The organism is Runella sp. CRIBMP (assembly GCF_009905605.1).
Lineage (GTDB): Bacteria > Bacteroidota > Bacteroidia > Cytophagales > Spirosomataceae > Runella.
The window spans coordinates 346029-403699 of sequence record NZ_JAAAKZ010000001.1 but is presented as its reverse complement, the minus strand read 5'-3'; the positions used below and the strand labels follow the sequence as shown (position 1 = coordinate 403699).

General features: G+C 44.0%; 43 protein-coding genes and 1 tRNA gene (2 of these 44 cut by a window edge). 22 read left to right on the top strand and 22 right to left on the bottom strand.

Annotated features, from left to right (window positions below; translation table 11 throughout):
* The 4 genes from GVN20_RS01710 to GVN20_RS01695 all read left to right on the top strand — a co-directional run.
* On the top strand, positions 1 to 448 hold the 3' portion of the coding sequence (locus GVN20_RS01710; protein ID WP_166556674.1) for a 2-hydroxy-3-oxopropionate reductase. The gene continues 413 nt to the left of window position 1, outside the view; 448 of the gene's 861 nt are visible here — the last part of the coding sequence; the start codon falls outside the window, past its left edge; it ends in the stop codon at positions 446 to 448.
* Positions 449 to 505: 57 nt separating this feature from the next.
* Complete coding sequence (locus GVN20_RS01705) at positions 506 to 1621, top strand: mannonate dehydratase (RefSeq protein WP_166556673.1); 1116 nt, start codon at positions 506 to 508, stop codon at positions 1619 to 1621.
* 255 nt (positions 1622 to 1876) lie between these two features.
* Complete coding sequence (locus GVN20_RS01700) at positions 1877 to 3181, top strand: enolase C-terminal domain-like protein (RefSeq protein WP_166556672.1); 1305 nt, start codon at positions 1877 to 1879, stop codon at positions 3179 to 3181.
* Between the two features lie 89 nt (positions 3182 to 3270).
* Positions 3271 to 3552: a hypothetical protein gene (locus GVN20_RS01695; RefSeq protein WP_114461927.1), complete on the top strand. Its 282-nt coding sequence runs from the start codon at positions 3271 to 3273 to the stop codon at positions 3550 to 3552.
* Positions 3553 to 3583: 31 nt separating this feature from the next.
* Here the strand turns inward: GVN20_RS01695 and GVN20_RS01690 are convergent, their stop codons facing one another.
* Positions 3584 to 4024: a hypothetical protein gene (locus GVN20_RS01690; RefSeq protein ID WP_166556671.1), complete on the bottom strand. Its 441-nt coding sequence runs from the start codon at positions 4022 to 4024 to the stop codon at positions 3584 to 3586.
* Between the two features lie 353 nt (positions 4025 to 4377).
* Between GVN20_RS01690 and GVN20_RS01685 the strand changes: the two genes are divergently transcribed.
* The 7 genes from GVN20_RS01685 (at position 4378) to GVN20_RS01655 (ending at position 9161) form a co-directional block, all read left to right on the top strand.
* The gene (locus tag GVN20_RS01685) at positions 4378 to 5733 is read left to right on the top strand and encodes a site-specific integrase (RefSeq protein WP_166556670.1); all 1356 of its coding nucleotides are present in this window, start codon (positions 4378 to 4380) and stop codon (positions 5731 to 5733) included.
* The gene (locus tag GVN20_RS01680; protein ID WP_206023176.1) at positions 5730 to 6191 is read left to right on the top strand and encodes a DUF6932 family protein; all 462 of its coding nucleotides are present in this window, start codon (positions 5730 to 5732) and stop codon (positions 6189 to 6191) included. The genes GVN20_RS01685 and GVN20_RS01680 overlap by 4 nt, the downstream gene beginning before the upstream one ends.
* A gap of 2 nt (positions 6192 to 6193) precedes the next feature.
* Positions 6194 to 6418 (top strand): hypothetical protein, encoded by a 225-nt coding sequence (locus GVN20_RS01675; RefSeq protein WP_166556668.1) that lies wholly within the window; start codon positions 6194 to 6196, stop codon positions 6416 to 6418.
* Between the two features lie 98 nt (positions 6419 to 6516).
* Complete coding sequence (locus tag GVN20_RS01670) at positions 6517 to 7401, top strand: hypothetical protein (RefSeq protein WP_166556667.1); 885 nt, start codon at positions 6517 to 6519, stop codon at positions 7399 to 7401.
* A 104-nt stretch (positions 7402 to 7505) separates the two neighbouring features.
* Positions 7506 to 7796: a helix-turn-helix domain-containing protein gene (locus tag GVN20_RS01665; protein WP_166556666.1), complete on the top strand. Its 291-nt coding sequence runs from the start codon at positions 7506 to 7508 to the stop codon at positions 7794 to 7796.
* Between the two features lie 2 nt (positions 7797 to 7798).
* Entirely contained in the window at positions 7799 to 8110 is a 312-nt protein-coding gene (locus GVN20_RS01660; RefSeq protein WP_166556665.1) for a hypothetical protein, read from the top strand.
* Positions 8111 to 8180: 70 nt separating this feature from the next.
* Positions 8181 to 9161 carry a hypothetical protein gene (locus GVN20_RS01655; protein ID WP_166556664.1) on the top strand — a complete coding sequence of 327 codons (981 nt, stop codon included), beginning with the start codon at positions 8181 to 8183 and terminating at the stop codon, positions 9159 to 9161.
* 270 nt (positions 9162 to 9431) lie between these two features.
* On the opposite strand, the gene GVN20_RS01650 is transcribed toward GVN20_RS01655, so the two are convergent.
* Positions 9432 to 11042 carry a tail fiber domain-containing protein gene (locus tag GVN20_RS01650; protein WP_166556663.1) on the bottom strand — a complete coding sequence of 537 codons (1611 nt, stop codon included), beginning with the start codon at positions 11040 to 11042 and terminating at the stop codon, positions 9432 to 9434.
* A gap of 505 nt (positions 11043 to 11547) precedes the next feature.
* A tRNA-Thr gene (locus tag GVN20_RS01645) sits at positions 11548 to 11620 on the bottom strand.
* A gap of 289 nt (positions 11621 to 11909) precedes the next feature.
* On the opposite strand from GVN20_RS01645, the gene GVN20_RS01640 reads away from it, so the two are divergent.
* Complete coding sequence (locus tag GVN20_RS01640; RefSeq protein WP_166556662.1) at positions 11910 to 12842, top strand: carbohydrate kinase family protein; 933 nt, start codon at positions 11910 to 11912, stop codon at positions 12840 to 12842.
* 7 nt (positions 12843 to 12849) lie between these two features.
* Here GVN20_RS01640 and GVN20_RS01635 read toward each other — a convergent pair whose 3' ends face one another.
* The 5 genes from GVN20_RS01635 to GVN20_RS01615 all read right to left on the bottom strand — a co-directional run bounded on the left by GVN20_RS01635 (position 12850) and on the right by GVN20_RS01615 (position 21439).
* Positions 12850 to 14124: a hypothetical protein gene (locus GVN20_RS01635; protein ID WP_166556661.1), complete on the bottom strand. Its 1275-nt coding sequence runs from the start codon at positions 14122 to 14124 to the stop codon at positions 12850 to 12852.
* A gap of 80 nt (positions 14125 to 14204) precedes the next feature.
* Entirely contained in the window at positions 14205 to 14876 is a 672-nt protein-coding gene (locus GVN20_RS01630; protein WP_166556660.1) for a hypothetical protein, read from the bottom strand.
* Positions 14877 to 14958: 82 nt separating this feature from the next.
* Positions 14959 to 16686, bottom strand: a complete 1728-nt coding sequence (locus GVN20_RS01625) for a SusD/RagB family nutrient-binding outer membrane lipoprotein (protein WP_166556659.1) — start codon at positions 16684 to 16686, stop codon at positions 14959 to 14961.
* A 104-nt stretch (positions 16687 to 16790) separates the two neighbouring features.
* Positions 16791 to 20081 carry a SusC/RagA family TonB-linked outer membrane protein gene (locus GVN20_RS01620; protein WP_166556658.1) on the bottom strand — a complete coding sequence of 1097 codons (3291 nt, stop codon included), beginning with the start codon at positions 20079 to 20081 and terminating at the stop codon, positions 16791 to 16793.
* Between the two features lie 575 nt (positions 20082 to 20656).
* Complete coding sequence (locus tag GVN20_RS01615; protein WP_166556657.1) at positions 20657 to 21439, bottom strand: patatin-like phospholipase family protein; 783 nt, start codon at positions 21437 to 21439, stop codon at positions 20657 to 20659.
* A gap of 138 nt (positions 21440 to 21577) precedes the next feature.
* On the opposite strand from GVN20_RS01615, the gene nspC reads away from it, so the two are divergent.
* Both nspC and GVN20_RS01605 read left to right on the top strand, forming a co-directional pair.
* A complete protein-coding gene (nspC, locus tag GVN20_RS01610) occupies positions 21578 to 22732 on the top strand; it encodes a carboxynorspermidine decarboxylase (protein ID WP_166556656.1) in 1155 nt (384 codons plus the stop codon).
* Between the two features lie 136 nt (positions 22733 to 22868).
* Positions 22869 to 23279 carry an Rrf2 family transcriptional regulator gene (locus GVN20_RS01605; RefSeq protein ID WP_013927015.1) on the top strand — a complete coding sequence of 137 codons (411 nt, stop codon included), beginning with the start codon at positions 22869 to 22871 and terminating at the stop codon, positions 23277 to 23279.
* A 2-nt stretch (positions 23280 to 23281) separates the two neighbouring features.
* Here GVN20_RS01605 and uvrA read toward each other — a convergent pair whose 3' ends face one another.
* The gene (gene uvrA, locus GVN20_RS01600; RefSeq protein WP_166557263.1) at positions 23282 to 26143 is read right to left on the bottom strand and encodes an excinuclease ABC subunit UvrA; all 2862 of its coding nucleotides are present in this window, start codon (positions 26141 to 26143) and stop codon (positions 23282 to 23284) included.
* Between the two features lie 297 nt (positions 26144 to 26440).
* Here uvrA and GVN20_RS01595 point away from each other — a divergent pair, with 297 nt between their 5' ends.
* The 3 genes from GVN20_RS01595 (at position 26441) to GVN20_RS01585 (ending at position 29856) form a co-directional block, all read left to right on the top strand.
* On the top strand, positions 26441 to 27760 hold the full coding sequence (locus GVN20_RS01595) for a Gfo/Idh/MocA family protein (protein WP_166556655.1): 1320 nt from the start codon (positions 26441 to 26443) through the stop codon (positions 27758 to 27760).
* A 95-nt stretch (positions 27761 to 27855) separates the two neighbouring features.
* A complete protein-coding gene (locus GVN20_RS01590) occupies positions 27856 to 28917 on the top strand; it encodes a 6-bladed beta-propeller (protein ID WP_166556654.1) in 1062 nt (353 codons plus the stop codon).
* 186 nt (positions 28918 to 29103) lie between these two features.
* A complete protein-coding gene (locus GVN20_RS01585) occupies positions 29104 to 29856 on the top strand; it encodes a hypothetical protein (protein ID WP_166556653.1) in 753 nt (250 codons plus the stop codon).
* A gap of 1 nt (position 29857) precedes the next feature.
* On the opposite strand, the gene GVN20_RS01580 is transcribed toward GVN20_RS01585, so the two are convergent.
* From GVN20_RS01580 to GVN20_RS01545, 8 genes are all read right to left on the bottom strand, one after another.
* Positions 29858 to 30838 (bottom strand): 3-oxoacyl-ACP synthase III family protein, encoded by a 981-nt coding sequence (locus GVN20_RS01580; protein ID WP_166556652.1) that lies wholly within the window; start codon positions 30836 to 30838, stop codon positions 29858 to 29860.
* On the bottom strand, positions 30835 to 32133 hold the full coding sequence (locus GVN20_RS01575) for a F390 synthetase-related protein (protein WP_166556651.1): 1299 nt from the start codon (positions 32131 to 32133) through the stop codon (positions 30835 to 30837). Before GVN20_RS01575 ends, GVN20_RS01580 begins: the two co-directional genes overlap by 4 nt.
* A 39-nt stretch (positions 32134 to 32172) precedes the next feature.
* On the bottom strand, positions 32173 to 33042 hold the full coding sequence (locus tag GVN20_RS01570) for an MBL fold metallo-hydrolase (RefSeq protein ID WP_166556650.1): 870 nt from the start codon (positions 33040 to 33042) through the stop codon (positions 32173 to 32175).
* Positions 33018 to 34016, bottom strand: coding sequence for an NAD(P)-dependent oxidoreductase (locus tag GVN20_RS01565; RefSeq protein WP_166556649.1), 999 nt, complete (start codon positions 34014 to 34016; stop codon positions 33018 to 33020). The genes GVN20_RS01570 and GVN20_RS01565 overlap by 25 nt, the downstream gene beginning before the upstream one ends.
* Before the next feature lie 8 nt (positions 34017 to 34024).
* Entirely contained in the window at positions 34025 to 35947 is a 1923-nt protein-coding gene (locus tag GVN20_RS01560; protein WP_166556648.1) for a hypothetical protein, read from the bottom strand.
* 5 nt (positions 35948 to 35952) lie between these two features.
* Positions 35953 to 38325, bottom strand: a complete 2373-nt coding sequence (locus tag GVN20_RS01555; protein ID WP_166556647.1) for an ELWxxDGT repeat protein — start codon at positions 38323 to 38325, stop codon at positions 35953 to 35955.
* 83 nt (positions 38326 to 38408) lie between these two features.
* Positions 38409 to 39506 carry an alpha/beta hydrolase gene (locus tag GVN20_RS01550; protein WP_166556646.1) on the bottom strand — a complete coding sequence of 366 codons (1098 nt, stop codon included), beginning with the start codon at positions 39504 to 39506 and terminating at the stop codon, positions 38409 to 38411.
* A gap of 95 nt (positions 39507 to 39601) precedes the next feature.
* Positions 39602 to 39988 (bottom strand): hypothetical protein, encoded by a 387-nt coding sequence (locus tag GVN20_RS01545; protein ID WP_166556645.1) that lies wholly within the window; start codon positions 39986 to 39988, stop codon positions 39602 to 39604.
* A 126-nt stretch (positions 39989 to 40114) separates the two neighbouring features.
* Between GVN20_RS01545 and GVN20_RS01540 the strand changes: the two genes are divergently transcribed.
* A complete protein-coding gene (locus tag GVN20_RS01540) occupies positions 40115 to 42076 on the top strand; it encodes a DUF3857 domain-containing protein (RefSeq protein WP_166556644.1) in 1962 nt (653 codons plus the stop codon).
* 74 nt (positions 42077 to 42150) lie between these two features.
* On the opposite strand, the gene GVN20_RS01535 is transcribed toward GVN20_RS01540, so the two are convergent.
* The 4 genes from GVN20_RS01535 to fsa form a co-directional block, all read right to left on the bottom strand.
* Positions 42151 to 44031 carry a YgiQ family radical SAM protein gene (locus GVN20_RS01535; protein ID WP_166556643.1) on the bottom strand — a complete coding sequence of 627 codons (1881 nt, stop codon included), beginning with the start codon at positions 44029 to 44031 and terminating at the stop codon, positions 42151 to 42153.
* A 195-nt stretch (positions 44032 to 44226) separates the two neighbouring features.
* Positions 44227 to 45945, bottom strand: a complete 1719-nt coding sequence (locus GVN20_RS01530) for a DEAD/DEAH box helicase (RefSeq protein WP_166556642.1) — start codon at positions 45943 to 45945, stop codon at positions 44227 to 44229.
* 404 nt (positions 45946 to 46349) lie between these two features.
* Positions 46350 to 47033: a cell division ATP-binding protein FtsE gene (locus GVN20_RS01525; protein WP_114463689.1), complete on the bottom strand. Its 684-nt coding sequence runs from the start codon at positions 47031 to 47033 to the stop codon at positions 46350 to 46352.
* 92 nt (positions 47034 to 47125) lie between these two features.
* Complete coding sequence (gene fsa / locus GVN20_RS01520; protein WP_114067785.1) at positions 47126 to 47782, bottom strand: fructose-6-phosphate aldolase; 657 nt, start codon at positions 47780 to 47782, stop codon at positions 47126 to 47128.
* 305 nt (positions 47783 to 48087) lie between these two features.
* Between fsa and GVN20_RS01515 the strand changes: the two genes are divergently transcribed.
* The 4 genes from GVN20_RS01515 (at position 48088) to GVN20_RS01500 (ending at position 56703) form a co-directional block, all read left to right on the top strand.
* Positions 48088 to 51093 (top strand): TonB-dependent receptor, encoded by a 3006-nt coding sequence (locus GVN20_RS01515; protein ID WP_166556641.1) that lies wholly within the window; start codon positions 48088 to 48090, stop codon positions 51091 to 51093.
* An 18-nt stretch (positions 51094 to 51111) separates the two neighbouring features.
* Entirely contained in the window at positions 51112 to 52620 is a 1509-nt protein-coding gene (locus GVN20_RS01510) for a RagB/SusD family nutrient uptake outer membrane protein (protein WP_166556640.1), read from the top strand.
* Positions 52621 to 52718: 98 nt separating this feature from the next.
* Positions 52719 to 53309, top strand: coding sequence for a hypothetical protein (locus GVN20_RS01505; protein ID WP_166556639.1), 591 nt, complete (start codon positions 52719 to 52721; stop codon positions 53307 to 53309).
* A gap of 43 nt (positions 53310 to 53352) precedes the next feature.
* Positions 53353 to 56703 (top strand): VCBS repeat-containing protein, encoded by a 3351-nt coding sequence (locus GVN20_RS01500; RefSeq protein WP_229598941.1) that lies wholly within the window; start codon positions 53353 to 53355, stop codon positions 56701 to 56703.
* 109 nt (positions 56704 to 56812) lie between these two features.
* Here the strand turns inward: GVN20_RS01500 and GVN20_RS01495 are convergent, their stop codons facing one another.
* A protein-coding gene (locus GVN20_RS01495) for a VCBS repeat-containing protein (RefSeq protein WP_166556638.1) crosses the window boundary here: on the bottom strand, positions 56813 to 57671 show its end. Its footprint extends 2570 nt past the window's final position; the window shows 859 of its 3429 coding nt (coding positions 2571-3429); its start codon lies off the right edge, out of view; its stop codon occupies positions 56813 to 56815.

The following is a 57671-nucleotide window of genomic DNA, read 5'->3' as shown; positions in this document are numbered from 1 at the left end:
TAGTGCCAACGCTTTTGAGCGAGCATTGCCGTTGTTTCAGGCCATGGGCAAAAACATTGTTCATATCGGTGAGCCCGGCGCGGGTCAAACCACCAAAGCCTGCAACCAAATGATTGTCGGCATGACAATTCAGGCCGTGGCAGAAGCTTTTGCCTTGGCCCAAAAAGCGGGCGTTGACCTCGAAAAAATGCGGGAAGTATTGCTGGGAGGCTTTGCCCAAAGCCGCATTCTTGATCTCCACGGCAAACGCATGATTGACCGTAATTTCAACCCCGGCTTTAAAGTAAAATTACACAAAAAAGACATGGGAATTGCCCTTCAAACGGGCCAAGAATTTTCGGTGCCCCTCAAAGGCACGGCGTTGGTAGCGGCCCAAATGGAAGCCGCCGTAGCGCAGGGAAACGGCGAACTCGACCACAGCTCGCTGTTATTGCTCCTGGAAAAATAATCTTTCAACGCCCTTTATCCAACTGTAACCTTTAACCGTGGCTTGCCACTTACTACGATGAAACGTACCGATTTCCTAAAAACAATGACGGCAGGCTCCGTGGGAGCGGCCATTTTCGGGCCCGATCACGCCAAGGCCGCCACTCTACCTACTCCACCCAAAAAAGTACTCATGAAAGTAGGGTGTCAATCGGGCGGCACGAGTGTTGAAAATCTCGAATTTAAAGCCCGCCACGGGGTGTTTAACATCGACGGAGGTTCTCCAAAAATCATTCCAGGAAAGGGATGGGACTTGGAAGATTCGTTGGCAAAAAGGGACGCCTGCGAGAAGTACGGCATCAGCCTTGACGCTTACCACTATCCGCTGACCTCGGCAGGGATTGATAAAGTAGCTTACCCCAATATAATGCTCGGCAAAAGTCCCGAGCGCGACCGCGAAATCGAATACCTTCAGCAAATGATTCAGGTAGCGGGCAAAACGGGCATTAAAGTATTGAATTACAACACCACCATTCTGCCCGTGCTACGCACTGGAAAATACACCGACCCCAAACGCGGCAATGCCGAATACAGCGTGTGGAATTATGAAGAAGCGTTGAAAAGAAATGACCCCAAGACAGTAGCGGGAGATGTTTCTGTTGATCAGATATTTGAGCGAATCACTTACCTACTCGACCGTATTCTGCCCGTTGCCAAGGAGTATAAAGTTAAATTAGCCAACCACATCGCCGACCCACCAGTACCTGCCGCGTATCGGGGCGTAATGCGTTGGAATAGCCCCGATGTTTTTAAAGGAATTCAACGTTTTGCCAAACTTTACGACAGTGAATACCACGGGTTCAATTTTTGCATCGGCTCCATTGCCGAAGGTCTGAAAGACCCCAAAAATGACATTTATCCCATCATCAAGTGGGTGGGCGAACGCAATCAGATTTTCAATGTCCATTTGCGAAACATCAAAGGCAATTTTAACAACTTTCAGGAAGTGTACCCCGACAATGGCGAAATGAACTTCGCGCAGGTAGTCAGAGCGTTACGGGATGTGGGTTATGCAGGCATGGTCATGCCCGACCACGTGCCGCACCACCACGACCCTGCCGCCAGTTTACAGGCTTTTTCATTCTGCTACGGCTACATCAAAGGACTGCTACAAACCGTTTCGGAAGAAGTGTGAGGCTGTTATTTATATTTTACCACTGATGCCGATGCAGGTGTTATCACCTGCATCTCTTTTCGGCAGTTAGTTTGTTGGTGAACACACCAACAAAGGCAAAAATGTCACAAAGAACACTAAAAACAGCCTTCGTGATTTTCTTTGTCTTTCAACTTTATGTTCTTTGTGGTAAAAAAACGTTCTTTTGTGGTTGCAGTGCAGATACCTGCGATGAACCCTTAACCACCAGCCACTAACTACCAATTTTCAACACGTATGCATTACAAATCTGGCCCCCGCATCAAAGAAATCATCATTACGCCTATTGCCATTGTTGACCCTCCCCTGCTCAATGCGGCGGGGCTGCACGCTCCTTATGCGCTTCGTACCATTATGGAGGTGATTACCGACGATAATATTTCGGGCATCAGCGAAATACCGGGGAATAAAGATATTGATGCGGCTTTGGAAGAAGCCAAATCGTTGCTCATCGGTCGGGATGTATTTCAATTAAATGAAATCAGGCATGTGTTGGTGGAGCGTTTTGGTACCGACACTTCGGCCCAACGCGGCGAAACACCTTGGGACCAACGCAAATTGGTGCATATTTTCAGCGCCGTAGAAGTGGCCTGCATGGACATTATCGGTAAAGTAACTGGCCGACCAATTGTGGATTTGTTGGGCGGCAAAATGCGCGACCGCGTGCCTTTTTCCGCCTATCTTTTTTATAAATACGAAGGCGCGGGCGGAGAATTAGCTTTTGACATCGACCCACACGCGACGGGATGGGCCGCTGCCCGACAGGCAAGTGCCTTGAATCCAGCAGAAATTGTGGCCCAAGCCCAAGCCATGTGCAAGGAGTTTGGTTTTCAATCTATTAAACTCAAAGGCGGCGTGTTTGAGCCTCGTCAGGAGGTAGATGCCATGTTTGCTTTATACGATGCCTTCGGCCCGAATGTCCCGCTCCGTGTTGATCCCAACGCCCTCTGGACCGTAGAAACGGCCATCAAATACGGGAAAGAAATGGAGCCGATTCTCGAATATTTAGAAGACCCTACACGTGGGCAGGAAAACATGGCGAAGGTGCGTAAAGCCATCAAAACGCCACTTGCTACCAATATGTGTACCACATCGTTTGAGGATATTCCTAACAGCATCGCCCTTGGCTCGGAAGATATTATTTTGAGCGACCATCATTTTTGGGGCGGCCTGCGCGCCTCCATGACCCTTTCGGGCATCTGCGAGACCTTTGGGCGCGGCTTGTCGATGCACTCCAACAGCCACTTGGGCATTTCATTAGCAGCCATGGTGCATTTGGGCGCGGCATTGCCAAAAATGACGTACGCGCTCGACACGCACTACCCTTGGCAATCGGACGAAATCATCGTGGGCGGGCGTTTTAAGTTTGAAGAAGGAGCCGTACTTGTGCCGCAAGAACCCGGCTTGGGCGTAGAGCTTGACCGCGAAGCGTTGGCAAAACTCCACCAAAATTATCTTGCTTGCGGTCTCACCAAACGTGACGACGAGCCCGAAATGCAAAAAAAGGTTCCTGGTTGGAAATTCAAATCGGTTCGCTGGTAACGCCTCCGCATTATTGCTTTGTTCCAAAAATTCTGGTACTTTGTAAAATAAAGGGAGACTTTAGGAAACAAAACGCAACCTATTTTTGAATGAAGTTAACGTGGACATTCTATCCAAAGTATCAGGACAGCATCACCCTCACCGTGGTGTACGTGCCCGAATTGGATAATCATCATTTACCCAAGGGCGGTTTTTTGTACGAGCCTACCAATACGGCTTACGTCAACTACGACTCTTATCGCTGTTTTGATAAAGGCGACACCAAGATGAAACAGGACGCCTTCGGGCAGCTTGTTAGAATCTTGGAGCCAAAAGTCGTATTGCCCAATGAGTTGTTGCTTGATTTTAAAACGCCAGAGCGGAGGGTTTGACGGAACATTCCCTTTATCCTTCGCTACTACTCTACTGTTCATAAAAAGAGTTTCCACAGGCATGGGTTTTGGATTTGCCCCATTTTTTAGTATTCTCTTCCCTAGTCAGCAATTTAAGGTAGCCCACAAAAGGCAGGCGTGCGTCTGCCAACTTTTTCAACGCCACTTCATCTACCTTTACGAAATAAAAAGTCCATCCGCTGCATAAATCATAAGAGAGGCAGAGTGTTTGATTGTGAGGGCAATAATTAATCAACAAGTTGGCCTCACTTACCTGTACTTCATAAAACTCGTACTTTTTATCTTTATTTTTCCAGTAAAATCCATACAGCTCCCCTGCCATTTGCTTCTGGATTTCGATAGCACTTTCCCCTTTTTTCGGGCTATACTCGAAGGTTTCAGGATACGATGTTGCCAACGAACAACTCATTAACCAAATGGCAAGCGGTAAGAGAAAAATACAACTTTTCATATTTTTTTGAAAGTCTCAGGTGTTTTTACCTAAACCAGCACGGGTCCATTAGAGAAAATACTGCCCAAATTAGCTGCGAATCCTATCACCAATACCACTAGACAAAAACAACCTCCCCGGTTATCAGAGAGGTTGTTTTTACTGTTAACTTCGAGCCTCCAACAGGACTTGAAATAATCAATTTAGACAAACTTAACTCTATCTAAAAATATATGATAATCAATTAGTTATAAAACAAGTTGATTAAATAAAATAAAGTAAACTAAAGTCAAACAAAGAAAAACCGACAACCAAACCGACAACCGATTTAGAAAATTCATATCTTTGTCTTGTTCGATTTTAACTGTTCAGACATGGCAAAGTTTAACTTCAATCTAAGGCGGCAAACGTCGTATAAACCCGAACCTATTTACTTGGTAATTCGATACGCCAACCGTAAATTGGTTTATTCTACGGGTGAAACCATCCTTCCCGAACATTGGGACACTAAAACCCAACGACCCAAGAAAGTAGAGAGTTTACGACGCAAATTTCCCGAACTTCGTGACCTTGATAATATGTTGGCCGACTTTGAGCGACGCGCTAAACAGGCATTCACAAACTACTTAGCCAATAATGTTAATCAATACCCTTTACCTGACGATTTAAAAGTGTTGTTGGATAGAAGTATTAAGGGCCGTGAAGACAACCTTTCTAAAGGCACAAAAACGGGCAAAGTGACTTTGTTCGACTTCATAGAGGAGTTTATAAAAGACCGCCCGAATCGTTTGAATCCTACCACGCAGGAACCCTATTCGGAATTGACAATTCGGTCGTATCAGGCTACATTAAATCACCTCAAAGACTTCGTAGCCAATAACCGACAAAAATACCGTAGTCTCGATTTTGCAGGGATTGACCTCAATTTTTATTACGACTTTACGGAATTTTTAGCCAACAAGAAAAAACAGACTACCAACACCGTAGGCAAACAAATCAAAAACCTCAAAGTGTTTTTGAATGATGCCCTTGAAAGGGGGGTTACGGAGCATGACGGATTTAAAGGTAACAGGTTCAAAGTGGTCAAAGAAGAAATTGACCACATTTACTTAAATGAAAGTGAACTCTATCAACTCTACCGTCTCGACCTTTCGGAAAACTCCCGTTTGGAGCGGGTAAGGGATTTGTTTTTAGTGGGTTGTTGGACAGGGTTACGGTTTGGAGATTTGACCACAATTCATAAAGACAATTTTCGTACTGATGAAAATGGGGATATGTTAATCAATATCCTGACTAAGAAAACGGGTAAAGAGGTTTGGATTCCAGTACATCCGATGGTGAAGGCGATAAGGGAGCGTTATCAAGACAAAACGCCTAACGGCCTCCCTCCTGTTGTCAGCATCCAAAAAATGAATCTTTTCCTCAAAGAATTAGGCAAGTTAGGAGAGTTGGATGAACCAATTTCAAGTACCAAAACCAAAGGAGGTAAAAGGGTAACGCTCACCAAACCCAAATATGAGTTGATAAGTACACACACTTGCCGCCGTTCGTTTGCTACCAATCAGTATGCAATGGGTGTACCTGCCTACTCTATTATGCAGGTGACAGGCCACAAAACTGAAAGTGTGTTTTTGAAATATATCAAATTTACTCCTAAACAGCACGCGCAAAAAATGGCAGAGGTATGGGAGCAACAACGCCAACAAAACCCATTTAGAAAGGCCGTATGACATTTGACCAATACGGGTACTTAATGCCCTATGAAGTGATACCAACAGACCTTGAAACGTTTGAACAGGTGTTTGTATACGGGTTTCCAAATTCCAACACCCGGCCAACGATTTTTAGAGAATATGTAGCCTATCTCGACCGATTACGCCAAATCATAGATGGCGAGTTTTATCAGTGGATTGACGGGAGTTTTGTCGCTAATGTTTTAAATCCTGATGATATTGATTTTATCACATGGGTTGAGATAAAAACATACGAAGAAAGGAGCAAAGAACTTGGTATACTTCGGAATCTTAGATTTGAGCGAAAAAGTAGGTTAGACGGGTATATAATGCCCTTTTACCCTCCATTGCATAGAAAAGAATACCTAAACGAAATTAATAGAAAACAGTGGCTCTTTGATTGGGCAAACGATGATGACAAACGACCCAAAGGATTGATAAAAATTCAATTTTGATAATGATGGAACGACAACCAACCGACCGCAGCAGCCGTATTATGCGACTGATTGAATTGATTGAGCAAATCAACGGCACACTACAAATACACCGTAACGACCCTGAACCCGACGCCTTTGTGATTGAGCAATACGAATACCGTAGAAGTCAATATTTAGGCGAATTGGCGGTTCTTATGCAACCGTTAGGGGTTGAAATACAATGGAAGAATCAAAACGCAGCCTAAAAATAACCTCATTACAGTACTTCTAATATTCTCCCTCTACCGATAGACCGCGCAGGGGCTTTACTTGTTCGATTTTTTAACGTTTGATTGTTGATAAAATGACCATAACGGCACATGACCCTATATCTTATTTTGTGTTTTTCCCTCCCAAAGGGTTTCAAGATGCTGATTTAATCAAAGGACCAATTAGGTATATTCATCCCAACCCTTATTTAATCTCTGATGAATGGGGAGTAAAGTTTGAAATATTCAAATTCTGTTTGCCTTATGATTTTCATTCAAAGCCCGTATATAAAGAGGGGGCAGATTTTTTTACAGATGAACCGATTCCAAATGATTACATTTTGGAATACAAGCACACTTTAGTAAAGATGACTGAAAGTGATGTAAATAAAGCCTTTATAAAAAGGGCAGTAGAATATTATGATATGGATAGGTATGATGAGTCTCCTAGTGAAAGTTGGTATATCCATGATTACTTACATTTTCATTATAGTCATTACCATTATGACCTCAATAATTGGTTAGAATATATTTCACAAGTGTTTAAAGAAATAAATAAATACATTCAACTACCTCAACTGTATGTATTACAAATTAGGAAGTTAGTAAATAATTGGATAGCAGAAAAACGTACAGAATTGTCAGAATTGAACGGTGAAACAATTGAACAATTGCCAGCGGTAAAGGCCATAAAGGAAAACGCGGAAACCCAACTTGAACTTGATTCAGCCGGCCATAAGTTAGTTTTTCTCAAAGAATTAGGCGTAATTGATCATTTAAAAAATTATTGTAAGGCAAAAAAACCTTCATTAAATGATACAGAATTTTCAAAACTATTAGCCCCAATAATAGGTATAAATCCAGATACTATAAGAAAAGGTCTTTCAGGGTACGGTCAGGGTACTAATGATGACCCAAAAACGCAAAAGGCATTACAAAAAGTAAAAAGTGAGTTGATAAAATTTGGTATTGAACTCTAAACTTTATCCTACTTTATGAAATTGTCGGTAAAATAACCCCCCCCGTTTTTCCCCTATTTTTCCCCTGTACTGTTTTGCGTCGTTTAACAAAAACACATAAAACGATGCAGACAATTATCAGCACAACCTTCACGCCCGATGAATTGACTGGGCTAATTATGGCAGCGGTAGAACGAACGGTTCGACCCATGATAGAGGCAGCGGTTCAGCCTCCACACTCCCCCAAACTATTGACGCGACAGGAAACCGCGCATTTCTTAGGCATATCGTTACCTACGTTGCACGAATGGACAATGAACGGCAAAATAACCGCCAACCGTATCGGCACACGGGTACGGTACTATCAGACCGACGTAGAGGCAGCATTGCGGCAAATCAAAACAGGAGGGCGGTAATAATGACAACAGGCACGTTTTACAATACTACCGCCGAAAATGGTCTTGACTTAACATTGTACAAGTCAAAAGCCTTAGCGCAAGATGCAAAAGTTCTAAACTTTATGTTACAAAATGCTGACCAAAAGTTTACCATTTGTGAGATTTTCGATAGGCTATTAGCCGAACAAATCATTCACGAACACACACCGCGTACCTCAATATGTCGAAGTTTAAATACTTTGATGAAAGAAGGTAAAGTATCAAAGCTTCAAGAAAAGAGAATGGGTTGTTATGGAAGACCAAACTTTTTATGGCGAATCCAATCAATCTAATCCAACAAAAAAGACGGGTTGTAATTTACTCCCGTCTTTCTTTTCATGTTCGATTTTCAACCATAGACAAATGATTGACTTTGTAAAGTTACGAATAAACGACACAGGTACAGCGGAACGATTAAGACAGAACCCACAACTCAACTTCTTTAGTAGCATAAATACTGACACTGGGGAACAAAAGGATGAGAGTAAAACCGCTGAAATAAAAAATCTAAAGATAATTCTGTACCCTTCGGGCTTGGTAGAGGTAAGAGGCAGTTTACATAAGTTCGCCAACGATGGGATCCATAATTACGATACTTTTAACTACGCAAAACTGGTAGAGACAATCGGGACGGTTGTTGATATACTAGATACTATGCCCGAACGTGTTACCTTACACAATGTAGAATTTGGGGTAAACATCCGACTTGACACATCCCCCTCCAGATTCTTAGATACTATTCTAAACTACTGGTATAAACTCCCCGAAACTCAATTTTTTAACGGCAAAGGGTATCTTTTACGATGGGCACAACAAAACTATATCGTGAAGGTATACGACAAAAGACACCAATACCGACTAGATAGCAACGTGCTACGGTTTGAAGTAAAAACGATAGCAATGAAACACTTGGCAGAGGTAGAGGTTCAGACGTTGGCCGATTTGTTAGACGTATCTAAACTGCGTCTAATGGGCGTTAAATTGTGCGAGACGTACAACGGTTTAATCATAGGCGAAAAAAAGTTGGACACGGGGCAAATGTCAAGACCTGAAAGACGCACATACGAACAAGGCATGAACCCTAACTTTTGGCGGGATTTGACCGACCGTAAACAGCGTAACTACTACCGGGGACAATTCGAGAAGGTGATTAAAAAGTACGGGGCGGGTATCCGTGAAACAGTAGGCCAACTGATAGCGGAAAAGGTAGAGGAACTGTTAAAAACTTCGGACGTTTTACCCGACTCCCAAAACAAGAACTTAGGACATTTTACTACTTCAAATACACCAGTAAAATGTCCGAAATTTTCTTATGCCTCTCCTATATTAACAGCACCATTTTAGGTACTTTAATTTTAGTTTTTTTGTATTTCGGTCATGTATAAATACAACAATCTATTGTTTTGTACTTTTTAACTCAGTAGACTCATAACCAGAGCCTAGCACACTTATAATTTAAAAATCATCCAACTGGGTTCCCTAATAATGGAAAATATCTAGCGATTGGGAGGACATCCAAAAAAGCCAAATCCCACATGGATAAATGGGGGCTAAGTGTGAGAAGTAGAATATACTTTGACCATTTTTTACACTCTCTACCAATCCGTTATGGCTTTATTCTCTTTCTGAATTTTGAAGTTTAGGTTGCAATTTTGATTCCTCCAAAGCTGTTACTCGTTTTACCAAAGCTTCTAAAACTTCATTTCCTTTTTTCAATGCTTCATTTTCCTTTTTCAAATCGTTAATTTGATTTTGTTGTTCTTTAACAGCATTTACAAGAGGCATCACAAAATCAGAATAGGCTAAGGAGTATGTTCCATCGTTTGACTTTTTAACACCACTGAATGGCACATTAAGGTCTTTCATTATTTGCTCAACATCCTGGGCAATAAAACCGTCATAACGAGTTTGTGTTTTATCGGCGATATAGTTGTACGAAACCGTTTGAAGGCGATTAATAAAATCAAGACCTAACTGATTTGAGTAAATGATATTTTCTTTTAAACGACGGTCAGAGGGATTGCTCCATGCTACCTGCCCTTCAATGACCGTAATACTCTCATTCCCAATCCGTACTTTGTTACTCGCACTAACTTTTGCACTCGCTCCAATAGCAACAACGTTGCTAAAGTCCCCAGTAGCATCAGCAGAATCACCTAAAAAGGTATTACTATTACCTTCTACAATAGCTATACCGGCAAGATGTCCATTAGCTGTATTATTACTTCCCGTTGTGTTATTCAAAAGTGTCGCATATCCATTAGCTGTATTATAAATGCCAATGGTATTATTATTAAGGGCAAAAGACCCATTGGCAATGTTTCCATTACCAGTTAAATTATTCCTTAGAGCGAAAAATCCATTAGCCGTGTTATTGCCTCCTGTTAAATTATTCCTTAGAGCGAAAAATCCATTAGCCGTGTTTTGTTGGCCTGTGGTATTATTGTTAAGCGCATTAGCACCTGTCGCAGTGTTAAAAGTACCTGTACTATTTTTAAAAAGAGCATTCCATCCAATACCAGTATTGCCTTCACCACTTGTATTAAAAGCAAGAGCCTGCTCTCCAACAGCAGTGTTGCTACTTCCTGTATTCAGTTCAAGTGCGCCATTACCAACTGCTGTGTTCTGGCTGCCCATTGTATTACTGTATAAAGCTTTACGACCAATAGCTGTGTTCCAATTGCCAGTAGTATTAAATTTAAGAGCTTCATTTCCAATAGCTGTATTTTCATTGCCAGTTGTATTAGAATAAAGGCTTTGGGTTCCAATTGCAGTGTTAGCATTTCCAGTATTGTAATAAAGGGCGGTTGCACCAAATGCTACATTATTACTCCCACTTATATTCTCATGAAGACTTCGGTCTCCTATTGCTGTATTATACATTCCTGTAGTATTAGAATAGAGAGCCTCCCCTCCAACGGCAACATTGTTATCACCCGAATAATTTAGAGCAAGTGAGCCATTTCCGACTGCTGTATTACCAACACCAGTACGATTTGATGTAAGAGTTGCTCTTCCGATTGCGGTATTCCAATTGCCAGTAGTATTATACTTCATTGCATCCTCTCCAAATACTACATTAGTGGTAACAGATGAGGAATATGAAGACGATCCAACACCTTTGGGAGTAATAATTATAGAGCCACTGGTAGGATTCTGGGTAAAGATTTGCGCATTTCCAATCAGTGTACTGATAAAAAAAGAGATAAATAAGAAGTTTTTCATACTTGTTGAGTTAGTGCCTACATGTAAGAATTAGTGTGTAATAGATTTTCAGGAAGTTTAAACCACATTGGAAAGTAAATATAATTTAAAAGTATTGCGTTCAACAGTTCTTCTCAGGATGTTAGAAAAATACTTCCAAAAGAATTTTTGTTGGATTTTTTAATACATTTCCCTCAAACTGCCCCAAATTTGAAAAATAGCCCCTTAACTCGTTGATGTATGTATAGACAAAACCTTATAAAACCTCCCTTTTGGAAAGATAATTATTTTGCAGAGGTTTAAACTTTACCTATTAATTTTTGATAATGAAGTAAAAAGACGTGCGGGAAAAGTGCCCTAACTACAAACATTTCCCTAAAATTGCCGCCTGCACTTTGAGGTGTTCTGTGACGTAGATTTGACGGTAAATTTTCAAAACCGACAACCAAACCGACAACGTAGTAGAAAATATAAAAATATATCTCATTAAATACTTGAAAAACAATTAGTTAATAAGATATATTCGAGCCTCCAACAGGACTTGAACCTGCGACCTACGCATTACGAATGCGCCGCTCTACCAACTGAGCTATGGAGGCTTATTATTATACCACCTACACATCACCAACGCACCGCTCTATCGAAACGTCGAACCGCAACTGAGCTATGGAGGCTTATTATTATACCACCTACACATCACCAACGCACCGCTCTATCGAAACGTCGAACCGCAACTGAGCTATGGAGGCTTATTAATTCCCAAATAGGTGTTTGCAAAATAAACAAAGGCTTATCTGTCATACAAGATTTCATCTCAAATTTTGTGCCAAATTTCCCTTTTGCAAATCTGCAAACCATTCCTAAATTGCAGTCTATTTCCTAAAACCTATGATGACTCGAAAATACGCCTTAGTAGCCGTGGGAGAACTCCTTGCGGACTTAATCGGTACTGAATTTACGCAAAATCTCGCAGATACCGAAATCTTCAAACGATTTCAGGGGGGCAGCCCCGCCAATCTTGCAGCCAACATGGCTCGTTTGGGGAACTCAACAGCCCTAGTCGCTTGCGTTGGAAATGATAATGTAGGAACCTACCTCGTAGAAAAAGTAGCCGAAACGGGTGTTGATACCACTTATATTGGCCGAGACACTCACGCGCCCACTAGCATTGTGCTAGTATCGCGCACCAAAGGTACACCTGACTTTATCGCTTATCGCACGGCCGACCGCATGATTCAAGCCGCGTATATCCCTGATGATTTACTTCAAAATGCCTCATTTTTTCATACTACCTGTTTTGCTTTGAGTCAGGAGCCCGCCCAAAGTGTCGTTGTAGCCGCCGCCGCACGCGCCCAAGCCGCTGGGTGTATTGTGAGTTTGGACGCCAATTATGCACCCTCTATTTGGCCCGACCGCGCGCAAGCACAGCAGACAATTCAGGACTATTGCCAAAACGGGGCTTTCGTAAAACTCAGCGAAGACGATGCCGAGCGCATCTTCGGGCAAACCCTTTCCAATGATGCAATTATTGCAAAATTCCACCAAATGGGCGCCCAATTAGTGTGTTTGACATTGGGAGGGAAAGGCAGTATTGTCTCCTCTGATTATGGAAAAAACTATGTAGAGATTGCAGGAAAGCCTATTGAAGTAAAAGATGCTACTGGCGCGGGAGATTCTTACTGGTCTGGCTTTCTGACGGCGTGGTTGGATAGCAAATCACCCGCAGAATGTGCGCAGGCTGGCGCCAATATTGCGGCCCTGAAAATCAGCACCGTGGGACCACTACCTGCTAAAGTTGACAGAGCTATTTTGTACTCGTAACGGGTTTTTACTGCTTTATTTTTTCATCCCCTGGCTGATACGAAACATAATAAATTACCATTTCCATCATTTCGGAGGTGGTATTCCACCCAAAGGTTACATCACGAGCGGGCTTAAAAGGATTGAGCGGGTTTTCTTCCGTATTGTCATAGGAGGCTTCGGCTAAGATAACGGAGCCTTTAGGAACGCGCAAGAGGGTCTCAAATTGATAAGTCATCTGCCAGTTGAAATCCCAGTTATCAATCTTAATAAACGGCACTAAGTCGCCCTCGGGCGTAATGGCAAAAGCTTTGAAGGTTTTGCCCAGAAAGTGCATGTGCGGCAAAATTGAAATAGCCGATATATCTTCTTCCAGCGGCTTGGTACTTATGTAAAAAGTAGATTTTTCATTGGCTCTTATCAAAAACGGCGGATTGGTAATATGCTGTTCGTGAAGAATCAACGATTTAACTTTGCGCTCCACAGGCTTTTTGGCAAAATAGAGATGAATCTCTGATTGGTCAGTTTGAGTAGTGGCGGAAGGCGAGTAATGCAAATACATAATCAAATTGGAATTAGCGCTCATCTTCTTGGCTACGCCTTGGGGAAACTGAATTTTATCATTGCCTGGTACCCAACCATACAAAAACTCATCAGCCATCGGAATACGTTGAAATTCGGCCAACCTAGGGTCTGCGCCCTGCATTCCTTCCAATCCTGCCATGCGGCCCGTGGTGTCTACCATCACGCGGCTGTGATGCACTACTTTCCGATTTCCAGGCAAAAACGCAATAGCTTCCACCATCACATCTTCTTTCAGGCCTGTGGGTACGTGGAAATACCGAAATTCTTCAACGCCCGTGTTCGGCACGGTAAACGCATTTTGCATTTTTAGTACGAGGTCAGGTTTTGGGGCTGTAAGTGACGAACGAGCATCTTTACTGCCTACTGTGAACTGTGAACTGCTAACTCTCGCCTTCTTCCCCTCCACACTTCCTTGCGCCACCCATTGCTGAATGAGTTCTATTTCTTCCTCCTTCAAACCTCGTTCGTTTGCATAGTGCTGAAAGCTCTTATCGGCTGGAAAAGGCGGCATGTATTTCATTTGGGTTACTTTAGCCACAAACTTTGAGCGTTTGGCTACATCTTCGTAAGTCAGCAAATGAAAAGGAGCGACTCCCCCTGGGGAATGGCATACCGCACAGTTTTTAGTAATAATGGGTTGGATATGCTCATAATACGTCGGTTTAGACTGTGCCAAAACCGATGCGCTTATCCCTAACATGAAGAGTATTTTTTTCATTGATTTCACGCCAATTAATCCCAAACAAAAATAGCAGACTCCGAGGAATCTGCTATTTTTCATAAGAGAAAAACGAAAGATTATCTTACCGTGAAGTTCAAACGGCAGTTTGCATTAGCTTGCGACACTGGAGTAGGGTCCAAACAGATACTGTCTTCGTTCCACACTTTAAATACAAGACCAGTAGAAGTAGTCAATTCCCAAGTTACAACAAAGGCATCGGCAGCGGCTCCAGGTCTTGCTCCCTGCAAACGTGCTCCCGCAGGACGTGGGCGAGCAGGGTTTTCAAAAACTTTTACATCCTTTACTTTGTCATACTTCACTGTGGCATCTTTAAACAGATTATACACTTCAGCAGGTGTAATGCTGAACGAATTCCACTGACGGTTGCCAGCAGGGGCATCAATTGATTTTACTTGTTTTACGCCCAAGGAAGCAACCTTAGGGTTGCCATCGGGATCTGTGTAAGACTCACGCATTTCCACTTTAATCACTATCTTATTAACTGTCAATTGGTTATCCAATGATACCCAACGAATTTTAAAATCAATCTTAGCAGCATCCTGGCCCGTAAGCGGGAAGTTTCTGGCATTTGCCGCAATATTGGCTTTACCTGTTTCAGCTACTCCGTCAAACACGCCCCAACCGTGCACACCCGGTTCCCAAGGTTTGTTAGGGTTCAGCGACTCATCGCGGCATCCTACCAAAAGAAAAACCGCCAGTGATAATGAATATATAAGTGTTTTTTTCATTGTTTATCTTTCTTTAGATTTTGAGAAATAATGAATGCCAAACAGTAAATTCAACATTCATTATTCAAAATTCGTCATTTTCTTAGAATTCCCATTTCACTTTCACTTTATCCCAGAAGATTGGATCACGGTCAAAAATAACATCAGTGATGTATTTCTGAGCATTGGTTGGATTCAATGCACCTTCCGATTGCGGGTAAGGTAAACGCAACGCGTATTGGCGTGGTGGCTTAGAGATTGGAGCCATAATACCCACCGAAAACTGTCTGAATTGACTTTGGATTGGGAAGCCTGTACGACGCTGGAAATTCCAAATATCCATACCCTGTCCCCATGAGCAGAACCATAATTGCTTGGCCACCACGTTCAATTTAGCCGAATTGGTCGTCGCGGCATCGTATAATTTCAACCACTCATTTACGTACGCAGCAATATCAGCCGCTGCAGGAGCTTTTGCGCGTGTTGGGTCTGACTTCAAACCTTGAGCTACCACAACCGCAATTTGCTCTTCCATCGCAGCTTTAAACAATGCTTTTGCATCACCCGTCACACCGGTATTGTCTAAGATAGCCTCAATTTGATAGTACTTAGTATTCCAGCTATGAATGACAGGCCATTGGCCATCACCACCCGTATTGAGGGCTGCCTGTCCGGTTAAGGCTACCGCAGGCGTTGTTTTGTCCGAATAAACCCCACCCGCAGGATAGCAACCTGGTGTAGTACGTAATGGACCATCGGCTGCTGCCCCTGATACGTCTCCACGGTCACGGCCAAAATAGCCTGCTATGTATGCTATTTCAGAAGCTGGCAAGTCACCCGTAAAACCAAAAGCTTTTTTGTACTCTTCCAAGAACGTGGCACGCAAAGGCAAGTAAGAACCTCCAAAAGGAGTCGTACCACGGTCTGTTGGATTGTTTTGGTCTAAAACACGGCTTGTTTGACGGTAGAAATAGAACGGTAAACGAGGGTCTTTGTTCAAAATCATTTCACCCATCAATTGGTGGTTAATATAATTGGGATCACCAAGACCTGCATACGTACTATACCAAGGGTGCGTATTACGTTGAGGTGATATTTGCTTAGAATATAAGTAAGACCAGTTTTGGGCAGGTGTAGAAATAAAACCACCCGCCTCAAATGCGGCTTTCAGTTCAGCATTACCATTGGCCCGGCCCTTACGAGAGGTAAGCAACAAACGAAGCTTTACCGTTCTGGCAATACGCGTCCAAGTAGCGGCATTACCACCGCCAATGTAGTCATTTTGTACAGCTACGGGTTGTGGCTTGGCTAATTCAACAATCGCTTGGTCACACAATTTGAGCAAGTCCTCATAAATCTCTGAATCTTTGTCAAACTTAGGCGTTTTGTTTGGCTCCGCCGCATTTCCTTTCCATGCTTCGCTATAGGGAATATCTCCAAACATATCTACCATGTGCCCTACAGAAAACGCTTTTAACGTTAGGGCGATACCACGATAACGGGGGTTTTTACCATCTGCCGATGATTTTAACATTTCTTCAATAATCTGAAGCTCACGAAAACGTGCATTCCAAGTACCCTGATAAGAGGTGTTACTCAAATTGTAAGAATCTGAAACTGTGCTCAACCCCGCAAAGCCCATGGCATCATTATTGATTGCAGTATGAGCATTGATTGCTGCATTCTCTGCCACCGGCAACAATAGCGCTAACGAACCAGTAGCTGGGCGGTTGGGGTCGGTATTGATATCCAATTCTGTCAGTTGGCAAGAACTCACAATTGCGATGAGTCCTCCCAATGCCAGGGCTTTCATTGTATTTTTATAATTCATTTGTGTGTATCTTTTGAGTGATTTAATGATAGTAATAAGTATAGAGCAGTGTGAGATTTATCCTCATTACTTTATACTCATTACTCTGTACTCAGTACTTAAAATTAGAACGTTGCCGTTAAGTTGATACCAAAACGACGCGTTGAAGGTGAAGCACCCAAATCAAATCCTTGGATGTTTGAATCCGAGAAGTTTGATAAGATTTCGGGGTCAAAGTTCAAGCCTGGTAACATGTTTGGTGCATAGAACCACAGGTTACGTCCAGAAGCTGACACCCGGAATCCACCGAATACTCTCGCGTATTTTTTCAAGAACGCTTTTGGCACTTCGTAGCCCAAAGCAACCTCACGGATACGAATAACGGTAGCATCATAAATATTGACTTCATCCGCACCGTAAGCACCATAACCGTCTGTAAAGTGATACTGGAATGCAGACATCGCAATCGTATTTTTGATAGGCTTGCCATCATCACCCAACAACGGCTTGTACGTTTGCGGATCTCCCAATACACCTGGGATTACGCGCATTCCTTCGCGATCTTCTGAAGATTTCAACTGACCACGCAATATCAATGAAGCCGCTGTAGAAGAGAATAAGCTACCCCCTGCTTTGTAATCCACCAAAACGTTCAAATTGAACCCTTTGAAAGAAACAGTGTTTGTCCAACCTACCGTATATTTAGTGTTAGGGTCTCCAATAATCGTTGCACCTGCCGCCCGAATTGGCAAACCTGTATTTGGGTTGATCAACAAGTTACCGCTTTCATCGCGGGCATTTACTGAGCCATATATTTGCCCGTAAGGTAATCCATTACGGAAAATAGTACCCAAGGCAGAGAGACCAGTACCACCGATAAAGATTTCACCGCCAGGGCCTGCATCTTCCACTTTGGAACGAATACGCGTATAAGCCACAAAAGAAGTCCAGGTAAATCCATTGCGCAATTTCACGGGAACAAGCGTTAAGCCCAATTCCCAACCTTTGTTGGAGATTTTACCAGCATTGGTGATTTCAGTATTGAAACCAGTAGTATTTGGCAATTGACGTGTTACGATCAAATCAGTAGAATTACGATTAAAATACGCCAAGTCAAGACCAATGCGGTTGTTGAGGAATTGTAATTCTGTTCCTAATTCAATTTCTGTTGTAAACTCAGGTTTCAATGCAGCATTGTTCAACTGACTTGGTAAGCTGGCCGTTGAAATAGCCGTGGCATTGTAGAAAGTACGACCTAAGTTGTACGCTGTATTTACTTGGTAAGGATCAGCATCTTTACCTACAGTAGCGTAGTTAGCTCTGACTTTACCGAAGTTGATGATATTTTTAGGCAATCCCAATACATCGGTAAAGATGAAAGAGGCCGATATAGCAGGATACAAATAAGTATTGTTGGCAGCAGGCAAAGTAGACGAACGGTCTTGACGAGCTGAGGCCGTTAAAAAGAGATAGTTGCCATATCCCAACGACAATTCGCTGAAAATACCATACAAACGACGTTTACGTTGAAAATCGTAAGCATTCTGATTGAGTGTACCAGAGATATTCAATACGTTGGCATCAATGACTGGATCACCAGCGATACCCGCTTCAGAGTAAGTACGCTCGTTGGGGTTGAAACCTAACAACAGCTTAGCGTTGAACTTATCCGTAAAATCATGCTGTGCAGTAGCCAAAAATGTAAAGTCCACCTCGGTGTTGGTCAAGCTTTGACTTAATACAGAACCCAAAGGCTGGAAAGTACCTCCCGGGCGGATTGTATTCTTACGGTTTTCAGTGTAAGTATTCAAACCTCCACGAGCAGTCAGGTTCAACCAAGGGGTAACATCGTAAGTCAGAGCCATATTACCGTACACACGGTTTACACTTGAGTTGTACAAGTTATATTTAGCGGTCCAAAGAGGGTTATCCAATGCACGATAAAATACGTTTGAACCATCCACCGGATTTTCAAAAGGATAGCCATTCAAATCGTAATTACGTGGCAAATAAAACAAACGACTATAAATAGAACCTGCTGCAGCCAAGCCGCCGTAGTCAGCATAATAACCAGCACCCGACTGCGGACTTGTTTGGTTGGTACGGGTATAAGCCACGCTACCACTTACGCTTACATTGTTGGCTAAAGTGGCATTTCCACCAAAACTCAAAGTAGTACGCTCTGTAGACGAATTAGGAACGATACCGTTATTCTTAGTGCGCGATACTGAGGCATTCAACGAGGTTTTATCGCCTGTTGAGTTGATCTGAATCCCATTTTCAATGACGTGACCTGTACGGAAAAAACCACCAACAATATCATACCCCTGTAAAGGTACTGGGATACCACGGCCATTGGGTTGTAGTAATTCTGGGAAGGCCGCTTGGTAACGAGCAGCACCAAAAGGCACCGTAGCATCTACCAATGGATGAGGAATAGTTCCTGCTGGATAGTCGGGGTCAATGATTTTGGAATAACGCTCAAAACCAAGTGCGGCATTGATACGATCTACCGCAGCAGGCATGGCAGTACCCCAGTTTCCAATAAACCCACCATTGTAAGTTTGGTTAGAGCCTTGTGAGTAGCTATCCTGATACTCTGGCAGAGAAGATACTTTTTCAGCAGAATAAGAAGAGTTGTACGTTATCTCCAACCCTTTACGTGCCGATTTGCTGCCCGCTTTCGTCGTGATTACGATTACGCCGTTGGCCGCACGTGAACCGTACAAAGCCGATGCTGCCGCACCTTTCAATACCGTCATTGACTCAATGTTGTTAGGGTCAATGTCATACGCACGGTTTGAAGTCACCGTATTTTGGTTGTACCCTTGAGTATTGTTTACACTGTTGTCAAATGGAATACCATCCACAACGAAAAGCGGTTGGTTGTTTCCAGTAAAAGAGTTGTTACCACGAATTGTGATACGTGTACCTGCACCTGGTGCACCGTTGCCCGCTGTAATGTTTACGCCTGGTACTTTTCCACTCAATGCACGCAGTGGATCTGGCTCCGAACGCTGCTGAAGATCAGCGCCTTTTACGTTTGAAACCGCAAATGCCAACGCTTTCTTGTCGCGTTGAATCCCCACCGCCGTCACCACAACTTCTGACAACTGCTTGGTATCTGCCGCCAACGCCAAGTTTATTGACGTACGATTACCAATATTAATCTCTTGAGAAACAGTCCCCACAAAACTAAATACCAAAGTGGCATTAGTGGGAGCGTCAATTGAATAGCTTCCTGCGGCATCGGTATTCACACCTTTAGATGTACCTTTTACCACGACCGATACGCCTGGCAGGGGGGTTCCATCCTCTGCCGAGGTCACTTTCCCGGTGATTTTACGGTCTTGAGCTACCCCAGTAGCCCAAACCATGCACACAAGCAGAAAGTTGATACATAAAAATTTCCTCATAAGGGTAATTTAGTTTGGTTTGATTAAAGTGAAACATGTATGGAAAAATCGCTGAAGCGCTAAAGTGAAGGCAATAGAAAAACCGAGCAAAACAAATTTGTTTAGCTAATCACAGTTTTGAAAATGTTGCCTGTTCCTAATCCTAGATCAGAGGGATAGAAAATTTGGGGAAGTAAGAGATAGAGTTACGAATCATAGGGTACTTGTTTAGTTAGGTTAAGAAAATTTCTGAATGTAAAGTAAAATAAAGAATATAACAATTCAAACAGTGGGCTTATTGGGGAAATGAGAAATTTCAAGCCCAAAAAGAATGAAATTACTTGTACTTACAATAGATAATATTGTCAAAAAAGGCCTTTTTGAGCAAAATTTCTAAGGAATTAGGGGTAATTTACGGTATTAACAATTGTCCCTAAAAGTCAAATCCAGAATTGTTTCTTTTAAAAAATTCTTTAAAAAGTACAATAAAAACCTTGTAAAAAATCAATTTAGCCGAAAAAAAAATAGCTCTATAGAAAGGAGTTTGTCTAAAAAAAATGGGGGTTCGTCTATTTTAGTGAGTTATAAAACAGCATTCATTGTTTAGGCAGATTAGTGTAATCTTCTAGCATTCGTAGTTTGTCGGAAGATTTCGTCACCGAATGGTAGCCAACCAGAAAAATTTCGCGGGCTTTCCTAATATCAAATATATCGTACTTCCCTACTTCTCTTGGTTCAAACAACAATTGACACTGTAGGGTACGTTCTTGTGTTTTATTGCGAACAGCCAACAATAAACTGCGCTCAATGACGGTCCGCATTGAGCGGATTGGCTTATCTGGAAGCGGAGGGTTACAATTGACCCCAATTAGGAAGTCTACTGCATCTTTTAAGAGCGGCTCGATGGGTAGATTATTCAAAACGGCACCGTCTACAAACAGCCGCTTATTATGGCGAATGGGTTCAAAAATGCCTGGCAAGCAACTTGAAGCCATCAACGGACGAATCAACTCCCCCGATTGAAAATACACAATTTCGCCCGCTTCTATGTCGGTGGCTGCAACAGTGAGAGGGATTTTTAATTTTTCAAATGAATTATGGGGTAACAACTCCCGATAGAGTTCTTCCGCTTTGTCCATTCTTAGTAGACCAGGGCCGTTAAATGAAGGCCGCAGGTATTTCAAAAAGTTGATTGTAAGCAACTTAGCAAGCACTTCATCTGGACTATGACCGTGTGCGATAAGCGCCCCAACGATAGCCCCCGCGCTCGTGCCCGAAATAGCAGCAATATCTACTTTTCGCTCCTGTAACGCTTTTATTACCCCAAGGTGCATGATGCCTCGAGCACCTCCTCCCGACAGTACTAATCCTATCTTCATTGACAAAAAAACGATTGTTAGATTCTAAATTAACGTAAAATCAGCCAGAATATAACTGAATTAACAAACGAACTCGCCCAATTAAATGTTTCCTTCACGATTTACTTACCTTTGCACCCTCATTTATTATTTAGAATCATGCCCATTGACTTTGCACAAATTCCATCGCCTTGTTTTGTTTTGGAAGAACGTCTTCTACGCCAAAACCTCCAACTTATCCGTCAGGTCATGGATGAAGCTGGATGCCAAATTATATTGGCACTGAAAGGCTTTTCTATGTATAGCGCATTCCCCATTGTGGGCGAGTATCTGCCAGGGGCCACCGCAAGCTCACTCAATGAAATAAAGCTTATTAATGAATATTTAGGCTATCAGGCGCACACCTACATCCCCGCGTATCAGGATGAAGAGTTTGGGGAAGTATTAGAACGCAGTAGTCACCTCACTTTCAATTCATTATCACAGTGGGAGCGGTTTAAACAACGGGTCAACGACTATAATCAAACTCACCCTGAAAAAACTGTTTCGTGCGGAATCCGAGTGAACCCTCAGTATTCCGAAGTGGAAACCGACATGTACAACCCCTGTGTTCCGGGGTCTCGTTTAGGGGTAACACGCAGTCATTTTGGCGATACACTGCCCCCAGGAATCGAAGGTATACACTTTCATACACTTTGTGAAAACGGCTCCGATGTACTAGAGCGTACCCTCGAAGCCCTCGAAAGCCGCTTTGGCGACCTGCTCCACCAAGCCAAGTGGCTCAACATGGGTGGTGGGCATCTTATGACTCGCGAAGGTTATGATATACCCAAACTTATCTCACTCGTAAAAGCAATAAAGGAAAAATACAATCTGGATGTCATTTTAGAGCCAGGTTCAGCCATTGCGTGGCGAACTGGATATTTGGTATCCACCGTGTTGGATATAGTAGAAAGCCAGGGAATCGAGGTTGCCATTTTAAATACTTCTTTTGCCGCCCACATGCCCGACACCCTCGAAATGCCTTACAAACCGCGCATATTGGGTGCCTATCACGAACCAGTAGCCGATAAACCTACCTACCGACTCGGCGGTATGACCTGCCTCGCAGGCGACTTTATGGGCGACTATTCCTTTGACGAACCTTTAAAAATTGGAGATACGCTGATCTTTGATGACATGATTCACTATACAATGGTGAAAACTACCACCTTCAATGGTGTCAATCTTCCTTCTATTGGTATTTGGCAGACCAATGAGCGCTTCAGATTGGTAAAGAAGTTTGGGTATGAAAGTTTTAAAGATAGACTTTGACATCGTAAGCAAATTGATAGACAAGGCGGGGTAGTTTTTAAAAAATTAGCTTTTCGTATATAATATATTAAATTAATCGAGTAAATTTGTTTATGCCTCTCTCTTATAACCTTTTACTCAATAGTGTGCAAGTGCTATGATCTCAAAGAAAGCAAAATATGCCCTTAAAGCACTCAAAGTGCTGACCGAAGAATTCGGAAAAGGCCCCGTTCTCATTTCGCACATTGCGGAACGTGAAAACATCCCAAAAAAATTCTTGGAAGCTATTCTTTTAGAGCTGCGTAACCACGGGATTCTGTCCAGCCAAAAAGGAAAAGGTGGCGGGTATTTATTACGCGTTGAACCTGCAAGAGTCAATTTCGCCCAGGTCATCAGGGTAATTGACGGCCCTATTGCCCCTACACCTTGTGTATCGCTTCATTTCTATGTCAAGTGTGATGACTGCATCGATGAAGCCACCTGCGCTCTGCGCCCCGTAATGGAGCAAGTGAGAGATGCCAACTTAGGAGTCTACGAAGGCACTACTTTGCAGATTTTTGTCAAATAGGCCTACATCCTCATTTTTTCTTCCAAAAACACCGCAGTGTAATTGTCCGAAAGCTTCACCATTTCTTCGGGTGTTCCCTCGAAGGTGACATAGCCTCCTGCTTCGCCACCTTCGGGGCCCATATCAATAATCCAATCTGCCGATTTAATCACCTCAACGTTGTGCTCAATCACAATCACGGTATCACCTTGGTTCACCAACGCATTGAGCGCTTTCAGGAGTTTTTGTATATCATGAAAATGCAGGCCGGTGGTGGGCTCATCAAAAATAAACATGGAGCGTCCTTGGTTGGGGTTTGATTTGCTCAAAAAGAAAGCCAGTTTTACGCGCTGCGCCTCCCCTCCCGAAAGTGTGTTGGACGATTGACCTAGTTTTACGTAGCCGAGGCCCACTTCCTGAAGCGGCAAAAGACGATCGGCGAGTTTGGGTTCATCGGCCCTGAAAAAGCTGATGGCTTCATCAATGGTCATGTCCAGAATATCGGCAATGTCTGCCGAGCCTTGGTCTGGACGTTGGTACCGAACATCCAAAATTTCCTGTTTGAATCGTTTTCCGCCGCAGGCTTCACATTTGAGGTAAATATCCGCCATGAATTGCATTTCAATCTTCACTTGCCCTTCTCCTTGGCAGGTTTCACAGCGGCCTCCCTCGATATTAAAAGAAAAATGAGAGGGTTTATAGCCACGCGCTTTGGCCAAGGGCACCTCACTCATCATCTGTCTTATGTAATCGTAAGCCTTGATATACGTAACGGGATTGGAGCGCGACGACTTGCCGATGGGGTTTTGATCTACCATCTCAAGGTTATCAATTCGGTCCAAACTTCCTGTCAAATTTGTGTACTTTCCTGCTTCTTCGTTGTATTCTCCCTTTTGGCGGGCCAAGGCTGGAAATAAGATTTTTCGAACAAGCGTCGATTTACCAGAACCTGATACGCCCGTCACCACCGTAAACGTACCAAGCGGAAATTTTACGTCTACGTCTTTGAGGTTATTTTCCCGCGCTCCCGTGAGTTCAAGCCAATGGGTTGCCTTTCGGCGAAAAGTAGGTACAGGAATTTTATCTTCACCCGTCAAGAATCGTATGGTATGAGAATGAATGCCTTCAATAGGGTTCAGAATATCCTCCCAGCTTCCCTGCCATACCACTTCGCCCCCTAAATTTCCAGCGTCGGGGCCAATGTCAATGATTTGGTCAGCGGCGCGCATTACTTCTTCTTCATGCTCTACCACAATCACCGTGTTGCCCATGTCGCGCAGAGATTCCAGAACGCCTACTAGCTTGCGGGTATCGCGCGGGTGAAGCCCAATACTCGGCTCGTCCAAAATATACATCGAGCCAACCAGTGCGCTGCCCAGAGACGTTGCCAATTTTATCCGCTGAAATTCTCCTCCAGAAAGCGAATTTGTCAAACGATTGAGCGTTAAGTAGCCCAATCCGACGCGTTCCATGTATTCCAAACGATTTTCTATTTCGATTAAAATACGTTTGGCAATGCTAAATTGATAATCAGGTAACGAAAGGTTCTTAAAAAACTGCAACACCTCACTAATGGGCAACAACACCAAATCAGTAATGGAAACACCACCCATCTTTACATACCCTGCATCTTTGCGCAAGCGCGAACCACGGCACTCTGGACAAGTAGTACGACCACGGTAGCGAGATAGCATGACGCGGTATTGGACCTTGTGGGTTTGTGATTCGAGGTGTTCAAAAAATGCGGTTAGCCCTTCAAAATAGGTATTTCCCGTCCAGAGGATGTCTTTTTGCTCTTGGGTCAGGTCTTTATAGGCCCGGTGAATAGGAAAATCAAAACGAATACCGTGGCGCAGAAGAGGCGCTAGCCACTCGGCCATTTTTTCGGTTCGCCAAGGGGCAATTGCTCCTTCAAATACCGAGAGGTTTTTGTCGGGAATAATCAAATCAGGATCCAAACCCAGCACTTTTCCAAAACCTTCGCAACGTTTGCAGGCCCCATAAGGGTTATTGAAACTAAACAGATTGACCGTAGGCTCTTCAAACTTTATTCCGTCGAGTTCAAACTTATCCGAAAACGCTCGACGCTCCCCTCCTATCACGTCGACAATACACAAGCCTTCTCCCTCGAAAAAAGCCGTTTGTACCGAATCCGACAATCGAAACTGCGTATCTTCATCGTTGTGTTTGACCGAAGCCCGGTCGATAAGAATAAAAAAATCGGCGGCAGAAAACGCGGCATACTCCTTGGTTTCTATCAATTCCTCAATAGATTTCGTTTCCTGATTGACAACGACCCTTGTGTATCCCTTCGACAATAAAATACTTAATTCTTGGGCTAGGCTTCTCTCTTCCTTCACAATCAAGGGTGCCAACACCATCACACGCGTGCCTTCTTCGTGGTGCAGCATAAAATCAACCACGTCGGTCACGGTGTCTTTTCGTACTGGCAGACCCGAAATGGGCGAATAAGTAACCCCCACCCGCGCAAAAAGTAGCTTAAGATAATCATAAATCTCGGTGGTTGTACCTACGGTAGAGCGCGGGTTTCGGGTATTGACCTTTTGCTCAATAGCCACCGCTGGCGACACGCCCTTGATATAATCTACTTCGGGTTTTTCCATGCGCCCCAAAAACTGACGCGCATAGCTACTCAAACTTTCGACGTACATGCGTTGCCCTTCGGCAAAAAGCGTATCAAAAGCCAATGACGACTTTCCACTCCCCGATACCCCGGTGACCACAATCAATTTATTGCGGGGAATAGCAACATCAATGTTTTTAAGGTTGTTGACGCGAGCGCCTTTAATGATAATGTATTGCTTCGGATTGAGGGTTTCGAAGTCTATTTCGGAAGTATTTTGTTGGTTTTCGGCTACGTTCATGCGGCTGATTGCTAAAGGCACAAAGTTAGGGAATGCCCCCTCATTTACTAACCCTAGTTTTTAAAAAATGGTTTGTTTTTGGTCGAAAACTGTTGGCTCCCATTACTTTAAATCACAGGTATTTCTCCCCACATTTAAACAGTCAAAACAATCGCTTTCTACGCTCATCGCTTTGGGTAGAAAATTCGCTTGAAATGCTTGATAGGTTGTATTTCCATCTGGCTACTATTCACAATCGGTTGCTGTTTTCCAAAATTGATTCTTCCTGTATTTCACCGTTAAAAATAATTCAAATCAATGAACCGCAGAAAATTCTTAGAACAGACCACACAGCTTTCGGTGGCAGCCGGCGCCTTTGTACAAAATACTGAAACCCGTGCCACAAACCATGTGCGTAAGTCGGCCAATGAAAAAATTGTTATTGGTGTCATTGGTTGCAATAATATGGGTAACGGAATCATGAATCACGCCCTCAACCAACCGAATGTGGAGTGCGCGGCAATTTGTGATATTGATACCAACATTGGCAATAAACGCGCCGATGAGGTAATGCGTAAACAGGGAAAACGGCCCCAACTGTACGGAGATTTTAGGAAATTATTGGAAAACAAAGACATCGACGCGGTCATTATCGCTACGCCCGACCATTGGCATTGCCTCCCCATGGTTGAAGCCTGTCGGGCGGGCAAAGATGTGTACGTAGAAAAACCACTGGCCAATTCGATAGGCGAATGTAACGTGATGGTAAAAGCAGCGCGGCGCTACAATCGTGTAGTACAGGTCGGGCAACAACAACGCAGCGGAGAGCATTGGCAAAGTGCGATGCAATTTATCCATTCAGGGGGTATCGGCACACTGCGAAAAGTACACAGTTGGGCCAATTTTAACTATGCAATCGGCTCTCGAATCGTGCCCGACGAACCTGTCCCCTCCCATATTGATTTCAATCAATGGCTCGGCCCTGCACCTCTGCGCACCTACAACCGAACCCGACATCACGGTTCGTGGCGTTTTTTTTGGGATTACGGCGGTGGTCTCATGACCGATTGGGGCGCCCACCTGTTGGACATTGCGCTTTGGGCCAAAAACATCAAAACGCCACCGCTGTCGGTTGCTGCTTCAGGCGGCAATTTTTATTCGCCCGACTTTGCCCACGAAGCATTTGATACCTTGAGTGTGATGTACCAACTTCCCGATTATACCATTTCGTGGGAACAAACCGCTGGCACCCAAAACGGCCCTTTTGGGCGCTCTTATGGGCTGGCTTTTATCGGCAATGACGCCACACTCGTGATAGACCGGGGCGGCTGGGAGCTGTTTCCAGAAATTGACAAAGGCGTGTATAAAGTCCCCGCAATTCCCAAACGAAGCGGCAAAGAAACGCACGAAGAGCATGTAAAAAACTGGCTAGAATGCATCAGAACCCGTAAAGAGACAAATTGCCCCATCGAAAACGGCCGATTGGTTGCCTTGTATGCACACGCAGGCAACATCGCGTTGCGCACCAATTCGCGCTTAGAATGGAATGAAGCGGCGCAATCGTTCGGCAAAAATGAAGCCGCCAATGCCCTCATTACCCCCACTTACCGTGCCCCTTGGGAATTTCCCAAAATATAAACTGTGTTTCAATCTGTTCATTACAAAGCATATATCCATAAAGAAGTAAAAAAAGCAGCCTCTGCCCTTTTTGCTAAAAAAGCACATTCTAAACCATGAACCTTTCCACTTCCCGTCGCGATTTTGTCAAAACCGCCGCTACCACGTTGCTAGCCCCTTCTATTATCACTTCGGTGAACGCCCAACCGGCCGACGGCATCATCGGCCACGGGTCACACCGCTATAAAATCAATGCCGATTGGGGTAAATTAGACTCCTCAAAATTTCCCGTCAAAAACTGCCATGAAATGGTCATGGACAGTAAAGGACGGCTTATTATGGTCACGGATGAAACCAAAAACAACATTTTGGTGTACGACCGTTCTGGCAAACTCCTAGACAGCTGGGGGCATGAATACCCTGGCGGACACGGCCTTACGCTCTGGAATGCCAACGGCGAAGAGTTTCTGTTTATCTGTGACCCCAACTCCAACCGCGTTACCAAAACCGACATCAACGGAAAAGTAATTTTCACCATCGAGCACCCGTCCAAAGTTGGCGCTTACAAACCGGAAGAAAAATTCCTGCCTACCGAAACTACGGTTGGGCCCAACGGGGACATCTATGTAGCCGACGGGTATGGTTCACAGTGGATTTTACAATATAGCTCTAAGGGCGAATTTATCCGTAAATTCGGCGGCCCCGGCGACGGCGACGACCAATTTGCCACCGCCCACGGTATTACGGTAGATTACCGAAATAAAGCAAACCCCACGTTGCTCATCACCTCACGGGTGCATAATTCGTTCAAACGTTTCACATTGGACGGCAAATACCTATCGACAATTTTCCTCCCCGGCGCCTTTGTTTGTCGCCCGGTGATTCACGGAGACCATTTGTTTGCGGGCGTTTGCTGGTCGCGTTTGCGCTATATGAACCAAACCAACAACTCGGGTTTCGTCACGATTTTGGACAAAAACGACAAAGTAGTTTCAAACCCAGGCGGCACCAAACCCGAATACCGCGACGGAAAACTTCAGATGATGGTTCAGGATGCCGCGGCGGTAGGTGGCATATTGATGCACTGCCACGATGTATGCGTAGACAATGACGAGAACATCTACATTTGCCAATGGAACGCCAAACAAACGTATCCCGTCAAATTGTCGAGAGTATAATCTTAGTTTTATAATCAAAATAACAGTAAATGGGCCGTGGATAATTCTGCGGTCCATTTACTGTTTACAAAGGAAATGTGGCAATATTGGGGAAATAGTTCTACACTAATAAGGGTTAGCATGATATTTTTACGTTAATTTTCGGGAATTTTTATTCTCACTAAACGTATAAAAAACATACATGCTATGAAATTTTTGCTTGTCGCATTTTTGATGGGTCTTTCTGTTATTTTAAAAGCCCAATGCCGTCCTGCCACCGCTGCTGAAAATGCCGCCTACGAACGGGTAGTCAAAGAACTTCAACGCCAATTTACCACCGTCACTCCCAACGGAAGCTGGCGGGTTTTTGACGAAAAACATTCAATGGGCAACTTGGAAGTAACCTCAGAATGGGGCGGATTTACCCACCTCTGCACCGACCGTTATGACCTCATCATGGAAAACAGCGAGCTGGCCGTGGTTCGGAAAGCCGAACTGGACACCGTCAAAGCCGCACCCACCGTACCTACTTCTCTATACGTACACCGCGATACGATGTACAAAGAAAACCCAAACGCAATTGTGCAACGCGCCAGAGATACCTACTCCGTGAGTGTTGAAATGAACCTTGGCAACTATCGCCTACAACACCTCGAAAGTGCCCGAATTGTCGAGAATACGCAAGCCATTTCCGTACCCAGCAGTCCCGTAGCGCTTGAAGTCCGTCTCAAGCCCGATTTGCAGGGGGCAATCGGCCGTCAAGAAACCGTCATTTTATTGGGTGGATGGAATCCCCAACTCATTAAAAATGGACAGGATACGCGCTATCAACCCAAGTTTAAGAAAGGGGGCAAACTAGTAGAAAATATAGTTGTCACAATTACGGCACCCGTCGACATCGCCCGTCAGATAATTGCAAAAATCGACTGGAAAGCGATTGATGGAGTTTTGTTGAAATAACTCAAAACCGAAGCGTCAAAGCACCCAGCGACAGCCCCGCCGCACTGCCGATAAGCAGGATTTTATGGTCCGACAAATCCTTTTTTTGTTGGACCAAATCGCACAACCCTAAAGGAATAGAAGCCGAAATACAGTTGCCATAATGGGCCAGTGTATTAATTAAACGGTGCTCGTTGAGATAGTATTGTTTGGCAAAAATCTCATTTCCAAACCGACTGGTTTGGTGCGGAATAACGTAATCGTATTCTGTCAAGGCTAGCCCTGAAAGCTGCTCATATTGGGCTAGAAACGGCTTCAATTCTTGCAAAGTGAGCGAAATAAGGCGCTTCCCATCCATTCTGAAATAAAATGATTCGTCGGGTGTATCAGCTGTCATACCACGATTTACGCTTCCGCCCGTGGGTATCCAAGCCAAATCAGCGCCTTCCGGATTGTTGATAAAATAGGGAAAAACGGGCACATAACCTTCGTCACTTCTGCTCAAAATAACCGCCACCGCAGCATCGCCCAACAATCCATACGTTTTGGGGTCTTGGGGATTCAGCGCGCGCGAAGCCAGCTCGGCAGATACAATGGCAATGGCGCGCACAGCGTTGCGTTGGAAATACAAATGCGCAATATCGAGCGCATTCAAAAAGCTCAGGCAGGTGGAATCTACGTCAAAACAAGGAAATTTGGCCGTTGTCCCCAACGCTTTTTTGATACGCCCTGCATTGTGCGGAATGGGGTAATCGTAGGAAGCCCCCGCGTAAATCAACAAATCTAGGGTATCGGCCGAAAGGCCCGCAGCAGACAGGGCCTTCTGTAAGGCCGTAGCCGCCATCGAAGCCACGGTTTCGTCGGATGCCGCCCAATGCCTCGTTTTTACGCCCGCATTTTTTTCAATCCAGCCCGCTGAAAGACCCATTTGAGCCTCCAATTGCACACTTTCAATGGCAACTCCAGGCAGGTATTTCTCAATGGCTTGAATCTGAATTTTCATATAATCTTCTTAAACGTACGCACTACACGGCGATGTTTTGCTCCTTTATCACTTACTTTTTCTTCGATAAAAACAACCACAGTATTTTTTATACCCTGCCCTTCTAACACCTCCAAAATAGCCGTTTCTATTAACTGGCTGACCATTGCTTTATTTTTCGGCTCTGTTTCTACCGCAACTTCTAGCCTATCTTCGGTCACTTGCCTAATGCTGTAATGACTAAAATCATCGGTGGCGCGGGCAATTTTTCGTACCAGCGTATCGGGAAATATCGAAATTATTTTTCCTTCTTGGTCAAAAAGAAGCACATCATCCGTTCGGCCTTCAATGCGCTCAATACCCGTCATCGCCGACCCGCACGGGCAAGGCGTAGTACGTTCAGCCAGAATATCTGTCATTTCGTACCGAATAATGGGCTGCGAAGTACGCGTAAAATCCGTTACGATGGGAATAAACCGATGTTTGCTCACGTATTTTTTTTCAAAAATGGCGACATCTTCGTTGAGGTGCATCGTTCCGTGCGCACAACTCACCCCCAAAAAGCCTTCGGTGCATTGATACACTTCGGTGATTTTAAGGCCAAACATGCGCTCAATCACCGTGCGGTCGTCATCATGCAGCACTTCGGCAAACGAAATGATTTGGTGAGGTGCAATGCTGAGATTCCCAGCTTGCTGCGCCTCCGCCAAATACCGTAAAAGAGAAGGTTGAGCAGCAACAATATCGGGCTTTAGGAGGTCTAGTTCGGCAACTAGTTCTTCGTTTTTTCTAAAGATATCAAAAAAGTAAAACGCCAACACCGAAGATTGGACCGAGCTGTACAAGTTACTATTGGCCCGCAGAAAAAACGCCACTTTTTGACGCTTAAAAATCGACCATTTCACCACACGGTGGAGCACCATCGCTACCCACTGCGCTCGCTCAATCTTGGAGGCCAGAAACAGCCCTCGCTTCCCGCTTGTTCCCGTCGACAACCCTAACGTAATACCGTTAAGCTCCGACGCAAAATCGCGGGTTTCTTCCGCTTGGAGTGCTATCTTCATTGCCTCTTCTTTGCGTATTGCTACGGTGTTTATTGCATCAAAATGTGCCATAAACAACTCTTTACGCATCAGCGGAATTTTGTCTAGGGGAACGTTTAAATAAGAGCGATAAAAAGTGGATTTAGGCAGTATAGTCTGGGCAAAACGATGCCAACGCCGTTGTTGAAAACGTTGTAGCTGCGCTCGATTTCGGAACAAGCCCCGCAACTTAATTTTAGCCAAAAAATAAATAATTTGAAGTTTGAAAAACATAGGTATCAACAAAACAGCCTTAAAAAGTATCGAAAGTTTTCAAGGATTGAATGAGGGAATATAAGTCAGCGTTTCGGGACAATGTGTAAAAAGCAGTCGATGCGTTGGGAAGGTTTGCTGATAGTTGCGCAGGGCCGAAAACGTAGTTTTATAGGCCGCCCAATCGTCAAAAAAGAGTTTTACGGTGGGGCTTGGTAAAATGCCCGCGTCCAGAGTTCTTTTGCGCCACGCGGCATCGGTGGCAAAAAATAACGTATGGTCAGCCGTGTGAATACGAATACCCAACTGCCCACGTGCATGTCCTGGTAGCTGCGCCAATTCAACCGAGCCATCCCCAAACACATCCTGAAATTGAAGGCTAGACGGCTCATCAGGGTTCTGCATTATGGCTTTATTTGAGATTACAGAATCCTCCGTTATTATCCGTACCCTTTCTTTCAAATCACTCGGAATCAGCGCCTTTACAATCCCGTGCCTGACCGCCCCCAAACCCTTCACCGACAACACTTGTTGCATAGCAGCTGAATGACAGACAATGGGTATTTTCGGAAAATCCAACATTCCCGCCACGTGGTCCGCGTGAAAATGCGAGATAATCATTCCGCTCAAATCCGAAGGTTTGATACTCACCTGCGCCAATTGCGCCATTGCCGTTTCTTCATTCTTAATAAAAGCTGGGGTAGCCCAGCCGTAAAATTTATCAGGAAAATGCCGTGTTGCTTCCAAGAATCGGGGAGCATATCCCGTATCAAACACATAAAGTCCGTGCCGTGGGTGTTCAATCAACAACCAAACCGCATAAAAACGGGCCTTCCCTCCACCATTTTTGGGGTCCACAATCCGATCATGGGCGGTGCAATACCCCGACGCAAAAAGGCGATAACTTACGGTTGTTGGGTTCGGTACCATTCAATAAACTCGACAATTCCTTCCCGAGTAGTTTGTACAGGGTGATAATTCAACAAGGTTTGTGCTTTGGAAATATCCATCGTCAGCGATTTTGCCAATACGCCAATGCCATACCGCGTCAGCGTAGGCTCAGGGCCGCTGGTGAGTTGGGCTTTCAGCTCCATCAATCGGGCCGCTGCATCGGCTATTGCCAAGGGCACGTGTTTTGTTACGGGCCTCAGACTAAGCTGTTTGAGTAAAAAATTGATTTCTTCCCACAAATTGACCGGCTCTCCATTTGTGATATTGTATGCTTGGCCCCAAGCCTCGGCAGGTGCCCTAAACGCACAATTCACGGCCTCAATAACGTTCAGTGCCGTGGTCAAATCCACAATATTTTGGCCGTTGCCAATGATTTTTAGGCGACCGCTTTCGTATGCTTTCAATAATCTAGGAAAGATAACGGTATCTTCCGCCCCGATGATGGCACGCGGGCGCAAAGCAATGGTTGAAAAAAAGGGAGAATGTTGGCTCAACACTTCCTGCTCAGCTTCCCATTTAGTGACAGCGTATTCATTGACCATTTTGGTAGGCAACGGGTCGCTTTCAGAAACATTCAATCGGTGCCGCGCATTAAAATAAATGCTCGGAGTAGAGATAAAAATAAACTTTTTAACGCCCGTTTTTTGGGCTACTTTCAACAGATTTTGGGTAACAATGACGTTAGCTTTTACAAATTCTTCACGCTTGCCCCACGGCGCCGACAACGCGGCACAATGCACAACCGCTTCGGTTTCAGCGAGCAACGTTTCACAAAAATCAACGTCTAATAAATCTCCCACCTCATAACAACACCCCTGCCTTTCAAATTCGGCTATCCGCTCGGTACGCCGGCCCGTTCCCACCACCCTTTGCGCGCTCTTTCGATGCGTAAGGTGTTTTAACAAACGCCCCCCTAAGAAACCTGATGCTCCAGTGATAACTATTTTTTGCATTCACGAAGCTAAATCTTAAAAATCGAATATGCTAGATTTCGGGTAGAAGATACATCAAAGACATGGACAGTCTCGGTATTTGGCACCCTCACTCGAACTTTGTAGTTGAGGACACCCGTGGGGAGTTTTCCTGCCAAATGCGTAAATAGAAAGGTTTTTTGTTTGACATTATAAGAGCCCATCACCATCGGGAAAGGTAGATTATTTTGAAAAAAACCACCCATCCACCAACCGTTATAGTGGGCTTCATACGGTTTTTTGGCATATCCTCCCTCAATCCAAGTAGCGCCTCCATCCATGCTTACATCGGTAAAGACCAAGGTGTGATTTTCGATATGCGTTTTGTAGGGGGCTATTTTTTTTTGCGCCAGAATAATGCTTTCCCTAACCATAGGATTCACCTTGCCTACGGTATTGGCTTCCCAATTCACGACACCATAATTTTGTAAATTGGCAAAACCCACAACGGCGTCATAGATTCGCTGTTCAAAAATATCGGTCGTTGCCAATGAATAAGGGCTAAAGTTGTAGGTCCGAGGAGTGGGTTCCCAATTGATAAAACCAAGTTTAGTCGGTTCAAGATAGCGAGCGCAATAGATGGTATTCCAAATCAGCAGCAGAAAATGGTCGTCGGTCTGCCAGACGAGTTCGGGCGACGTCGTTGTCAGCTCAAGAGTGTGCGTCCCTACGGGAAAATTAGCTTCGGCAAACCCTCGCCAATGCTGAAACGTAACCCGGTAAGCTTGGTTTGCCGCCCGCAGGCTCCCATCTTGGGCATGAAGCGTAACGCGCACGCGGCGGTTTCCGGTGGTGATATCTGCACCAATATCAACAATGTGGTAACGCGTAGGAGCCCCAGGCGTTACGTTGGTTTTAGGGGGATTTTTTAATCGAATTATGTCCGTATTCACCCATTGGTTGTACTGAGAGTCGTATTGCAATATAGCCCACATCGCAAACTGCTGCACAAAATCCCAGCCTTCCATGTAATTCAACTCCTCATTTACGGCCCGATTGTTGAATTTATTTCGCAAATTCCAGATAGGGTTGTTAGCAGTATTGTACGTAACATTTCCATTATCATCGAATTGTCTAAAAATAAAAGGATCTGCCTGATTGACGGGGCCCGCGCCATATTGCCAAATCTTTGAGTTGTTGCTATAATACCGTGTTTTGTAAAACAATTCGGTAAACACATAACTCCACCGGTGCTGTACATAGTCAAAAAATTGTGAATCGGTTAAGTCTTTAAAGGCAGGATCAGTGCCTCCGTTGAAGGCATGGCGGTATTTTCCATTGTCCCATACCTGCCGGCCTCTGAGAATACTTATCCATTCTGCATTGGAGAACGTTTCAATGTCCCACCGCAAAAAGCCGATTCTGCCATCTCCCGCGTATTTTCCTCGACGATCCAGTTCATGCTCGGTCAGTAAAAAAGGGTTCCATTTACTGGCTTCATTGACGTCATCAATGGTCACAAAGAGAAAAGGGGCATCAAAGCACTTAAAGCGCTGCCCTTGTGCCGAAAGCAGCCGATTAGGGTCAGGGTTGTAAATAGGATTTTTGGGAAACGACTCTCCATCAACCGTAAACGCATCCCTGAAAGCCCCTTCATTGATGTCGGTGTATCGATTTTCTTTCGGTTTACCTTCAACAGCACTACCAAAAAAAGCTTTAAATCCATAATCTCGAAAATCGGTGACATCATCCCAAACGACTTTTTGGGCCTCAAAAAGTTTGAATAAATGCCGAAAAGGCTCGTTGGACGCGCTACTAGACAAATCAAATTTACCAAGCTTTTGCGTGGGTGTGTAGCCAGATGGGTACCCACCTTCATCTGACTCATAAATTACCTCTTTCGGAATTCCCTGACTGTGAGCGACTCCCGCCATTAAATGAACCAACAACAAAACGCAAATCTTTTTTTTCATGATAATTAAAATCGAATTCCCGTAAAAAGACCATTGTTTACCATCCAAAGCATTTGATCAAGGGCATTCACTTCGCCATCCAAATTAGCGTCGCTGGGCAAATAGCGAGCAAACTGTCCGTTTTGTTGCTGCCAAATAATCACGTCATTGGCATTCACCTCCCCAAGCTTTGTTTTTTGTAAATCTCCCGCATACATCATATAGCGATTATCAAAACGTTTTTGCCCAATGGATGATATTCCAGGCGGGATGTACGATTGATGAATGGTGAAATCATAAAAAAAGTGATCATAAATAAACAGCGCTGGCGTACCCGAAACAATGCCGACGTGGTTGCGGTGCTCAACCGCAACGTAGTAATTGGTGTAGTTTTTTAACTTATCAGGGCACCCAGTCACCACACTCAACCCATTTTTTTGTAATACGGCCGCTGCCTTAAAAACCGTTGTGGCGGGGTCATTGGGACTGGTACGCAGCGATACCAAAATCCAATCCGTAGCGTTGGCAGCGTAGGGAGACATCGTTTCGGTGCCCGAATAATTCCAAGGTGCGCCATAATAGGGCTGTCTCGCAGGAGTTGCCACCCCTAAAGCATTAATGGGCGTTTGACCCGGCAAAAGGCCTTTCTGGTTTAAGGAGGTTGTCATCTGTCCTATTCCTTTTTGATAGGGTCCTTCCAATAAAAGGTATAAGCTGCCCACACTTTCAGGAAACGGAATAGTTCTGACGGTTACTTTGGCGGTACTGGTACAGCCTGATGTCATCTGTGCCGTAACATAAAAATCGGTAACGGGGCTAGTAAGCAGTGCATTTTCAGGGTTATCCACAATGGTACCTGTTACACTCCCCTGCCGCCATACCATCGAGACAAAGTCAGCGGAGTTGGTAACCATTTTAGGCAGAGAAAAAGGGCCTTTATGACAAATGGTAGTATCGACCGTCACTAATTTGACCACTGCACAGGGCACTAATTTCCATATCTCCCCGCCAATCTTCCCATCATCAGCGGTAAAGTATACGGTATCGGCCACCGACATCATATTACTAATTCCACTGCTTGTACTCCCCACCCGTAGTTCTTTCAAGGCGGCAGTCCCCGCCTCTTTTCCGTCTGATTTCCAAAGCTCTTGGCCTTTCTCTCCGTCGTTTGCGGAAAAATACACGACTCCTTTTCCATCGGTAAAAAACAAGGGATTACTCGCGGAGGCTCCGCCACCAAGGGCAATTTTTTTCACCATCAACGTACCAGCTCCTGTTCCATCCGACTTCCAAAACTCACGCCCCGTTACCCCATTTACTGCCGAGAAGTACAACGTGCCGCGTATATTACTCAGATAATATGGGTTAGAACCTAAGTTACCTGCTTGCATATCTGCCACCAATACAGTCCCCGCAGCAGTACCGTCTGATTTCCAAAGCTCATAGCCGTTGGTTCCATTATTAGCCGAAAAATACACAAAGCCGTTTAGCTCAGTCAAAAATTGGGGCATCGAGCTTTGGTTACCACTCCAAATATCTTTGACCAGTGTCGTTCCCGCAGCGGTGCCGTTCGACCTCCAAAGTTCATAGCCATGGGTCCCGTTGTCGGCCACAAAATACAACGTGCCATTTACGTTGGTTAGATTCTGCGCTGCGCTACTAGATGACCCAACATAAATATCCTTAATCAACGTTGTCCCTGCTTCGGTACCGTCAGTTTTCCAAAGTTCGTAGCCATTTGAACCGTCATCCGCGACAAAATATAAAACGCCATTTACGTTGGTTAACCCTTGGGGATTACTCCCTCCATTGCCCAGCAGAATATCTTTTACCAATACAGTTCCCGCTTCGGTACCGTCAGATTTCCAAAGTTCGCTTCCGTGAACAAGGTCAGAAGCCACAAAATACAGGACGCCGTTGACGTTCGTAAAACTTTCTGGCATACTACCCATACTGCCCGGATATATATCTTTTACTCGCACGGTTCCACTTGCAGAGCCATCTGATTTCCAAAGCTCATACCCAAAATCTGACTGGTCGGCGGCAAAATAGAGAAGATTCCCTGCGCTGGTCAATCCATAAGCAGAATAAGGCAAATCGGTTACTTTTATCGTTTCTTTAGCTGTACCATTCGACTTCCAAAGTCCAACGGTAGTGCTGTTTTCTTTGGCCGTAAAAAACAGCGTGCCTTTGTGATTCACCAAAAAACGTGGATCACTGCTCAAGGTTGTCCCTGGGCGAATGGGATCAGTAAGTGAATTAATATCTTTGAGAAGAACGGGAGTCTGTGCATACATCACACCCGTAAGGAACAACAACCCGCCGCCGAAAAAACGCCGCTTTGACAGCAGGTGATTGACCGCGAATGCCCACAGATGGGCGATTTTGTAGATACGCATTTTGATTGGCATCGAGTTTCTTGCTCTAACACTTAAATAAAGCCTCAAGCGTTAGAGCAAGAAAAATGCCAAAATGCGTTGTATCAACGGGTCTCAAAAAAGAGCCACTCAATGGCCTTGGGGAATTCTTTCCCCCATCGGGTTTCGTTATGCTCTCCTTTGGGGTCAATGGAGAGCTTTAATTGCAGGCGCTCTGGCGACCATCCTTGTCGCTCTACGGCCTCTTTGAGGCGTTCTGTACTTTGAATCATGTACCGCCCTTCTTTACCTCCTGCGTATACATAAATCTTCGTTTCCATCGGATTGAAAAACTCAATGGCGTCGAAGTATATTTTTTCAGAAACCCATAAAGACGGCGAAAATATCATTAAACGACCAAGTACTTCGGGGTACATCAAACCCGCATAGATACTTATCAGTCCACCCATGGAGCTTCCTCCCACGCCCGTATGCTGGCGCTCAGGACGGGTCCGGTAGTGTTTGTCAATGTACGGTTTTAACGTACGTACGATAAAATTGGCATATTTTTTTCCAGAGCCTTTCCCAAATTTAGGATTGGCATAGGGGGCAAATTCGTGCAAACGGTCTTCGTCGGCATGGTCTATGGCCACAATAATCACACTTTCTTTTCCCTGAGCAGCCAGAATAGCCATCCTTTTATCGATTTCCCAATTTCCATACACCGAGCCATCTTCAAACAGGTTTTGACCGTCTTGAAGGTAAACCACTGGGTAACGTTTTTCAGAAGTATAATAATCGTGAGGAAGTAAAATGCGAATGCGGCGCGTGCGCCCTAGCTGTGGCATTTCAAATTGTTCCGCAACCGTTTCTACGGTTGGAATAAGGAGTGGGTCAAAAGAGCGCCCATCTTTACGCCAGTGAGGTACAAAATCTTTTTGGGACTTTGTTTTTGCGCGAACTCTGCGATTTTGAGGCGCTTCTCCAAAAGAATCAAGCTCTACTTGATCCCATCCTCCACGAGTGTATTTATATTCGAGTGGTTTATCAAACAAAAAATCAGACGGAAATTGAAATCTATATTTACCCGGCTCTACCTTCTGCATTCTGAATCGCTCAATGTCGGGAAACCATTCACAAAAATTTCCAGCAATATATACAGGCCGCTCGTCGTCAACGGCAGTCGTCAACTCCAGCGCCAAAGACGCATAACTGTTACTCATCACTATTCCATCATAAGTTAGTGTCACATTAACACTTACAAAGGTACTAAGGTTCAACCAAATCTTTAAAAACTGACGATTGATTCTGCGGTTTTTTATTTTTCTGAAGATTGCCGATACCAATAACGGATAACTACTTTTTGTAATTCTCTCTTTATGATCAACTCCGCCAAAGGGCGCAGTTTGGACGTCAGGCGCTCCGGTATGTGCTTTTTTAGTTGTTTTTCGGTTAAATCAACCCGATTTAAGACATTTTTGAGTGTTCCCCCCTTGGCCAAATGCGCATCCAAGGCCTTTACGAGTTTTTCACACAATTCTTCAAAAGAACAATTCACCAATGACTCGGGCGATAAGGGTATTTGTGCCGTCTGAAAATCTTTTGTTATTTGAAGAAGCAAATCCCGCAGCAGATCAGGCATATTTAGATACGCTTGAATGGCTTCATTTGTATTGACAATCAAATCATCCGATGGTTGTTCCATAAAATGTAATTAAGTGTTATGCTCCAAAAGAAGAAAAAAGTCATTTGGTCCGCAACGTTTCACAAAATAAAACTTTTCCCTGCAACCTTCCGTTATTTATACGCCACATAAATCATTTTTTAAGTTATGCCTTACCCGTTTTTGCCCCATAAAACCGTTGTACTCACCCGCTTCACCCTCGCAACGCTAACCTTTATACTCATCTCGTTTACCCTTAGTTGGGCACAACCCAAAGTAAACGTCGCCCAACTGAAGGCTAAGTTTCCGAATGAAGAAATGGCGTATCTCAACCGCTCCGAACAGGTAACGGTAGATTTGGTTAATGGGGCCTTGCAAATCGACGTTTTGCACCAGGAAGACCGCGTATTTTTGGATGAACGCGCCAGCGTTTGGGCCGACGAGCGCATTTATTTTTCGGACGCGTTTCAAGAAATCAAGGATTTGGAGGCCATTTCGTACGTTCCCGAAAAAGCAGGATTTAAACGTACGCCCGTCACCGACTTCAAAACCGAGCGCCCCAGCCCAGGAGGAGGGATATTTTTTGATGATATGCAGGTTAAAAAATTTACGTTTCCAGGGGCAAAACAAGGAGGCATCGGCACCGTATCTTACCGTGAACGCATCAAAAACCCGTATATGCTTTCGGGGTTTGTATTTGGCAACTACGTGCCCGTAATCAACAGCGATTTTTCAGTTACGTTTCCTGCCTCGGTTAAAATATCCTATAAAACCTACGGCGATATGAAGGGGATTACGTTTAAACAAACCACCCTGAACGGCAAAACAACCTACGCTTGGAAAGCCCAAAACCTGAAAGCTTCTCCGCTCGAAACCGAATCCCTCTCCCTGCGTTATTATGTACCGCAAGTGCTTTTATTCATCGAAAGTTATACCGTCGACGGCAAAACCACGGAGGTATTGGGAAATGTACAAAAGCTGTTTAATTACTATAAAAGTCTGGTCAAAGACCTCAACAAACAACCTAATGCTCCTTTGCAAGCCCTCACCGACTCCCTGACGAGGGGCAAAACTGACGAAGAAAAAATAAAGTCGGTTTATTATTGGGTGCAAGACCACATTAAATACATTGCCTTTGAAGAAGGCTTGGGCGGTTTTATTCCCCGTCAAGCGGCCGACGTTTGTCAAAAACGCTACGGAGATTGTAAAGACATGGCTAGTTTGACCTCTACAATGCTCAATTTGGCGGGCGTTCCAGCACATTTGGTCTGGATTGGTACGCGTGATATTCCGTATCGTTATGTGGAAAACCCCTCGATGAGTGTTGATAACCACATGATTGCGGCCGTTAAGCGCAATGGTAAATGGCAGTTTTTGGATGCCACCGACGACCGTATTGATTTTGGCCTACCTACATCTCACATTCAGGGAAAAGAAGCAATGATTATGACCTCTGAAGACAAATATGAAATCGTAACGGTGCCTATTGTTCCAGCTGCACAAAATTTCCGAAGGGATTCCATGATTCTTTCGCTCGACGGCAAGACGCTGAAAGGCAAAGGCACGTTGATGTTTGAAGGTTTGTGGAAAACATCCGTAAAATCGGCGATTCAATACCGTTCGGAACCGCAACGAGATGAGTATTACAAAAACATTCTCAGTCGCGGCTCCAACAAGTCCACGCTGGAAAAACGGACGGTTTCGGGCATCAATCAGCGGGATGTTCCTGTGCAATTTGATTACACATTTCGGGTGCCCGACTACGTGCAGGAAGCGGCGGGCGAGTTGTTTATCAACCCCCACTTGATACGTACCTGGGCGGATAAACGCATGGAAGATACACGTAAAAATGACTGGAAACACGAATTTGCGCATACGCAAGAAACCGTCGAAATTTTACCGATTCCCGCAGGATATGAGGTTTCTTACTTGCCCGAAAACAGGTCGTTTGCCAATCCTGATTTTGGGTTTGCACTTAGTTACGAACAAAAAAATACGCAAATCATTGTTCGTAGTAAACTAACACTCAACACATTACTTGTCAAGAAAACGAGTTTTTCTGAATGGAATAAAATGGTAGAAGCGCTGAATGAAGCGTATAGTGAAGTGATTTCGTTGAAGAAAAAATAAAAAAAGGCTTGGCAAGACTGGGCGTCCCCGACTGGGCGTCCCCGTTTTTAAAACTTGCCAAGCCTACAAATGACTTATCGCTTTTTACCTATTTTTTTCTCTACTCGCGTTTCCTGCTTTTTGGGATTGCTCAAAAGTCGGTCGGCCAAATCGGGGCGTTTAAGCTTGTTTAATCGGCTTCTAATCAGGCTTCTAAATTCGGGCTTGTACCAGAAGAAATACCGATTTTGATCCAATTTTTCTTCTTTTGTTTTGGCCGTAAAAACGGGCTTCAACGTATAGGGATGAACGCCCGAATAGTAAATCACCTCCGCCACGGTCATGGGCGTGGGTGTAAAATCCTGCACCTGCTCCAGCCGGAAGCCAAGGTCCTTGGTTTCGGCCGCCAAATTGGCCATATCTGCTTCTTCGCAGCCGGGGTGGGAAGAAATGAAATACGGAATCAGCGGTTGGTTCAGATTATGTTTGTCGGAAATCTTATCGTATTTCTGTTTAAACAATTTAAAATACTTAAACGACGGCTTACGCATTACGCGCAGCGTGTCGTCAGAGGTGTGTTCGGGCGCTACTTTCAACCGGCCCGACACGTGGCGCGTAATGAGTTGCTCCATGTATTCGTCGTGGTTGTTGTCTTTGTTGTTTTTGTTGAAATCATCCACCAACAAATCGTAACGAATTCCCGACCCTACAAAGGCCTTTTTCACTTTCGGATGCGCATCTACTTTTTTATATAACTCCGTAATGGGCTTGTGGGAGGTATCCAAATTTGAACAAATCACAGGGTGAATACAGCTCGGACTCGTGCAACGCGCACAAATGGATTCATCTTTGCCTTTCATGCGGTACATATTGGCCGACGGCCCACCCAAATCGGAGATATAACCCTTAAATTCAGGGTGTTTTGTTACCTCCTCCACTTCTTTCATGATTGACTTCTCGCTCCGCGATGCAATGAATTTTCCCTGATGCGCCGAGATGGTGCAGAAACTACACCCACCAAAACATCCCCGGTGCATGTTGATGGAAAACTTAATCATTTCGTAGGCAGGAATCGTGCCGCGCGTTTTGTACTTGGGGTGCGGCAAACGCGTATAAGGCAAGTCAAACGATGCATCAATCTCTTTTTCGTCCATGATTTTGAACGGCGGATTGATGACCAATGTTTGGTTGCCTACTTTCTGGATGATTCGGTTGGCCTGCCATTTATTGGATTCTACCTCTACAATCTTGAAGTTGGCGGCGTACTTGATTTTATCCTGTAAGCATACTTCATGGCTCGCCAGCTCTACTGTTTCCCAGCCTTTATCGCTCGGCAACTCTGCTTCTGAGTCCTGCAAGTAGGCGATTTGGTTCACGTTGCGAATGGTATTCAACGGAACTCCTTCGCGCACCAACTTCAACAGCTCACGCAGGGGCTGCTCGCCCATGCCATAGACCAGCAAATCGGCTTTAGAATCGGCCAAGATGGTGGGCATCAACTGGTCTTTCCAGTAGTCGTAGTGCGTCACGCGCCGCAATGACGCCTCAATTCCGCCAATCAGTACTGGCACATCGGGGTAGAGTTCTTTTAATATATTGGAGTAGACCGTGGTGGCATAGTCTGGGCGAAAACCCGCCTCGCCGCCTGGCGTGTACGAGTCGTTGGAGCGCAGGCGTTTGTTGGCCGTGTAGTGATTCACCATCGAATCCATGCAACCCGCCGTAACGCCAAAAAAGTATTTAGGTCGACCGAATTTTTTAAAATCCCGTAAATCGTCTTTCCAGTTGGGTTGGGCTACCACCGCCACCTTGAAGCCTTCGCTTTCCATGATACGGCCGATAACGGCTGTACCAAAGGCAGGATGGTCTACGTAGGCATCCCCCGAAACCAACACAACATCCACTTCGTCCCAGCCTCTTTTTTCAACCTCTTTTTTCGTCAGGGGCAACCAGTCAGTGATGGGTCTTTCTATCATAAAAACATTTCTTTTTCTTGCGGAATGTAAATTGGCGTGTTGTCATTTCACGCTTACATTCAACCAAATTTAGGGTGAAATAGTTTTGGTCTTCATTAAATACAAAAACAGTTCACAATCAACAGATAAGGTACTTATACTGTAAATTGTGAACTGCAAATGATTGAAAGGCAGCGTTAAACACCACCCCTGCGGTTATCGTGCTACTTCGATATTGACCATTTTACCTTTGATGGTATTGCCGCTCATGGCTTCCACCACTTTGCGGGCGTCGCGCTCGGGAACATCCACAAACGAGTACGCATCAAAAATATCAATTGAGCCAATCACGCGGCCAGGAATACCCGCCTCGCCAGCGATAGCGCCAACGATGTCGCGTGGTTGAACGCGGTCTTTACGGCCCACGCTCACAAACAGGCGAACCATACCCGGTTCGTTGCGTTTTGGACCACCGCCTTCACGGGGACCTCTGTCGCCGCCACGGTCGCCGAAACGGCCTGAGCCACGCTCTTCGCCTCTTCCGCCGCGGTCTTCAAAACGGCCACGTTTCTCAAATCCTCTTTCTGATGGGCGACGGTCACGATCAGCATCCCATGCCAAATCATTGTCGGCAAATTCGCTTTTCTGAACACCCATATTGATTTTGACCAATGCGGCCACAATCTGCTCCGTAGTGAAGCCAGTGGTATGGTGCAACATACCCAACATATCTTCGTACAAGTCCAAATCGCCAGTCGAAACCGCCTCTTCTACTTGCGAGATAAAACGGGCTTTGCGTACACCTACGATGTCTTCAAAAGTTGGAATAACTCCTTTGTCGATTTTTACTTTGGTGTAGGTCTCAATTTGGCGCAAACGGTATTTTTCATCTTTGGCTACCAACGTCAGCGCTTTACCCGTTAAGCCAGCACGGCCAGTACGACCGATACGGTGCACGTAGTATTCTTCGTCGAGCGGTAAGTCAAAGTTGATAACGGCGTCGATACCCGACACGTCGATACCGCGAGCGGCTACGTCGGTGGCTACCAAGATATTGGCGGCTCCCGAACGAAACTTCGCCATTACTTGATTCCGTTGTGTTTGGCGCAAATCGCCGTGCAAACTTTCGACCGAATATCCTTTGGAAGAAAGTTCTTCGGTTACTTCGTCTACTTTCCGCTTGGTGTTACAGAAAATAATAACCTGCTTTAAATCATAGGCATCCAATACCCGGCAAGTCACTTCAATTTTGCCCCGTTGTTTTACTTCAAAATACGTTTGCTCAATGTTTTCGTTGGTAACTTCCTTCCGCGTAATTTTAATCTGGACGGGATCTTCTTGGAATTTTTGAGCGATGCCCATGATGGGTTTCGACATGGTAGCCGAAAACAACACCGTTTGGCGCTCATCGGGTACACTTTCCAGAATGGTATCAATATCTTCACGAAAGCCCATATCGAGCATTTCGTCGGCTTCGTCTAATACTACATAATTTACGAAATCTAGCTTAAGCGCCTTACGCTCAATAAGGTCCATGACACGACCGGGCGTTCCGACCACAATCTGGGCACCTATTTTCAACGAACGAATCTGACGTTCAATCGAATCGCCACCGTAAACGGTTTCGAGTTTCAACCCTTTTTTGTATTTGGCCAAACGACGTAACTCTTCGGTTACCTGTACTGCCAACTCACGGGTAGGACACAACATTAATACTTGGGTACGCTTATCGGAGATATCCACTTTTTCGAGAGCAGGAATACCGAAAGCGGCGGTTTTGCCTGTTCCTGTCTGGGCTTGTCCCAATACATCACGGCCTTCCAAAAGGGACGGGATGGCTTCTGCCTGAATGGGTGAGGGTTTGGTAAAACCCATTTCTGTTACTGCTTTCAGAATTTCTTCTGAGAGGCCTAATGAATCAAAAAGTACTTCCATTGATTGTTTTTGCGTGCTTACGCACAAGTTAAACGGTTAATAGTATTCCCGTTAATTGTTCGAGCGGTAAGCACAACATGGCATAGAAGGGTTTCTAGCCGGCGAAAACCTTTCAACAATTACCTTCCCTCGACGAGTTTTTAACTCAACCTATCGGCGGATACGATCAATAACAGGATTTTTAAAAATTGCCCATGCACTGAACACTCATGAAATCTCAATGAGCCGGTGCCAAATAATTCGAAGCGTGATTTTCTAACAGACAAAAATGGGGACTCCAATACCCCATGGGAGAAAAAGACGCAGAGACGTTAAGAAGCGCTCGGTGCAGTTATTTTATGCAAAAGTAAGAAGAATATTGGATTTTTCCCAATCAGCGCAATAAATTTTGTATTTTTTTAATATTATACCTCGCTTACACTTCCTGCCTCACACTTCAAGACGCGTGCGGGGTACTTTTTTAGAAAATCATAATTGTGGGTAGCCATCAAAATGGCGGTTCCTGCGGTATTAATACTCTGAAACACCTGCATGATTTGTTCGCCTACTTCAGGGTCGAGGTTTCCCGTCGGCTCATCCGCCAACAAAATCTGGGGTTCGTTTAGCATGGCCCGCGCAATCACGACCCGCTGCTGCTCGCCGCCCGAAAGTTGATGGGGCATTTTCTTTTGTAAAGTACCCAACCCTACTTGCATTAGCACTTCCGAAATTCTGTTCTTGATGGTGGCTTTGTCAGTCCACCCAGTGGCTCGCAGTACAAACTCAAGATTTTCTTCCACAGTACGGTCAAAAAACAGTTGAAAATCTTGGAAGACAATGCCGATTTTACGCCGTAGAAAAGGTACATCGGCTTGTTTGAGCTTTTGCAACTGATAGCCAACCACCGTTCCAGTACCCGATTCCAACCACAGGTCGGCGTAAAGTGTTTTGAGCAGAGAGCTTTTTCCACTTCCCGTTCGTCCAATCAAAAAAACAAAATCGCCTTTATTTATTACGAAATTTACATCTGCCAATACCAGCTTGTTGCCGTTTTGATAAATGTCGGTATTTTCGAGTTGAATAATCGGTTCAGATGAAAAAGCAGTCATAGTTCAGTAGTGAGTAGTGAGTAGTCAGTAGTGAGTACTTAGTAGTAAACGTTGTGGTTTTTCTACTGACTCCTGACTACTCACTCCTATTTTTATTGGTTTCCTTTTTTGTAGTCAGACAGGAATTTCTCCAAGCCGATGTCGGTCAGAGGGTGTTTAAGCAAGGAGGTAATAACGCTTAACGGGCAAGTAACCACATCGGCGCCCAATTCAGCACATTTCAAAAGGTGGATAGAATGACGAACCGATGCCGCCAAGACTTCGGTCGTATAACCGTAGTTTTGATAAATGGTCACAATCTGCTCAATCAAATCCATCCCGTCCATTGAGACATCGTCCAAACGGCCAATGAAAGGAGACACGTAGGTAGCGCCCGCTTTGGCCGCCAACAACGCCTGCCCCGCCGAAAACACAAGGGTACAGTTGGTCTTAATACCACGATCTGAGAGATGTTTGATGGCTTTTACTCCATCTTTAATCATGGGTACTTTTACGACAATTTTCTCGTCAATTTCAATCAACTCATCCGCCTCTTTGATCATACCCTGAAAATCAGTAGCAATTACTTCGGCACTTACGTCTCCATCTACAATGTCACAAATTGCTTTGTAGTGAGCCATGATGTTGGCTTTGCCAGTGATTCCTTCTTTTGCCATCAAAGATGGGTTGGTAGTAACGCCATCCAACACGCCCAGTTCATAGGCTTCCCGGATTTCACTCAGATTTGCGGTATCAATAAAGAATTTCATAAAAGTCTTTTTAAGTTATCACTTGCAAAGTTAGGTAAACCCTTTGTTTCATGAAACTTTTAATTGAATTTATGGCAGATAACCTACTCTCTTTACCATCACCTTTTTTTGGGTAACAAACACGCTGATTCATGCGTTTTTAACATCCGAAACTTGTATTATAAAAATTAATTATTGTAATTTGCCGTCTGGTTAAAGCATTTGTGACAACAAATACTTGGAACAGTCCAAAAACGTAGTAGTGAGTGCGTTACAAATTGCGAAAACCAATTAGGTAATTATTCACAAAAACCAATTTTCAACCTATGATGAACAGTTTCCCCTTAGCAGGTCGGGCTTCTTTAGCTCGACAGATGCTTTTTGTCAGCAAATTTTTGTTGACAGTCCTAGTGTCAGTAGTCTCGTTGGGAGTATGGGCCCAAGAAAAACAAGTGTCTGGTAATGTAAAAGATGCAAGCGGCACGGGTATGCCTGGCGTTAGCATCGCCGTAAAGGGGACCCAGCGAGGTGCCAACACCGACGTAAATGGTAATTACAAGATCTCCGTACCCGACAATGCCACGCTCGTGTTCAGTTATGTGGGATACAAATCCCTGGACGTAGCAGTTGCTGGTCGTGACGTAGTTAACGTTACTTTAGAAGAAGACAATCAAGTCCTTAATGAAGTAGTTGTGATTGGTTATGGTACTGTTCGCAAAAAAGATGCTACGGGTGCAGTCAATGCTATTGGGGTGAAAGACTTCAACAAGGGTGTCATCACTTCTACCCAGCAACTTCTTCAAGGTCGTGTAGCTGGTGTGGCCATTACCCAAAACAATGGTGAACCAGGTGGTGGTATCAACGTTCGTATCAGGGGTACATCTTCTGTACGTGGTGGTAACGGCCCTCTTTTTGTAGTGGACGGTGTGCCTTTGGCAGGCAACAACGTTACTGGAGATGGTCAAAACGGCGGTTTGGGAGGTTCAGCACCTCGCGACCCACTGAACTTTTTGAATCCTGACGACATCGCCAGCATGGACATCTTGAAAGATGCCTCTGCTACTGCTATTTACGGTGCGCGTGGCGCAAACGGTGTGATACTAATTACAACCAAAAAAGGTAAAGGCAAAGGGTCTGTTGATTACTCTTATTCACTGGGTGTGAGCAATATCACTAAAAAGTTCGACCTTTTGAGTGCTGATGAGTATGTAAAGGCAGGCGGTACCAACAACGGTGCAAAAACTGACTGGCAAGATGAAGCCTTCCGTACGGCTCTTACCAACCAACACAACATTTCGTACGGTGGTGGCGATCAGTCGAGCAACTACCGCTTTTCTTTTGGAGTTCTTGACCAAGAAGGTATCATCAAAAACTCTGGTATCAAGCGTTATTCTGGTTCGTTCAGTGGTAGCAAAAAGTTTATCAACGACAAACTTACCATAGGCTCAAGTATCAATTTCGCTCAAACATTGGATAGTGGTGTACCCGTAACAGACAATGCAGGTTTCTCAGGTGACTTGTTGGGCGCGATTTTGAAAACAAATCCAACCAATAAAGTTTATAACGCTGACGGTACGCCTTTTCAGACTACTTCTGTAGAACCCAACCCAATTGCAATTCTTAAATATACCAGAGATAATACCAAAGCCATACGTGTTCTCGGAAACTTGAATGCAGAGTATGAAATTATCAAGGGATTAAAGTTTAAAACCGTATTGGGTTTTGACCAATCTATGTCTTCTCGTAAGGCGGCTTTCTCACCTTTGTTGGTAGCTGCTGATATTGATAAAATCGGACAGGTTTACTTGACTGATATCGAAACAGAAAACCGCTTGATGGAAAACTACTTTACCTACAACAAAAAGTTTGGTAATGTTACTTTCGATGGTTTGTTGGGTTATTCATACCAAAGCTTTGATTTTTATCAGAAAAATGCAAACGCAACCAATTTTAGAACCACTGATATGGATTTGATGATTAACAACCTGTCGTCAGCCAACAACTCTGCTGGTAAGGGAAGTATCATTAATGGATCAAGTTCTAACTTCAATGAGTTGCAGTCGTATTTTGCACGTGCCAACTTCGGTATTGGTGAAAAATACCTCGTTACGGCTACTGTTCGTGCAGATGGTTCTACACGTTTTGGTGGCAACAACAAATATGGGGTATTCCCTTCTTTTGCAGCCAAATGGCGCTTAATTGAAGAAGATTTTGTTCCTAAGAATGTGTTCTCTGATTTAGGCTTGCGTGTAGGTTATGGTGTGACAGGAAACCAAGAGCTTCCGCACAATCTCTACATGCAAAGACAACGCTACGGAGGTGCAGGCATTGGCAATGGCGGTACACAATGGAATAATGGTGGCTTAGCAACGGTAGCTTTTGCAAATCCTAACTTGAAATGGGAGTCAACAGCTCAAATCAATGTAGGCCTTGATTATGCTTTCTTAAACAATCGTATTTCTGGTTCGGTAGAATATTACCGCAAAAACACCAACGATTTATTGATTCAAATTCAATCAGCACAACCTGCAATTTCTCCTTTCGTTTGGACCAACTTAGATGCTGATATCATCAATAGCGGTATCGAACTGAGCTTAAACGGTATAGTGGTAGATAAGACAAACTTTGGGTTTGACATCAATGCAAACGTAGCATACAATAAAAATCAGGTAAATAACCTTTTGGGAGTTTATGACACAGGCTCAATCAATGGACAAGGTTTGACGGGTGCATTTGCACAACGTATCCAAAGTGGTCAGCCTTTATATGCTTTCTTCTTGCGTGAGTTTGGTGGTTATGATGAGGCAGGTAACTCTCTGTATCCTATAGGTGATTTCCAGAAGTTTTTAGATGGCAAAAGCCCACTACCTACGGTTACGGGTGGTTTGACTTTCAGTCTTCGTTACAAAAATTTTGACTTCAGCACTTTCTTCAATGGTGTTTTTGGCAACTATATTTACAACAATACAGCCAATGCCTATTTCACAAAAGGCTCTTTTGCCAATGGTCGTAACGTAACAAGAGATGTAGTTTCAAGCAAAGAAGGTCCTCTAAATGCGCCTGACGTATCTACTCGCTTCTTAGAAAAAGGAGATTTTGTACGTTTACAAAACCTTAACCTTAGTTATAAAGTTAATACTGGTAACAGTGCTATACGGAGCTTGCGGTTTTTCGTAACAGGGCAAAACCTGTTGGTATTTACCAAATACACAGGTCAAGATCCAGAGGTAAATACCAACAAGCAGATAAATGGCGTGCCTTCATTAGGTATTGACTATACGGCCTTTCCAAGAGCCCGTACGTTCACTTTTGGAGCAAACATTTCATTCTAGTTAAAACTAACCACAACAATGAAAAAAACAACATCAAAACTAATGTACTTGTGTGGATTGGGTGCGCTTGCCCTTACCTCATGTACCGATTTAGTAGTGAAAGAAAAAGATTCAACCATTGTTCAGACAACTGGTGGTACTACCACTACTGGTAATCCAACAGAACTACTAAATGCGCTTTACAATGACTTGGGTGTATTCAATGACCAAGCTAACTTATATTCTCTTGGCCAGCATCCCTCAGCCGAAATGATTCCCCCCACTCGTGGGGTAGACTGGGGCGATAACGGTGTATGGCGGACGTTGCACGCTCACACATGGGATGCAACTCACGCCCAAGTTCTAAACACTTGGAACACACTCAATGGTCGTGCGTATCAGTGCGAACAGCTCTTAGCTTCCAATCCCAGCATTGTACAGGCAGCAGAAGCGAAAGCCATCCGTGCCATGTATATGTACCATGTAATGGATTTCTTTGGTCAAGTACCACGTCGTACAGTTGATCAAGGTGTAGATGCACTTCCTTCGGTACTTTCGCGTTCAGAAGCCTTTGATTTTATCGTAAAGGATTTGACAGAAGCTCTTCCGAATTTGCCGAAGTTGGGGCCTGCAGCTATCAATGCACGCGCTTCCAAAGCCATGGCCAATGCGCTTTTGGCACGTTTACATTTGAATAAAGCAGTTTACAAGTCAGCTAAGCCTGAAGGCCCTTATAATTTCGATAAAGCTGACATGGACAAAGTTGTTCAGTATTGCGATGCTGTCAAAGCGGATGGTTTCGATTTAGATCCTGATTTCTTCAATCCATTCACTGCCAACGTATCAAAAGATAAAATCTTTACTGACTTGCAAGGCTCGCCTCGTAACCGTTGGATGATGACCATGCACTATGACCAAGGTGGTTTTGATGCTGAAAAAGATGGCCCATGGAATGGATTTGCTACTTTGGCTGAATTCTATGATAAGTTTGAAGCAAATGATGAACGTCGTTTCCGTGAAGTAGGTTTCCAAAAAGGTTACGGTGGTGTGCACAAAGGTTTCTTAATTGGTCAGCAATTTAGAGAAAATAGAACTCCAATCGTGGATTCTCGTTCTAAAAAGCCTTTGATTTTCACACGCGATGTTCCCTTAGCAGGGGCTTCTACCGAAAAAGGAATTCGTGTCATTAAATATCACCCAGCAGATTTTGGTAAGTATTTGATTTTCCGTTATGCTGATGTACACTTAATGAAAACTGAAGCATTATATCGTGCAGGCAACACTGCTGAAGCGTTGAAGCTTTTGAACGAACTAAGAACCCTACGCAAGGCTTCTACTGCCACATCTATCAACGACGATGTAATGTTAAGAGAAAGAGGACTTGAGTTATATTGGGAAGGTATTGCACGTACCGACGAAATTCGCTTTGGCAAATTCAACCGTAAATACCAAGATGTAACAAACGTAGAGCCTTACACTGTATTGTTCCCAATACCTGCTTTGGCCATTGCCTCAAACACCAACTTGAAGCAAAACCCTGGTTACTAATTTCTTTTTAATAATTGCTTTGAAAATGCTCGAACGTTTTGTTTCGGGCATTTTCTTTTTGTAGTATCATTGACCTTGATTTAGTTTTATTTATAACGATGAAAAACATTATTTACTTGATTCTGATCGGACTTTGGTTGAATACTGCCTGCACTAACACCGAGAAAGTTGACATGGCTGCTTTATCTGCAAAAGCAGAAAAACTTCAAGACGGTGATGCCGCCGTAGAGATGATCATCAATCACAAAAGTTTTTATACATCCAATCTCTCCTTCAATACGCAAGTGAGGATATTACCTCAATCGTTTAAGGCAAGCTTAATGGATAGTACCAAAGGAAATATTGAGTTAGAGTTTATAAAAAAAGATTGGTATCAAAATAACCCCATTTCATTTTCACTTGTGAATATTACTTTAGGACAATTCTCTGCCGATCAAGTAATATTTATGATAGGTAAACTCGTTAATGATGCTACACAAGTAGGTGAAGGATATCTTTTGACAGAAGGAAAAATAAAAATAACAGAGTTATCAAAAAAGCGCATCATCATTGAGTTGGAGGGCAATTTGAATAAGCCTGGCGAAGCTACCATCCCAGAAAATTATGTACCTATTACTGGCGCAATCATCATTAACAAACCCAAATTCACTTCAGATAGCGCTGAAGATTTATTGAAAATAGTAAAGTAATCTGCTGCTTAGTTCGCTTGCAGACAATCTCACTCATGTAGGTATGATGCTGAAAATCAAAGTTTCTGTATTTTATATTCTTCTGTTCCCCAAAACGATTTTGGTGGGTCTGTTGATCACACTCGTAGGTTGTCAAACCAACAAAGAGTCGAAATTTAGATTGCTCAACGGTGAAAAAACAGGGCTGGCTTTTAGCAATACCGTCAAACCATCTCCCGAGCTCAATATTTTCAACTACATGTATTTCTATAACGGTGGTGGAATCGGGGCCGCTGACTTTAATAAAGATGGATTTGTAGATTTGGTCTTTACGGCTAATCAATCCGACAATAAATTGTATCTAAATAAAGGAAAAGATAAAAAACTGCAGTTTGAAGATATCACTGAAAAGGCTGGTTTTAAAGCCCCCGCAGGCTGGTCTACTGGTATTTCGATTGTGGATATCAACCAAGATGGCTTGTTAGACATTTATATCAGTCGTGTGGGTGATTTTTCCGTTTTGAAAGGACATAATCTGCTCTTTGTATGTCAGAATATAGATCCAGAAGGCATTCCACATTTTTCTGAAAAATCAAAAGAGTATGGATTAGACTTAGTGGGTTTTGGTACACAGGCTGCTTTTTTTGATGCAGATGCTGACGGAGACCTTGACCTTTTCCAGCTCAATCATTCAGTACATCAAAACGGCACTTTTGGTAAAAGAGACTTGTTTTTGAACAGTTTTCACCCGCTTTCAGGTGACCGTTTTTTCGAGAATCGAAACAGAAAATACGTTGAAACCACCCAAAAAGTAGGTATCAATTCGTCAGTACTTGGCTATGGCTTAGGGATTGCTCTGGGTGATGTCAATTTGGATGGCTACCCTGATGTATACGTTGGCAATGATTTTCACGAAAACGACTACTTGTACGTCAACCAAAAAAACGGAACATTTCGTGATGAAATGAACGAGCGCATTCGCCATACCAGTCGCTTTACGATGGGCGTAGAAATTGCCGATCTAAACAACGATGTCTTTCCCGAAATTTTGACCCTTGATATGCTACCCTACGACCCCGAAATCTTGAAACGGTCGGAGGGAGAAGATGCCTATTATAATTTTAAATTTAAACTTGCCCAAGGTTACAATGTTCAATTTGCACGCAACAATCTGCAACTCAACAATAGAGAAGGTGTTTTTTCAGAAATAGGAATGGCCGCAGGGATTCATGCAACTGACTGGTCGTGGTCAGCTTTGATATTTGATTTTGAAAACGACGGACGCAAAGATATTTTTATCTCCAACGGAATCAACAAACGGATGAACGATATGGATTACATCAATTTTGTATCAACCGATGAAATCCAACAACAAATCAGCGAAAAACGTTTTGATGAGTCCAATGCTGCTTTAACTAATTTGTTGCCCGAAGTAAAAATCCCGAATCGGTTCTTTAAAAACACCCCCGACCTACTTTTTGAAGATCAAGCTGACTTCATTGACAACAATGCCGACTCATACTCCAATGGTGCCGTGTATGCCGACTTGGATAACGACGGCGATTTGGACATAGTGACCAACAATATCAATGCGTCTGTTTTTGTCTATGAAAACCTCTCCCAACAAACTCCCAATTCAGAAAACAAAAGCCTGAAAATCAACCTTAAAGGCAAACAGGGCAATGTAAATGCGATTGGGGCCAAGTGCCTTGTTTACAGCAAAGGCGACGTGCGTTATCAGGAGAAGTTTCCGGTGCGAGGTTTTCAGAGCAGTGCAGAGATTCCCTTATTGATTGGTCTTGGTAAGGTAGAAAAAGTCGACTCTGTTGTGGTGATTTGGCCCACGAATGAGTACGAAACTCTGAAAAATATTGATTTAAAGAAAACGCTTTCGGTGAATTACAAGCCCAACTTGCCTATCTATGATTACCAACGTTGGCATATACAAAAAGGGCGCTTTAAAGACCAAGCCGCTTGGATTGGATTGGATATTTTACACCAGGAAAACCAATTCAATGAGTTTGATCGCGAAGCATTGATTCCCAATATGATGTCTACAGAAGGTCCTGCTTTGGCCGTTGGCGATTTCAACGGCGACGGCTTAGAAGATGTCTTCATGGGTGCTTCGCGAGGTATAGCCCCTCAGATATACATTCAGAAGTCTAACGGAAAATTTGTACCCTTACCCCAATCTGCCCTCATTAAAGATGCTGACTTTGAGGATGTCGATGCTGTTTGGGTAGATGTTAACAATGACAAAAACATGGACTTAATCGTTGGGTCGGGGGGGAATGAATATTATGGAAAATCTGAATTTCTCCAAACCCGTTTGTACCTCAATGATGGCAAAGGACAATTGCAGAAAGATACCTTGGCCTTCAAAGGTTTCTTTATTAACGCGCAGGCAGTGCGGGTAGCAGATGTTAATCAGGACGGCTTTGCAGATGTATTCATCGGCGCTAGATCTGTTCCCTTCGCTTATGGCAAAACGCCCGATTCATATTTATTTATCAATGATGGAAAAGGACATTTCAACGACCAAACCGAGCTTTTTGCTCCTGATCTAAAAAAAGGAGGATTGGTAAAAGATGCGCAATGGGTGGATTTAGATGCCGACAAAGACCTTGATTTAGTCGTTGCTTATGAATGGGGTAAGGTAGTATTATTTGAAAATAACTCAATGAAATTTACCCCAAAACCATTAACCGATAAAAAGGGTTGGTGGAATTTTGTTCAACCCATAGATATAGATCAAGATGGTGATTTGGATTTGATTTGCGGTAACGTAGGGCTAAACAGTCGATTGCACGCTTCAGATAAAGAGCCCGTACGGATGTATGTCAATGACTACGATGAAAATGGTCGCCTTGACCAAATCATTACCTATTATCTGTTAGGAAAGGAAACCATTTTTCCAGACAAACGCGAATTGGAAAGGCAAATTCCGTATATCAAAAAGCAATTCCTTCAGTCTCGCGATTTTGCAAAAGCTTCCCTAAGTGAAATAGTGGGCAGTAAAAAATTAACCGAAGCGCAGGTACTAGAGGCAAATTATTTTGAAAATGCTTGGCTGGAAAACAGAGGGAAAGATGGGTTTGTGCTGAGAACCCTGGGAAGTAATGCACAATATACTTCCTATTATGCTGCCGAAGCAATAAACAACCCACTGACAAAAAAAACCGATATCATGCTGCTCGGCAATTTCTTTGACTGTAATATCCAAATGGGACTCTATGATGCCGACAATGGAAGCGTGTTTTCACTCAACGGAAAAGGTCAATTCCTTCCACACCCTTTATTGGACACCCCACTTGGCGGTCAAGTACGACGTATCAGAAAAATAAAGATTGGTAAATCATTCTTTTATCTTGTAGCGCGCAACAATGAAAAGTTGATGGCGCTGGAGCCCAATTAGTTTTTTCGTTTTCTTGGTCTCTTAAAAAATAAGAGTTCAACAATAACTTATCAGGGAATTGTCTGCGTCTTCACAGGCTGTCCCTGAATAAGTTATCGTTGAATCCGTGCTATTGATTCAATCCCAGCACTTGAACTTTATCTTTGTTTTTAGCTAAAATCAACAATTCTTTCCCCTTTACGCTACGTACTTTATGCATTTTACGTACTTGTCCTTTGACCGAAAAGCCAGATTGAGACGCTTTTACCACTTCAAACTCAGGCTGCCCGTTTGTGTTATTCCCCAACCCCCTCAATATCAAGCCATCGTTTGCATCATAGCGCCCAATTTCAGATAAGACATCAAAGAAGTTGCCCGTCAATAAAATATCCAGCTTTTTGTCTTTATCATAATCGGTAACAACAATACCGAAAATAGGCGAGAATTGTGCCGCTAAAGGGAGTGCTTGCAGCGTAAATTCTCCCTTTCCGTTATTAATTAGCAAAGAGCTGTTGGCTTGGTACACGACTTTTTTCTGTACCCCTTCCATTTGTTCCTTTGTAAAAACATCTTCGATGGATTTCCCTCCGTAGTCTTCATGGCGGATAAAGCGTTTTTTAATCACGGGTAGGACTTTTTGCAGATCTGGCTTTAATACCATCGGGTAGGATTTACCGTCTGGATTGTAGCAGGTGATAATTTGCTCAACACTTCCATTGCGGTCAAAATCATTAATATACAACTCAGCCGGCTCCTTTTCGGAACATTGCAATTTTGAGTTTCGGCCTAAATTCCCAATAATAAAATCAATGTCTCCATCTCCATCAACATCGGCCGGCTCAAGGGCATTCCACCATCCATTGGAGTATTTTATGGGTTGGGTAAGAGCCAGCGGAAATTTCCCCTTTTGGTTTTGTAGAATGACAATAGGCATCCAGTCCCCAACAACGATGAGCTCGGGGTACCCATCTTTGTTTAAATCTTCAAAG

What these genes read in the sequence shown, in the direction of transcription:
- GVN20_RS01570 (WP_166556650.1), bottom strand. Translation starts at nt 33,042, where the DNA reads ATGGTACCGAACCCAACAACCGTAAGTTATCGCCTTTTTGCGTCGGGG.
- GVN20_RS01525 (WP_114463689.1), bottom strand. Translation starts at nt 47,033, where the DNA reads ATGACTGCTTTTTCATCTGAACCGATTATTCAACTCGAAAATACCGAC.
- GVN20_RS01605 (WP_013927015.1), top strand. Translation starts at nt 22,869, where the DNA reads ATGATCTCAAAGAAAGCAAAATATGCCCTTAAAGCACTCAAAGTGCTG.
- GVN20_RS01670 (WP_166556667.1), top strand. Translation starts at nt 6,517, where the DNA reads ATGACCATAACGGCACATGACCCTATATCTTATTTTGTGTTTTTCCCT.
- GVN20_RS01700 (WP_166556672.1), top strand. Translation starts at nt 1,877, where the DNA reads ATGCATTACAAATCTGGCCCCCGCATCAAAGAAATCATCATTACGCCT.
- GVN20_RS01515 (WP_166556641.1), top strand. Translation starts at nt 48,088, where the DNA reads ATGATGAACAGTTTCCCCTTAGCAGGTCGGGCTTCTTTAGCTCGACAG.
- GVN20_RS01685 (WP_166556670.1), top strand. Translation starts at nt 4,378, where the DNA reads ATGGCAAAGTTTAACTTCAATCTAAGGCGGCAAACGTCGTATAAACCC.
- GVN20_RS01535 (WP_166556643.1), bottom strand. Translation starts at nt 44,031, where the DNA reads ATGATAGAAAGACCCATCACTGACTGGTTGCCCCTGACGAAAAAAGAG.
- GVN20_RS01545 (WP_166556645.1), bottom strand. Translation starts at nt 39,988, where the DNA reads ATGGAACAACCATCGGATGATTTGATTGTCAATACAAATGAAGCCATT.
- GVN20_RS01510 (WP_166556640.1), top strand. Translation starts at nt 51,112, where the DNA reads ATGAAAAAAACAACATCAAAACTAATGTACTTGTGTGGATTGGGTGCG.
- GVN20_RS01615 (WP_166556657.1), bottom strand. Translation starts at nt 21,439, where the DNA reads ATGAAGATAGGATTAGTACTGTCGGGAGGAGGTGCTCGAGGCATCATG.
- GVN20_RS01560 (WP_166556648.1), bottom strand. Translation starts at nt 35,947, where the DNA reads ATGAAAAAAAAGATTTGCGTTTTGTTGTTGGTTCATTTAATGGCGGGA.
- uvrA (WP_166557263.1), bottom strand. Translation starts at nt 26,143, where the DNA reads ATGAACGTAGCCGAAAACCAACAAAATACTTCCGAAATAGACTTCGAA.
- fsa (WP_114067785.1), bottom strand. Translation starts at nt 47,782, where the DNA reads ATGAAATTCTTTATTGATACCGCAAATCTGAGTGAAATCCGGGAAGCC.
- GVN20_RS01565 (WP_166556649.1), bottom strand. Translation starts at nt 34,016, where the DNA reads ATGCAAAAAATAGTTATCACTGGAGCATCAGGTTTCTTAGGGGGGCGT.
- GVN20_RS01665 (WP_166556666.1), top strand. Translation starts at nt 7,506, where the DNA reads ATGCAGACAATTATCAGCACAACCTTCACGCCCGATGAATTGACTGGG.
- nspC (WP_166556656.1), top strand. Translation starts at nt 21,578, where the DNA reads ATGCCCATTGACTTTGCACAAATTCCATCGCCTTGTTTTGTTTTGGAA.
- GVN20_RS01705 (WP_166556673.1), top strand. Translation starts at nt 506, where the DNA reads ATGAAACGTACCGATTTCCTAAAAACAATGACGGCAGGCTCCGTGGGA.
- GVN20_RS01690 (WP_166556671.1), bottom strand. Translation starts at nt 4,024, where the DNA reads ATGAAAAGTTGTATTTTTCTCTTACCGCTTGCCATTTGGTTAATGAGT.
- GVN20_RS01530 (WP_166556642.1), bottom strand. Translation starts at nt 45,945, where the DNA reads ATGGAAGTACTTTTTGATTCATTAGGCCTCTCAGAAGAAATTCTGAAA.
- GVN20_RS01500 (WP_229598941.1), top strand. Translation starts at nt 53,353, where the DNA reads ATGATGCTGAAAATCAAAGTTTCTGTATTTTATATTCTTCTGTTCCCC.
- GVN20_RS01540 (WP_166556644.1), top strand. Translation starts at nt 40,115, where the DNA reads ATGCCTTACCCGTTTTTGCCCCATAAAACCGTTGTACTCACCCGCTTC.
- GVN20_RS01590 (WP_166556654.1), top strand. Translation starts at nt 27,856, where the DNA reads ATGAACCTTTCCACTTCCCGTCGCGATTTTGTCAAAACCGCCGCTACC.
- GVN20_RS01650 (WP_166556663.1), bottom strand. Translation starts at nt 11,042, where the DNA reads ATGAAAAACTTCTTATTTATCTCTTTTTTTATCAGTACACTGATTGGA.
- GVN20_RS01635 (WP_166556661.1), bottom strand. Translation starts at nt 14,124, where the DNA reads ATGAAAAAAATACTCTTCATGTTAGGGATAAGCGCATCGGTTTTGGCA.
- GVN20_RS01680 (WP_206023176.1), top strand. Translation starts at nt 5,730, where the DNA reads ATGACATTTGACCAATACGGGTACTTAATGCCCTATGAAGTGATACCA.
- GVN20_RS01555 (WP_166556647.1), bottom strand. Translation starts at nt 38,325, where the DNA reads ATGCGTATCTACAAAATCGCCCATCTGTGGGCATTCGCGGTCAATCAC.
- GVN20_RS01580 (WP_166556652.1), bottom strand. Translation starts at nt 30,838, where the DNA reads ATGAAAATTCAGATTCAAGCCATTGAGAAATACCTGCCTGGAGTTGCC.
- GVN20_RS01550 (WP_166556646.1), bottom strand. Translation starts at nt 39,506, where the DNA reads ATGAGTAACAGTTATGCGTCTTTGGCGCTGGAGTTGACGACTGCCGTT.
- GVN20_RS01505 (WP_166556639.1), top strand. Translation starts at nt 52,719, where the DNA reads ATGAAAAACATTATTTACTTGATTCTGATCGGACTTTGGTTGAATACT.
- GVN20_RS01630 (WP_166556660.1), bottom strand. Translation starts at nt 14,876, where the DNA reads ATGAAAAAAACACTTATATATTCATTATCACTGGCGGTTTTTCTTTTG.
- GVN20_RS01660 (WP_166556665.1), top strand. Translation starts at nt 7,799, where the DNA reads ATGACAACAGGCACGTTTTACAATACTACCGCCGAAAATGGTCTTGAC.
- GVN20_RS01675 (WP_166556668.1), top strand. Translation starts at nt 6,194, where the DNA reads ATGATGGAACGACAACCAACCGACCGCAGCAGCCGTATTATGCGACTG.
- GVN20_RS01695 (WP_114461927.1), top strand. Translation starts at nt 3,271, where the DNA reads ATGAAGTTAACGTGGACATTCTATCCAAAGTATCAGGACAGCATCACC.
- GVN20_RS01655 (WP_166556664.1), top strand. Translation starts at nt 8,181, where the DNA reads ATGATTGACTTTGTAAAGTTACGAATAAACGACACAGGTACAGCGGAA.
- GVN20_RS01575 (WP_166556651.1), bottom strand. Translation starts at nt 32,133, where the DNA reads ATGTTTTTCAAACTTCAAATTATTTATTTTTTGGCTAAAATTAAGTTG.
- GVN20_RS01640 (WP_166556662.1), top strand. Translation starts at nt 11,910, where the DNA reads ATGATGACTCGAAAATACGCCTTAGTAGCCGTGGGAGAACTCCTTGCG.
- GVN20_RS01620 (WP_166556658.1), bottom strand. Translation starts at nt 20,081, where the DNA reads ATGAGGAAATTTTTATGTATCAACTTTCTGCTTGTGTGCATGGTTTGG.
- GVN20_RS01625 (WP_166556659.1), bottom strand. Translation starts at nt 16,686, where the DNA reads ATGAATTATAAAAATACAATGAAAGCCCTGGCATTGGGAGGACTCATC.
- GVN20_RS01585 (WP_166556653.1), top strand. Translation starts at nt 29,104, where the DNA reads ATGAAATTTTTGCTTGTCGCATTTTTGATGGGTCTTTCTGTTATTTTA.
- GVN20_RS01595 (WP_166556655.1), top strand. Translation starts at nt 26,441, where the DNA reads ATGAACCGCAGAAAATTCTTAGAACAGACCACACAGCTTTCGGTGGCA.